Source organism: Streptomyces sp. NBC_00354 (assembly GCF_036106915.1).
Lineage (GTDB): Bacteria > Actinomycetota > Actinomycetes > Streptomycetales > Streptomycetaceae > Streptomyces.
Genome location: NZ_CP107983.1, coordinates 8,119,111 through 8,173,261, shown reverse-complemented (window position 1 = coordinate 8,173,261; position 54,151 = coordinate 8,119,111). Strand labels below are relative to the sequence as shown.

Below are 54,151 nucleotides of genomic sequence, written 5' to 3'. Positions count from 1 at the left end.
ACCCCGCCGACAAGGGCTCGCCCCGCACCCTCGTCCGGTGGGGCCGCTGGACTCCGTCGCAGACTCAGGCCGACCGACGTCGCCGTTCCCACCTCTCTATGGGCAGAGGTTGCAAACGGCCCCCGGCCGAAGCGGAAACGCGCTGCCCATGCGAAACCGGGGACCGATTCAGCTGGCCGTCGGCGGCGTACGGAATCGCTTCTGCGTGCGCAGACGACGGCAACACCGAAGAGCTGACGTTCACTGAGATGGTCGCCTGAGGTCACCGATCCGGCCGAACGGCCGTAACCGGCTCCATGTTCGTGCGTTGGACGCGAGCACATGCCGTACTCCCTGCGGCGGGCCCACTTCTTAAGGAGATCTTGATGTCGCGTATCGCAAAGGCCGTAGCGGTTGCCGCCTCGGCCGCTGCCGTCCTCGCTGGCGGCGCTGGTATGGCGGCCGCGGACGCCACGGCCGAGGGCGCTGCCGTCGGCTCCCCCGGCGTCCTGTCCGGCAACGTCGTCCAGGTGCCCGTCCACATCCCGATCAACGTGTGCGGCAACTCCGTCAACATCGTCGGCCTCCTCAACCCGGCCTTCGGCAACGCCTGCATCAACAAGAGCGGCGGGGACAAGGCCGACCACCACAAGGCCGACCAGCACGGCGAGCACTGAGCATCACTGGCTCCTGACCTGCCGGCAGCCACCGTGCCGGAGCCAACAGATCAGGCTCTGAACCAGCCGCATGGCTGAGGGGAGTCGCCATTTGGGTGACTCCCCTCAGCCATGCCCCCAACCCGCGTTGAGGGCGGACGAACGGGAAGGATGACGGCCTCACCCTCAGCCGGATGCCGCAGCCGGACCAGCCCCGAACGGGGCGGCGTCTTCGACGCCCACGTCCAGACGCAGCCGCTTGAAACGCAGCGGATGGCGGAAGAAGCCGCCCCGGTCCACGGCGCCGGTTACCACCATCGACTGGCCGCTGTCATCGCTCACCAGACCGTCCTGCACCCAGCGCCGCCGCCAGCGCCCCGGATCTGACCACCCGAGCCATTGGAACGGTCCGGTCGCCACCGGATCTGTTTCGACAGGGCAATCCGGTCCGGGCGACGAGGAGGGGCGTCTACTCAGGGCAATAACGGCGAACCGTCACGACGCGGTGCAGATCACTCTGGCGCCGGCGCCGGGGCATGTCGGCCAAAACACCGTGGAGGCTGCCGTGTTCGGCGCGGACGGCGGCATCTCCCGACCGACATCGACCAGGTCACCGTCCGAACGGAGCCGCATCGCTCCGTAGCCGCACGCCGGGCACCTCATCCGTACGAACCCGATCGCTCGATACCGGGCGGGATGTAAGGAGGGGCGCTTCCTGACCTGGTCATGGGGGCGTTGGGCTTCGCGGCCGGGCCGGCCATCTCGATCGGCGCCGGTGGGGCGGCTTGCTGCGGCGTTCCTGCCGCCGGGCTCAGCGCCCCGCATGTTCATCGCGGCCCTGCTGCATCGATCCGGGCTGCGGTCCGTTTTGACCCGGCGGGCGCCCAGGGGGCGCAAACGCGCACGTCAGCTGCGCAGCGTGCTCCTGTGATCAGGGACTCAACCCCTTGGCCGAATCGCATACGCGCGATAGCGTCACAGCGACATTTACACATAGAGACGACGGCGAGACGGAAGCCCGGTGAGAATCCGGCATGGTCGCGCCACTGTGTGCTGCGGCGACATCCCCCGGGGTGGCGTCGTGGCGAGTCAGACCCGCGGACCGTCGTCCTGCACCACCGTATGGGACGCGCTGTTCCCCGAGGAGGTTCCATCATGGCCGAGGCTATCGCTTCCGCTGCCATATCCACCCCCGCCGGCTCCCTGTCGGCTCCGCTGCCTGTGCGCGCGGTCCTGCCCTGGGCGCTCTTCGTCGGTCTCCTGATGCTCGTCGCCCTGTACTTCGTCGGGGCCGAGCAGGGCGCCACGGCCGTGTTCGCCGGCGAGGGCGTGCACGAGTGGGTGCACGACGGTCGTCATCTGCTCGGCTTCCCCTGCCACTGAGAGGCCACGCACATGTACGCCTCCACTGTCAGAGGTCTGCTGGTCCGCGGCATGCTCGCGGGCCTGATCGCCGCACTGTTCGCCTTCGCCGTCGCCTACGTGGTGGGTGAGCCGCCGGTACGGGGTTCCATCGCCGTCGAAGAGGCCGCGGCTGCCAAGGACACCGCGAGCGCCCCAAGCGGTCATGCCGGGCACGGCGGTGACGCCGCGTCGGGCGAAGCCGCCGAGGAAGAGGAAGAGCTCGTCAGCCGGCCGGTCCAGTCGACCTTCGGCCTGGCCACCGGTGTCCTGGTCTACGGAGTCGCGCTGGGCGGCATCGCCTCGCTCGCGTTCTCGTTCGCCCTCGGCCGCGTCGGTGGGTTCAGCCCGCGGGCCACAGCCGCGCTCACCGGGGCGGGCGCGTTCGTCCTCGTCTACCTGGTGCCGTTCCTCAAGTACCCGGCCACCCCGCCGGCGGTCGGCAACCCGGACACGATCGGCCAGCGCACCACGCTGTTCTTCCTGATGATCCTGCTCAGCGTGCTGCTCGGGGTGGGCGCGATCATCCTCGGGCGACGGCTGGCACCGCGCCTGGGCAACTGGAACGCGACGCTGGCCGCGGGCGGCGGCTTCATCGTCGCCGCCGCCCTGGCGTTCGTGTTCCTGCCGGACAACAGCGACGCCGTCCAGCCCGGTTTCCCCGCCGCCCTGCTGTGGGAGTTCCGGGTCGCCTCGCTGGCCGTTCAGCTCGTGCTGTGGACGGTGTTCGCCATCGTCTTCGGTGTCCTCGCCCAGCGGCTCCTGGCCGCACGCACGGATGCCGACCGTGCCGACGCCCCGGCGCCGGCTGCAGCGTCAGCGCTCGGCTGAACGACCACCGCGACCGCCGGCAACGGCCCTGCCGCCCCAGTGCTGGGGCGGCAGGGCCGTTCGCTTGCGCGCGGCCGTGCGTCAGCCGGAGGCTGGGGTCAGCTCACGTGCCGGAGAGGCGAGGCGCCCGCTCCGGGCGAGGACCGCGACGGCGGCTGCGACGACGAACAAGCCGGTGGTGGCACGGGTTCCCGCGGTGTCGCCCAGGCCGCCCCCCGCGGCCAGTGGCAGGGCGAGGTACACCTGAAAGGTCAGGACGCAGGAGCCGATCATCGCCACCGAGAAGAGCAGGAACAGCCGGTTCGCCAGGACGCTGCGCCACTGGGCCGCACCCCGTCGGACGGATCCGCCGCGGCGATGCTGCCGCCTCGTTCCGGGAGACAGCCGCACGACGAAGCCCCAGATCGATGACCTGGGGCTTCGTTGAGGGGCGAGGACGGGAACCGGGCCCGCGCCGGGTAAGGCTGCGGGTCCGTCCGGTTCCCACCTGGGAGGCTGTGCCCCTTACCGGTTGAGGATCTGCTCGGCCTTGGCGGCCACCTGCTCGGCCTGGATGTCGCGGCCCTTTTCATTGGGGTGTGCGTACCAGGGGAGCCACTGGTCGCCCTCGCCGATCTGGGAGTTCTCCAGCAGGCCGCCGATGCCCCGGTTGCGGCCGTCGCACGCCGTGTTGCTGCCGGTGTTGGCGTAGAGGTCGACGAAGTCGGCGCCGGCGTCCGCGACGGCCTTCTTCATCGTGTCGTCCAGCCGCTTCTGGATCTGGTCCAGGACCGGCAGGGCGTCCTGCGGGATGTCGGCGAGCGGCAGCTCGGTCTGGCCGGGCGCCGGGGTCAGGCACTTGTTCGTGTCCTCGGGCACGAGCCTGGGGTAGCCGACCAGGACGGGCTTCGCGTCGGGGGCGAAGTACCGGATGCGCTCGAGCATCTCCTCCAGGTCCCATCCGACCTGCTCGAACTGGTCGTCCAGCCATTGCTTTCCGTCGCCGGACGCGAAGAACTCGTCGCACGTGGCGGCCGGTTCGTCCCCGTCCACTGGGTATCCCGGCAGCAGACCGTGATCCGGGCTCCGGAGCTTGTCGGAACACTGCTTCAGGATGCGGGTGAAGCCCAGCGTGTTGCCGCCCATGCTGCCCACGGCCAGTTGGGTGTTGTCCTTGAGCGCGTTCTGCTGCGGCGGGACCTTCAGGCCGAGTGGCAGCTCCTGCTCGTCCCAGAAGTGGTGGATGAGTGCGCCTCCGCAGGAGACGTCCGACTGGACGTCGAGCGTGACGCCCTTGTCCGCGAGGCGCCGGGTGGCGACGGTGGGATAATTCTCCTTCGCCTGGAAGCAGAGGGTTTTGTCGCCGTCCTGGTTGAAGGGTGCGATGCCGAAGTTGGCGGTGTAGGAGTCGCCGAAGAAGACGGTCGGTACGGGGTCGGCGGGCGCCGCGCCGGCGCTTCCCGCCGGGTCGGCGAGCGCCAGGCAGCTGCCCAGCGCGATGGCCGCGGAGGTCAGCCGCCGTGCCACAGGGGTCTTCGTCGTCTTACGCATGGCCGAGGACATGGCTGTGCCCTTTCGTCGAGGCCCACGAGGAGAGGCCAGCGAGCTGGAACACTCCGTATTCAGTCATGCGCGGAGCGTGATGATCCAGTGGTTGTGAGCCAAACCAGGCGTTCCTGGACAGCCCCTCTCATGTGTGCCCATCTCGCCTGTTCAGCAAGGGCGTTGGGGAGGCATGGCCGATGAGTCCGGATGTGATCACGACCCGAAAGGGGAGGAGCCTGCCCGACTGCCGCGCGGGCCCGGCAGCGTGGCCGCGTACTGCGGGGGCAAAGGCGTCTGATGTGCAGCCGGCCATGGCGCACAGAGGAGCGGCCATCGAAGAGGAGTTTCGCGGCCGACGCTGTCGCCTCTGCGTACTTGGCCAAAAGTCTGTCTGCTGCGTGAGCCCAGGTCGGCCGTCTGTGGGTGGGGAATCTCAGCCAACTTCGGCAGTGTGCGCCTCGATCAAGGGCACCAGCTGGGCGAAGACCGCGGACCGGACCTCTTCGCCGATGTACTCGGGAAGCTTGATCACCGGTGCCGGGCCGTGCCGGTAGAAGAGATTGGGGACGAGCACGTCATACCCGTGCCCGGCCAGTTCGCGGGCCATCTCCCGCAGCACGGGACGGATACCGAAACCGTCCGCGTACATGGAGGCGGAGCCCGCGCAGCAGCGCCAGATCCTCGATCCAACAGCGGGCCAGCACCGGCCCGTACGGCGCTCAGAGCAGCGCCGGGTCACCAATCCGTGCGTGGCGCAAGGCCGTCCCGGTCTCATCGCCGCACAACGTAGCCCGCCGGACAGGATCGATGCCAGTACTCCCCCATTCCACAGTGCTGTTCGCACAAATGGTCTGCGCCGACGCCAGGGCCGTCGATTCGCCGGACCTACGCCACCGATAGCCTGCGTCATCATGATGCGCGCCTGGATCTTGCCGACGTTGCTTTTGGTCTGCGGCTCACTCGTTACGGCCGCGCTGGTCGTCAGGGGGTCCCCCGCCGCCACTGCACTACTGCTGTTGTTCGTCCTGCTCGCCGGGCTGCACTCGCCGCTGGCGTTCCCCCGCTCGGTCGGTGCGGTGGAGGCGCAACGCCGCAGCGACGTCGACGGCCGACCCGTCGTCTACTGGCGGGCGGGCTGCAAGTACTGTCTGCGCCTACGGGTCCGGTTGGGCCGCAGCGCGCGCCAACTGCACTGGGTCGACATCTGGCGCGACCCGATGGGAGCGGCAACGGTGAGGGCGGCAAACGGTGGCGACGAGACCGTGCCGACCGTCGTGGTGGCAGGCCGACCGCACGTCAACCCCGATCCCGAATGGCTGCGCGGACAACTGACCGCATCCAGATGATCGGCCGCGGCACCCCATCCCGTACCTACAGGTGCATTTGCGTAACAGGTCAGCGCGCGCACGGCCCGGTCTGAGAGGGTGCCCAGGTCACGGACACGGGGCGCGGCGGGGTGGGTGCGTCCATCGGGGTCCGTCCTGACGGGGGTCCTTCACTCGCGCAAAGAATAGAACGTGCGCCCGAGATGCCACCTGATCTGCCGCACCTGCGCACCGTGGCCACGTACCTGCGGGCCGAGCCGGGCCCGGCCGAGTGGGCACTGAGCACCGGGGAGGAGCGGGAGGCCCTCGCCGCGCGCCGACGCCGCTGCCCGGCCGCCCTCGGAGTGCTGGAATGAGCGGAGAACGGCAGGGTGGAGGGATGAGCCCCGCCGTGCGCGTGATCGTCTACCCGCCGGACGCCCAGGGCGGGCGCCGCGTCCGCTGCGACGGCGAGATCCTCGGGCGCGCCCTGAGCCCAGGCGGCCTCCTCGAGCTCCTGCGGCGGGTCGGCCTGGACCCCGACGACGTCCACCTGGACGATGCGCTGCTGATCGAGTGGCGCGGCGGCGGGCCTGCGGTGTGGAGCCCGGATCTCGGCGAGGAGTGAACGCGGCAGTGCGGGCCGCCTCCCGGCGAAGGTAGCGGACCGCACTGCCGCGCTGGTCAGCGGCGTCTGCCGCGAGGATCTAGGCCTCGGCTGCCGAACGCAGGCTCATCACGTAGGTCTGGGCGTCGCCCTCGAACAGCGTCACCTGCTCAGCGCCACCGTCGAGAAGCTCCTTCCACACCTCACCGATCCACACCTCGGCATCCCCCTGCGTAGTGAACTCCTCCGGCTCAACCGCAGGCGCCGTATCCGTGCCGTAGGCCGCCTCTTCACCCTGCGCCACCGGCGAGGAGTGAACATTCCGGGATTCGGTCCGGCATGCACGGCCGCCGCTGCGGCCGTCCGCACCGACCATCTATCAAGATCGACTCTTGGCGTCAAGCCACGTATTCGAGTGGCGTGACGCACACCCTCCCGCAGGGTTTATTTGAAGTACGCCCTCACCGGGGAAACCCACCGGAGAACAGCAGGCCGAAGAATTTCCCCGGCCTATTCCGCGGGGCGGCTCACAAACCCTTATTCATGCCGAATGGAGAATTCCAATGTTCGAGCGTTTCCCGACCCGTCGTATTGTTCTGGCCGGAGCTTCCCTGGCACTGGTCGGCGGCGGCATCGCCCTCCCCGCGACCGCCATGGCCGCACCCACCGCCGCCCCGCAGCAGGCCGTCAGCCTCCTCCAGGACGACAGCGCCGACGGAATTGGCACCGGCGGCGACGCCAACGCCGAGAACACCACCGTTGGCGGCGAGGCCACCGGCGGCAACGCCAACTCCGGCGTCGGCAACTGTGAGGGCGGCTGCGAGGTCACCACCGGCAACGCCACCGGCGGCAACGCCAGCGCCGACGCCATCAACACCGGCGACGCCACCGCCGTAGGCGGCGACGGCACCGGCACGGGCGGCCAGGTGAACAAGCAGACCATCAAGGACCAGCTCAAGGACGAACTCAAGGCAAAGCTCGGCAAGTGAGACCCCACAACCCATAGCGCCCCGGGAACACTCCCCGGGGAGCCCCCCGACACAGCACACACGCATACGCCGGAGAGGCCCACCGCCTCTCCGGCGTCCGCATGCCCAGCCGCGACTTCCCCACACGCCAACGTGCTCAAAACCGATGACTTCGCCGCCCGCCGCCCCCAGCCTCGAAGAACACGAGTCCGTCCACCAGATCACAGCGCGGCGCCGACCTTCGACGCCGATGGGGATGCGTCAGGCAGCGACGAAGCCGACATCGCGGCGCCGTCTCTCCCCACTGGAGGACAGGCATATCAACTTCCTGGGCCGCGACCGCTTCGAGTCCGCCCCAGCGGGCCCGGTCAGGGCCTACGACCGCTCCGCGACCCGGGCGCCATCGAAGACGTCGATGGCGAGGAGTGACGGTCTCGGCCCGGCCGTTGCAGACTTCATGGGCGTGAGCCCGGTCATCCCCGGAGGAATGCCGCCGTGGTCGCCACGAACCAGCCGGCGTCGTCGAGCCACGGATAGTGGCCCGCTCCCGGTTGCACCACGAGTGCGGCGTCAGGGAACACTTTCGCGAACTCGGCCGCGGACACGGGCGGGCTGTTCAAGTCGAACTCTCCGGTGAGCAGCAGAACGGGTGCCTCGCAGGCGGCGAGCGCCGCACGAGTGCTCTCCGGGTTGAAGGCGCCCTCGGCCGCGAAGAGAGCGACAGCTTCCTGGTTGCTCGGCTGGCTGGCTGTGTGGTGCTTCTGTGCTGTGGCGTCCCATCGGCCCCAGAAGAAGGGTGCGACGGCTTCCCAGTCGCTGCCCGTGCCCTCGGCGATCGCCTGCAAGGCGGCGAACGCCGCTGGGAACCACGGCTCGTTCTTCCGAAGCTGTGCGAGCTCGCGCCGCATCTCTCCCGTGATCGCTACACCGACCGCTCGGGTGCTGGGGCCGATGAGCGCGAGCTTGCTGACTTTCCCCGGGTACTGGGCCGCGTATTGCGTCGCAATGTTCGTACCGGCGGAGTGGCCGAGCAAGCCCATCCGGGGAAGGCCGAGGTGCTCGCGTAGCGCCTCGACGTCGTCGACCAGGCGATCACAGCGGTAGGAGGAGGTGTCTTCGGGAAGCCCGGACCGGCCGGTGCCGCGCAGGTCGAGGACGATCAGCTGGTGGCACGCGGACAGGCCGCCGAGGTCACCGAGGTAGACGGAGTCCGCAGGACCTCCCGGGATGCAGACGACTGGGTCGCCATCACCGATCACACGGTACGAGAGCTGGGTTCCGTCGGTCGCGGAGAAGGTAGGCATGAGGCGGATCCTGCCAGCCATAACCAGGTTGTACAACCAGGTTATGCGGGAGTGCGTTCTGGTGTATAACCGGGTTGTGGCAGGTGAAGAGAGCAAGCCCCAGATCCCCGAGACGCTGACCGAGAACCAGGCCGAGCGGATGCTCGCCGGCCTGAACGACATCATCCGTGCGGGCGAGGAGGCGCGAAAGCTACGCGCAGAAATGATCAAGGTGCTTGCGGGCTTCGGCTGGACGCAAGACCGCATCGCGCAGCTCACCGACATGAGCCAGCCCGCCGTGTCCAAACAGATGGCGAAGCACAAAGCCGACGACCTACAGCCTCCGATGGGGCTCTCCGTCGACCAGCACGACGCCCCCTGGCTCGAAGGACGACTATGGGGCCTCGCCGAGGAGATTTCCGAGACCTTTCACGAAACCGCCTGCTGCACCCGCTTCGTCAACGCACTCACCCGGGGGAAGAAGCTCTTCACGCCCCAGAACATCGACGAGCTGCGGCGTCTCATCGAAGAGGATCTGAGGCAGCACCGGACGGAGCTGCCCGCCAGTTACCGGGCCGCGTACGACGAGATCAGCCGCGGCCTCGACCTTCCCTCGAACGTCACCACCACCACATCAGCATCTGTACGCCGCTCCATCGCTCGCCAGATCCAGCGCGATCTACTCAGGGGTGACGCGTAAGCCGGTCCCAAAAGGTCGTCTTCGTCGGATCTCCCGGGCGATGTAGCTCGCCTGAGGTGCGGATGCCCCGCTCGGCAAGCATCTGTGCCAATCCGTGGGTGGAGGAGATGATGCATCCGCCGCGCGGGATGTATGCCAGGGCTGCACCTCTACCGGCTCTGCTGGTCCGGCGACACCCTGGTGGCCAAGGGCACTTGCCTGCGAGTCGGTCCTGACCTGCCCCTACCCCGGCCGGGGGGTGGGGCGGGAATCGCTCGGGTCGGCTGGTCGGCCGCGTCGGGCCTTCTGAGGCAGGCCCTTCTCCGTCGCTGGTGAAGTAGTCCGAGTCCCTGGGGCGGGCTGTTTCGTTGCTCGCAGGACGGGGGGCGGGTTCGAGGTGGGGTATGTACTTGGAGCAGTGGATGTAGGCCTCCTCGACGGTGAGATGGACCCACATCTGCGGACTGCGCCCGGGCGCTGCATCGGCGGGCAGGGCGGGGTAGGCGGGACGTAGGTCCGCATCGCGGTAGAGGCGGACCACTCCGTTGACGTGAAGCCCCACGTGGTGATGGGTGAAATCCACGAAAAGCATGCCGAGGTGAGGATTCTCGGTCATGTTCCCGGTGCTGGCGAGCACCCCGTTCCCCCGGAATTCGGGGTAGGCGAGCGTGTGTTCGTCGATCACGTGCACAAATCCCGGTGGCCCGGCCCGAAAGCTGGCGTCACATTCCCCATGGGAGTCGGCGGTGGCCAGGAAGACCATTGCCTGGCGGCCGATGAAATCTCGCATCTCGGGTGTGAGGTGGGGCCGGACCTGTCGGTCGTAGAAGCGGGCGGCACGGTCGGCGGTACCCAACTGCTGCTGCAGCTGGTGTTCACCTGCTGATCCGAAAGGCTGCGGAAGCTGGGTCACGAGGTTCTCCTGGCAAGGCGGACAGAGGGACGCGGCTCATGGGGCGGAGAGGACGGGAGTCTCGAAGGGGTCGTGGTGGATGCGGTCGGGCATCGTGCCGTCCAGGGTCAGGGTCTCGCCGGCGGACATGACCATCGCAGCGGGGCCACTGAGAAAGACGTCGTGGTGGTACCACGGTCCGTACTCGGACAGTACGTCCGGCAGGGACCCCCGGATTCCGGGGATGTACTCGTGGGAGACCGCGCCTCGAATGGTGAGCCAGTGGTGCCGCTGAGCCATCCGGAGCATGTCGTTGACTCCGTACAGCTCGGCACCGGTGCGGGCACCGAGGAACAGGTCCACTTGATGGCGTTCCCCTCGGCGCGCCACCTCCTCGATGAGTGCGCGGATCGGGGCGAGACCGGTGCCGCCGGCCACGCAGAGCAGGTCCTCGTGGACGGCCGCGTCCAGGACCATGTCTCCCATCGGTGGCCCCAGCCGCAATACATGCCCCACCGCGGCTCGGTGCACCAGTGCATCGCTGACCGAGCCGCCGGGCACGGCGCGCACGTGAAAGGTGAGGGTGCCGTCCTCACGAGGCGCGTTGGCGACGGAGTAGTGGCGCCACAGCTTCGGCCACCAGGGGGTCTCGAGGCTCACGTACTGTCCGGCGGAGTACTCGTACGGTTCGTGGGGGCGTACGGTGATTTCGGCGATGCCGTGTCCGTGCGAGACCCGGTGCACCACGGTGGCCGGCCACACGGCAGGCCGTACCGCCTCGTCCTGCTCGGCCGCCCTGATCATGACTTGGGCGATGACGCCGTACGCTTTCGCCCAGGCGGCGGCAATGTCCACGGTCCACGCGTGGCCGACGTAGCGGGCCAGAGCGGCGAGGAGGCACTCGCCGACGGCCGGGAAATGCGCGGCAAGTGTGCCGAACTTGCGATGATCGCGGCCGAGGTGTCCGCAGAAGCGGACCAGGCTCTCGGGGTCGTCGACCAGGTCCACGATGCGCAACAGCGCGCGAAGGAGACGACCGCGCTGGGCGTCCATCCCTGGCGGGAACATCGGACGGACCTCAGGGTAGCGGGCGAACAGGATCGCGTAGAAGTAGACCGTCATGTCCTCCGCGAGGGGGGCGACCACCGATACGGAGGCCCTGATGAGGGCTATCTCGTGATCCGACAGGGGTGCTTCGGCAGTCTCGGGCTGCACGGTCTGTACGGCCGGGGCGGGCGCCGGACCCTCCGGAGACGGGCGCACAGGTGTGCTCGGACGACTGATCCGGAACCTCAAGGGGCCAGCGCTCCCCCATCCGCTGCGCGTGATGACCTGCGTCGGGCATTGCAGGGGAGCACCTCTCTCCAGGGGCCTCGCCACCGGGGTGCGCCGAGAGACGCACCTACGCTGGACGTCCCCCTGACGAAAGTGGCACGGACGTCGAACGGAGCGAACATGAATCCTCATTGGGCTGCGGAGACGAAGAAGCGGACGAAATACTCCCGAATGCGTCATGATCCTCAACGAGGTTGGCGGCCTGGGGAAGGGGTGCAATCACACCAGAACGCGTGAGAGGACCTGTCGCATCACCCCACCCGGCGTCGTCCGGTCCGGTCGATGCGGTCCCACAGCGACCTACCGTCCGCCACTCGCTGCTGCACCACCCCGTGCCCCCTCCACTACGCGAGAATCTCCTCGCTCCGACGATGCCCGAGCCAGGGGCTCCGCGGCAGGAGAACCGGCACATCAGACCGGCCGGGAGCACGGCCGACACCTTCGAGGGCGTCCGGCACATCGTCAAAGACCGCCGCTCACCCGAACTGGCCGCGTGCACACCATCGAACCGACCCGGGAGAACCTCCTTGCGCCGCGCCTCGACTCTCCGGTGTCGTCACCGTCGAAGCCACCGACGCGCCGGAAACGCGTCGAGTACGCCACCTGGAGCCGCCACACCCCTATCCCGGCGGCAACGCCTTCCTCACCCTTCTGGGCATCACGCCCCAGCAGTCGGAGCCGATCCGGTGATCAAGCCTTCGCGCTCTACTGAGCCGTAGGCCTTGAGGGCACGGCGCGACCGTGGGCGCCGGACCCGGCGGCCGACTCCTTCTGCCCCCGCGTCCCCTGCCACGATTTCGTGCGCAGCGCCCCTCGGCTCGGGAACATGCACACATGCAGACATGCAGACATGCAGACATGCGCCGGTGGCCGGGATACCGGCGAAGGCTAGGGTCGTGAGCATGACGAAGATCAACATGGTGACGATCGCCACGGCAGCCACGCTCACGCTCGTGGGCGCCTCCGTTCCCGTGTCCGCCGCTGCGGTACCGGGACAGACGGCAGCCCTGGTCACCACTGGCGCCATATTCAACGACCCCACCGACCCGGCCGGGCAGAACGCGATCCTCGGGCACATATCCCATCTCATCGACGGAGCCGTGACCGGCTCCGACATCAAGATCTCCTCGTACGTCTTCGAGTCGGACTGGCTGGTAGGGCGGCTGAACGCGGCCCACCTGCGCGGCGTCAACGTCCAGGTGGTCCTGGACAGCGAGAGCGTCGCCCGTCAGGCGGGCGGCCCCGCCTACGCCGCACTCCGCGACGGGCTTGCCCGGAAGACCGCGTCCTCGGGGAACTCGTGGATCCGGGTGTGCGCAGAGGGGCAGGCCTGCCTGGCCAAGGACCCGAACCCGCACGACTCGTTCCCCAGCGTCAACCACAACAAGTTCTACCTCTTCTCCCGGACCACCGGCAGCGCGACCGCCACCGTCCCGGTGGACGACGTCGTCGTACAGACTTCCGCGAACCAGACCGTGTGGGACCGGGAGAAGGCCTGGAACGACGCCCTGACCGTCGCCGGGAACAAGGCGCTCTACGACGGCTACGCCGCCTACTTCACCCGGCAGGCTGCAGCCCAGGCGGACCCTGCCCTGCAGGTCTCCGATCTGCCCGACGACACCCAGGCGGGACCGGCGAAGGCGTACTTCTTCCCCCGGTCCACCGATGTGGTACTCAACATCCTCAACACAGTCGACAACCCGGTTCCCGGCCAACTCGCCTGCCACGGCAACTCAGCCGGCTACGGCACCGCCGACGGCCGCACCGTCATCCGCGTCGCGATGCACCAGATCACCCGGCTCGAGGTCGCGAAGAAGCTATGGGAACTCGACGACGCCGGCTGCTACGTAGACATCGTCTACCGCAACCTCGACAACACCGGAAGGCAGATCGTCGACCAGCTGGCCAAGCCCACCCGGTACGGCGGCATCGGCCTCCACCGGCTCAACGACGACACTGCGGGCGGAACCTCCACCCATTCCAAGTACCTCCTCATCGAGGGCACCTACAAGGGCCTCCCCGACCAGAAGATCGTCTTCACCGGCAGCCACCCCTACACCGTTTCCGGTCTGACCAGCAACGACGAAGCCCTCCTCAAGTACGACGACACTCCCCGCACGCCGGACACCCCCAGCCCGGTCTACGACGCCTACCGCGAGAACTTCCGCACCCAACGCACCCACGCGGACCAGTAGCCACTCCGACCCACCCTGCGCGCTGCACTCTGACCGACCGCTCCCCCACCTTGGGGGGCGGCTCCGTCGGCACGCCCACCTCCACCGTCGCACCCGACCTCATGGCTACGCGCGACGATGCGCCCCGCGAAGCACGGCAGGTTGGTCATCGTTCACTCGGCCCGAGCCGCCGCCTGGGTGGAAGGCAACAGGAGCAGGCCCTGGCCACGTACTTCGTAGTGCAGGGTCGCGCCCTGCACGCGCAGATTGCCGATGGTCGGGGAAGTCATGAGGAGTCCTTCTCGGGAAGCGGGCCAGTGCTCCAGGAGGGTGTTCAGGGCGTCGGGGGCCCGAACCCAGGACTGCTGCGGCGAACGCTCGTGCGCGAACCGTCCCGCGGCCTCCAGGGCGACGAACCCGTGGAACGTGCTGCGCAACAACCGGACCGCGTCGGTCAGATCGGGCTCGGCACGTCCGGGCCGGTACGGGGTGGTGCGTAGTGGCCCGGCATCTCGGCCCGTGCGTCATAGCCGGATGGAAGCTTTCAGCCCGTTGGTCCAGTGGGTGACGTGGGGCCGGTGAGTCGGGCCCGGTTCCCGTCCGCGCAGCCGGATCAGGGGCGGTTCAGCATCCGCCGCCGCAGGCTGTCGTAGATGGGTTCGCTCCCCAGCCGGTCCGCGGTCACTGTCGCGGCGAAGCAGGCGATCAGCAGCGGGACGAGGAGCGGGGTGGCACCGGTCATCTCCACGACCAGTACGACGCCCGTGACCGGCGCCCGTACGACCCCGGCGAACAGGGCGGCCATCCCTGCAACGGCGAACGCGCCCGGGCCGGCCGAGTGCACCGGCAGCAGTGGCGCCGCGACAGCGTGCGCGAGGGTCCCCCACAGGGCGCCCAGGGCCAGCAGCGGAGCGAACAACCCGCCCGGGGTCGCGGCCGCATAGCTGAGCGGCCCCGCCACGAACCGGACGGCGAGATATGCCGCCAGAGCCGCCACGGCAGGACTCTCGCCTGCCAGCAGCCGCGCGCTCAGCTGGTCACCGCCCCCGGCCAACAAAGGGTCGTACGCCATCAGCAGGCCGACGACGGCCCCGATGACGGCCGCCCGGACCACGACCGGCACCCGCGTGAGCCGGTCGCACACGGTCAGCATCCCTACGACGAGACCGCTGTAGGCAGCGCCCAGCGCTCCGGCCGCCGCACCGAACAGCAGGAAGACGGGCAGCATCCACACCGGCGGGACCGGTACGTCGGAAACCGGGAACACCGGCGCGTCGCCCACGAGGAACGAGGAGCACGCAACTCCCGTGGCCGTCCCGAGGAGAGTGAGCAGCACCAGGCGGGGCCGGACCGTGCGGGCCACTTCCTCGCAGACGAACAGCAGCCCGCCGAGTGGGGCGGTGAACGCCACGGCCAAGCCCGCGCCGCTGAGCGCGGTGTGCAGCAGCCGGGTGTCCTCGGCGCCCAGCCGCGTACGGCGGCCCGCCTCGGACCCGATCGAGGCCCCCATGTGCACGATCGGGCCCTCCCGCCCGAGTACCAGGCCCGAGCCGATGGCGATGAGACCGCCGAAGAACTTCGCGGGCAGTAGCCACATCGAACGGCCTGGCAATTCGACCTCTTCACGCCACACGGCTTCGACGTGCTGGATCCCGCTGCCCGCAGCGTGCGGAACCCGCCGGGCGATCGCGCACGCCACCGCCGCGCCCGCCGCCGCGAGCACCATCGGAATCAGCCATCCCGGGCCGCCGAGCCCGGCAGCAGCCTCCAGCACCGAGCTGCGCAGCCTGTCGGCGCGTTCCAGGCACCACCGGAACGCCCCACCTACCAGCCCCACCAGGCAGCCCGCCGGCACCGCGACGAGGTAGGCGCGGTAACCGTCCCGGACCCGGCCGGCCGTCACGCCGGCCCCATATGACCGGGACCGGGCCGAGCACCGGGCATGCACTGCCTCCCCACCAAGCCGTACTGGACGCCGTCCGAGCTTGAACCCGCGGGACGCCCATCACGACGAAGCTCGCCGACTCCGCACCCCGAGGCGCCCGACCGGACGAAGGCGGCGACCGCGACAGCGACAGCGAGCGAGACCATGAGCACCGCGCAGGCCACGGAGGCCGGCACCATGGCCGCGACAGCCACTACGGCATGCGGGCGGGGCAGCGGGCCACGGGCGGGCGTTCACCAGCAGGCCCGCCTTCTCCTCGCAGAGGACGTCCTTCTCCGGTCTATCCGGCCGCGCGCAGACGGGTGGCCGCTGCTTCGGCCTCCCGTACGACACGGTTCGTGTCGATGTCGACCAGCCGGCCGCCGAACTTCAGCGCCCGGCCTTCCACGAACACGGCGTCGATGTTCTCGGGCCGCCCGTTGAAGACGATCTGGCCGACCCAGTCGAAGCGCGGTGCGAAGTTCAGTGCGGCGGGATCGATGACGACGAGGTCGGCTCGCTTGCCGGGGGTCAGGGAGCCCACCCGGTCGGCGATGCCGATGGCCTCGGCGCCGCCCAGCGTGGCCATCCGCAGGACGTCCGGTACCTGCGGGAAGACCCCGGCGTCCGTCGTGCGGGCGCGTTGCAGGCCGATGGCCGTCTTCATCAGCGCGTGGAAGTCCGAGCTGTCGTTGGTGCCGCCGTCCAGCCCGAGCCCGACCTTGACGCCCCGCCGGCTGAGATCGGACAGCCGCATGACGCCGGAGGCCAGCCGCATGTTGCTCAACGGGCAGTGGACCGCACGCACATCGTGGTCGGCGACGGCCGCGATCTCGTCGTCGGTCAGGTGGATCGCGTGGTTGATCAGGAGCCTGGGACCCAGCGCGCCGATGTCCCTGAGGACCCCGATGGGATCGTCGGCCCGTTGCTCGGGGCGTTCCAGAACATGGGAGTTGAGCATGACTCCCATGTCCTGGGCGGCCTCCCAGTGTGCACGGTTGAGGTCTTGGACGGCCCGCGCCGCGTGCGTGGCGACCTGGAAGGAACCGAGTGGAACCGGGTCGACCAGTTCCTTCTTCACCTTCGTGACCAGCGTCGCGTCGGGGTGGGGCGGAAACATCGCGTAGGTGAACCGCACCCCGGTGCCGGCCAGGGCCCTCACGTAGCTCTCAATGAGGTCGTACGAGAAGATGTCCACCCAGTCCACGAGCGTGGTCACGCCCGACTGCACGGCGTCGAGGGCCGCGAGGCGCACGAAGCTGTGGAGCGCCGCGGGTGTCAGCCGGCCGCGCTGGGGGGCGGTACATCGCTCGAACCAGCCGAACAGGTCGCCGTCGGTACAGCCTCCGCGGATCACCGCCTGCCAGAGGTGGGTGTGGGTGTCGACGAAGCCCGGCATAATCAGCTTGCCCGAGGCGTCCACCACCCAGGCGCCGGGAGGCGGCGGGAGGGCCGTGCCGATGGCCGCGATAGTGCCGTTCCGCATCAGCACGTCGGCGTGCTCCACCGAGCCGAGGAGCCCGCTGCCTAAGGCCGGGTCCATGGTGAGCACCAGATCGGCCCCGCGGAGCAGGACCGTCCGGCCGACCGGGGCGGGCTGGTGGGCGGGGCTGCTGCGGGGTGCGGAACGGGCGGCGACGCCGAGGAGGAGCGGCGTGGCGGCAGCCACACCGAGGCCGGTGAGGAGCTCGCGGCGGCTGGGAGCCGACGGCGGGGTGGGGGCTGACTGCATGGCGTGTTACCTCCCGAGAGCTGAGAACGGAAGGCCCGCCCGGACGACGCGGTGACGGAGCGTCGAGCAGAAGCGGGAGACTACACGCAGCATGCCCAGCGAACAGCTTTTCGATAGCGCCTGCGGAAAACATTTTCCGTTTTCCGCTCCGGCCGATCCTGCAGGCGGACTCACCGCCGAGGACGACGGTATCCATCAGGCGGCCCGCCAACTACGGTTCCACAGGACCCGGATCCGGGCCGTGCGGGCAAAACCTTTCCACTCCTTGCCTGGAACGAGGTCGGCTCAGGGGGCGATCTCGAACTTCGGGGGCTTGAGCTCCTTGAGGCAGTCGGTGTTCGGGGCCGTGGGGGTGTCGAAGAAGGAGGCGGTGATGGATTGGGCGCACTTCGACGTGGCGAAGACCACGTGGGGTTCGTAGGGGACCGTGACGACGGTGGCTCGGGGCAGGGTACGGGCGACGTACGGCCCGTTGCCCGCCGCGGTCTGGGCGTCGAACCCGCCCGAGATGGCGAGGGTGGGTATGTCGCTCTTCGTGACGTCACGGATCGAGCGGGGCGCCGCGGGGACGTTCCAGACGTCGCAGTCCGGGCGGAGGGAGGTGAGCAGCGGGGCCTGGGCCTGTACAGACCGGGGGAACGACGGGAAGGTTTCCTTACCTGCGCGGAGTGCTTCGGCCTGGGTTTCGTACGGGGTCCACTCGCTGCAGAAGACGCCGTAGACGAGCCCGTGGGACAGCCGGCCGATGGCCTGGGGGCTGTACTTGCCACCCGCCCACTGCTCGGCGATCCGCTGGGGTTTGCCGTGCGCCAGTTCGTCGAGGACGCGGGGTACCTGGGGTGCCACGTGGGTGGCGGCGGTCATCCAGTTCACCAGGGCTCCGCCGTCCAGGACGACCTTCACCTGCTTTTGGCTGTCGGGGAGCGTGATGGTGGTGGTGACCGGTTTGGCTTCGAGTTCACGGACGAGCCGTTCGAAGGTGGCCGACACGTTCGGATAGCGCTTGTTGCACGCCGGCTGCTCCGCGCACGCCTTGAACAGGCCGTCGAAACCCTGCTTGGCAGCGCTCCATGTCACGGCTGACCCTCCGGTGGACGGCGGCAGGATGCCGTCGATGCCGACCGACCGGATTCCGTCGGGGTGCAGGCGCATGTAGACGAGCGCCAGCTGGGTGCCGTAGGAGATGCCGAACACGTTCCACTGCTTGAGGCCCAGCGCGGTGCGCAGGTCCGCGAGGTCGGCTGCGCTCTCGATGTCGTTGTAGGCGCTGAGGTCGGCCCCGCTCGCCGCCAGTTTGTCTCTGCAGGCCTTCGTGGCCGCGACGTGCTCGCGCTCGGTGGACGGCGCGTCGTAGACGAGGCCGGTCGCGCGCGCGTTGAACTCATCGATGTTGCGGCAGGTGAGCGCCGGGTCGGCCGAGTAGGTGCCGCGCTGGGACATGAAGATCACATCGCGGTCGCGGTTCAGGCCGCCGTCGACCGCCATCTTCGCCTCTCCGACCGCGTCGTCGCCGGGTCCGCCGGCCAACCACACGATCGGGTCGGGTTTGGGATGGGCGGCCAGCGCCGGCACGATCGCGACACCGAGCCTGATCGTTCGGCCGTTGGGCTTGGCCCGGTTCTCCGGCACGGTGAGCGTTCCGCAGCGGGCCCCCTTGAGCTCGGGTACCGGGTCGGCCGTCTTCGGGCAAGGGCCCGGCTCGAAGCGGGCGTCGCCCACGGTGCGGGCGACCGTGCCGGTCGCTCCTGCGGGCGTCTCCTCCTGCGCGCTCGCCGGCGCCGCGATCAGACCGGTGAGGAGCATCCCGGTCGCCGCTGCGGCCGACCTGGTGCGCAATCGACGTACCTGTGACCTTGCCATCGTTCCTCCCGGTCACTTCGGGGTGATCGTGAACGGTTCCCACCTGAGCCCCGCCACGCAGCCGGTGTCGGGCGCGGTCGGGCGGGTGAGGAAGGACGCCAGCACCTTCTGGGCGCACGGCGACTGCGGGACCACCCAGTGCCCGATCCCGGGCACCTCCACGGTGGTCGAGTGGGACAGCGTACGGGCCGCCTTCCGCGCCCAGCTGGCCCCGGTCTTCATGTCGAACGTCCCGTTGAAGAAGAGCGTCGGCACTGCGCTCTCAACGGCCACCCGCTGGGTCGCTGTGCGGTCCGGGACGTTCCAGATACGGCACATCTGGTCCTGGAAGGCCAGTTGAGGCGCCTGGGCCTGGACCGATGCCGGCCATTCGGGGAACGCTTCACGGCCCGCCTTCAGCACGTCGGACGGCGAGTGATCCGGCACCCATTCGCTGCACACCACCGACTGGGTCAGACCGTGGGCGGTCTGGCCTGCCACCTGGACCGAACCGGCGGCGCGGGCCCGGGCGAAGCGCTCGGGACGTCCGCGGCCGAGTTCGTCGATCGCCGCCGGGACGTCGACGAGCGGGATCGCCTTGGCGACCAGCAGGTTCACCAGTGCGCCGCCGTCGAGGACGACCTTCACCGGGTCTCCGCCCTGCGGCGGCCGGACGTTCAGTGTCAGCGGCCGGGCCTCCAGTTTGCGCACCTGCTCGTTCAGGGTGCGCTCGAGGTCCGGGTAGCGGCTCTTGCAGCGGGGCTCGGCCGCGCAGGCCTTGTAGAGGTTGTCGAGCCCCTCCCGGGCGTTGGCCCAGGCGAACGGCAGGGAGACGGACTGTGCAGGGGCGGCCGAGTCGAGCGCCACCGCGCGGATCCCCTGGGGGTGCAGGCGCAGGTAGGTCAGGGCCAGGTTGCTGCCGTAGGAGTGGCCGTAGACGTTCCACTGCTTGATGCCGAGCGCGGTGCGCAGGTCGGCGAAGTCGGCTGCGTTCTCGGTGCTGTTGTAGGCGCTCAGGTCGGTCCCGTCGGCTGTCAGGCGGTCCCGGCACTGTTTCACCGCGTCGAGCATGAGCCTTTCCGTCTGCGGTGCGTAGGAGGGGAGCCCCACGGATCGGGCGTAGAAGTGGTCCAGTTCCGGGCAGGCAAGGTTGGGCTTGTCGTAGAGATTGCCGCGCTGGGCCATGACGATCAGTTCGCGATCCCGGTTCAGGCCGGAGGAGACCAGGAACGGGATGTCGTCGAACGTTTCGCCACCGGGGCCGCCCGACATGAACACCACGGGGTCCTGGGCGGGCTTCGCCGAGACGGGCGGGATGACCGCCACGGCCAGCCGGATGGTCCGGCCGCCGGGACGGGCACGGTTCTCGGGGACCTCCAGGACACCGCACCGGGCGGTGGCCAGCGCTTCGATCGGTTCAGGTGTCCTGGGGCAGGGGCCGGGCACGAACCGCGACGCGGCGGCCGTCCCGGGCCCGCTGATGCCAGAGGTATCGGTGTGCGGTGGTGCGGCACCCGCCGGCGTCGCGCCGAGAGCTGCCAGGAGGGCCAGGGCAGCCCCTGCAACCGGCGCCCCGATATGGAAACTGTGCTCTGCCATGTGATCCCGTTCCTCTGCCGATCGACGGCTGCCCCGTCGGGCGATGCCGAGGCGGTGTGGGCGGAACGCACGTAACCAACGCTACCGGGTGGTCCGAGGGCACGCACAACGGCCACGACATCCGCTTCACCGGCGCCTGGCAATCAGCTCTCATGCCGGATGCCGTGTATGCGGTGCTCGCCGACGTCGGGGCCTGTCCCTCCTGGTGGTCTGCCTTCCGTTCGGTGCGACGGACCACGGTTGCGTGGCCCGCTTCACCGAACACGTCCGTACGGAAGGCGGCGCTGCGGCGCTGGATGCCAGGAGTGGGTACGCAGTCACGGGCATCCGTTCGCTCGGCTGCTGCTCCCGGCCCCCGCGTACCTCCGCTTCGACAAGACACTCGCCGTGACGGTGCTGCTGGCCGACCTCTGGCTCGTGTCGGGGATCGTCGTGCTCGGCTCGGACGGCATCTTCACCGAAGAGTGGATGGGCTACCCCGGCATGATGGATCCCGGCGGACAGGGCTACCAGGCAGGGGCGGTGAGCATGCTGCTTATGACGGCCTGGTGGAGCGCATCCGCCGCAGTCCTCGGACGGTGCTGGACCACGGCAGTCGTCCAGCTGACCGTTCTGCCGTTGTCGGCACTCTGGATCGCCTCGTTCGACACCTACTACACGTGATCCCGCACAGGAGCCGGGCGAAGAGCACGGCGAAACACGCTCCACTATTCCTGGGGCTACGGCTGGACTACTTACGGATCTCCAGCATGCCGCGAAAGACCTGCGGGTCAGCGTGCGGTCAGTGGAACGGTCGCGCTGCGCCTGGAGCGAAGGGGGGTGCGAGGGCCAAGCTGCCGGCCGACCGCGGAGCCGGCAGCTGCCAGTAGGACTCCGGGCCCGTCCGGGCCTCCACATATGCGAACAGCGGCTGTAGGTACGCGTACTTGGACTCGGGCGGGTCATGACGGCAGCGTGAGACCGGCCACTGACACTCGCGCCGCCGTGGCCGGTACCTGAGTCCCCTGCTGGAGGAGCGGCTGCCGCGGGCCGCCACCTTGACCGGCGCGCTCGGCGGCTTCCAGGATCCAGGAGCGGTCCGCGTGCCGGAACGCGGTGGCATCGGCTACGGCCAGGTGGCTCCTTCACCTGCGTGATCACGGCCGGTTCGGGGTAGCCACCCAGCATGATCACTGTTGGGGTCGAAGAGGAGTACCTGCTGGTCGACCCAGCCACGCTCCTTCCCACTCCGCTCGTGCAGGACGTGCGCGCGACGGCCCGCGTGGCGCCCATCGCGGAAGAGCGAGAGGTCCAGGACGAGCTGCTGCAGGCTCAGATCGAAGTCGCCACCCCCGTGTGCACGGCGCTCGAGGAGGTGGGAGGCCATCTCCTGCGGTTGCGCCACGCGGTCGCCTCCGCGGCACAAGCGAACGGCTGCCGCATCGCGGTCTCTGCCACCTCTCCGGTCAGGGACGCCTCGCCCGTACCCGTCACCAGCACGGCGAGGTATCTGAAGATGCAGGGAGAGGCCCGACAGCTGGTCGATGAGCAGCTGATCTGTGGGATGCACGTCCACGTGGGGATACCCGACCGCGAGACGGCGGTGGCCGTCCTGAACCGGCTGCGCGTCTGGCTTCCGACTCTCCTGGCCATGTCCGCGAACGGGCCCCTGTGGGACGGCCGGGACACCGGCTTCGCGAGCTGGCGAACGATCATTTTCGGCCGCTGGCCGATCAGTGGCCCACCGCCGCATTTCGAGGGGCTCGCGGACTACGAGGCGCGGGCCGATGCGCTGGTCGTACCGGGTGTGCTCCCGGACCGGGGGCAGCTGTACTGGCAGGCACGGCTCTCGGAGCGGTATCCCACTCTCGAGGTGCGCTGCTGTGACGTGCAGCTGGAGGCAGACGACGCGGTGATGCTCGCCGGCGTCATCCGCGGGCTCGCCGCCACCGCGATCGCGGAGGAGAAGGCGGGAGTCGCTCTGGCGCCGTGCCGACCGGAGCTCCTGCAAGCCGCGACGTGGCATGCCGCCAGGCACGGACTGGGCAGCACGCTGGTGGATCCGGCAGGCAGGCTGCAGAGCGGAGGGCACGTGCTGGGCGCCCTCCTGCGGCACATCCGCCCCGCCCTCGAAGAGAACGGTGATCACCGCGAGGTCACCTCGCTCGTTCACCGGCTCCTCCAGCGGGGAACGGCGGCCGACCGCCAACGCCGCGCCCTGGCAGGGGCCGGCATCACCGGGGTCGCAGCCCTGATCACCGCTGGAGCCACCACCCCGTGAACCGCCGGGTGCAGGCGCCGGATACGGCTTCACGACCCAGGCTGACCCGACCCGCCTGACCCCGGCTTCTTCGACGCCACCCGCCCAGCCGCCCGCACCCTGCGCGAACTGGGCATGAACCTCGCCACCGTCCGTAAGGTACTGGACCTCGAGCGCCCGAAGGCATCGCGTTCCGGCCCGACTCCGCCGTGCCATCACGCCGGCCAGAGCTCGACCCACGGCGCGCAGTCAGCGCGGCCCGGAGGTCCCGGACCGGGTGGACCCCCGCCGCCGCGTCGTCGTGACTCACGCTTCCTCCGTCCGTACTCGGCCGGTCGTGGCGCGGGAACGGGTCCCGCGCTGTGCGCCCCCGGCACCGGCACCGGCTTCCGCTTCGGCTTCGGCCCACTGATCCGTCTGTCTGGTCAACCGTCGCAGCAGCGCCCGTACGGCCGCGAGGTCGGCCTGCGCGAGCCCCTCCCCCATCGCCCGGTGCGCGGCGTCGGCGCGGACGGTGATCGCCTCCAGTGCCCGCCGGCCGGTGGGGGTCAGGGCGAGCAGGGGTGAGGTGCGGTGGTCGGGGTTGTCCCGGAATTCCGCGAGGCCGTCGCGGACGAGTTCGTTGGCGATGCGCTGCACGCCCTGGCGGGCGACCCCGAGCCGGCGCGCGGCCCGCGCCACGGGCAGGGAGTCCTCACTCACGACGCTCATCAGCTGCCAGCGGGCCTGCGTCTGCCCTTCCGCCGCCGCCAGCGCCTCCCCGGCGCGGCGCAGCGCGCCCGCAGCCTCGAATACGTCGGCCACGAGAAGGGCCAGTTCCTCCGCCATTCCTCCGGCTCCCCGATCATATTGGACAACATGTTGTCACTATGTCACCATCATGACATATCCGGCGCGCACCCCATCACGGCGCCCCCACCACCGGAGCATCAGGGAGACACCATGACCACCACCGACGCGGTCAGCCGCCTCCAGGCCGCCCTGGAACGGGGCGCCGCCGTCCGACCCAAGGTTGCGGGCTTCCCCTACCTGGCCGAGAGCCTGCGCAAGGCCGGCGTGACCCGTTGCCGCATGGCCGTCCCCGCCAACGCGTTCCTGTACCTGACCGAGCACGGCGACGTCGTGGTCCAGGGCGAACCGCTCGTCACCGGCTTCGCGCCGGCGCCGCCGTTCGACCGGGCGGCCCTGGTATCGGCCCTGCGTGCGGACCAGGCCGGGGAGACGACGTTCCCCGAGTTCGTCCGCGGCTGCTGGGACGCCGGCATCGTCTGGTACGACGTCGACACCACGGCCCGCACCTGCACCTACTACGGCACCGCCGGCGACTCCTACACCGAGGACTACCCGGCCGTCACACTGCCCTGAGCGCCGACCCGACGGATCCAGCAGGGGGAACCACGCCCCCACGGAGTCAACGGAGTTGCGGTGGCGGCAAGGGGTTTCGGCGTCGCCCACACGGGTCGGGGCCTGCTCAATGCTCGCGATGTGCCGGTTCCCAGAGGTCGGCTACCGGCCCTGCGGATCCCAACGCTGCCGGATGACCACCCAGCGCGTCAGGTACTAGAGGAACCGCAGGAACCGCCCCCTGCGGGAAATCTGGTCGAACACCGCCAACCAGTGCCGTAAGGTGGGGTTCACCGACGCGGGGTGGAGCAGCTCGGTAGCTCGCTGGGCTCATAACCCAGAGGTCGCAGGTTCAAATCCTGTCCCCGCTACCACACCAGAAGGGCCCGGATCCTCATTGGATCCGGGCCCTTCTGCCATGTGAACGACGCCGCGCCTCCCCCTGGTTGTGCAGCTCATCCCTCCCGCACCGCTGTCCCCCTGTCCAGAACTGCCGAGACGGCGGCCACGAGCCTGTCTCCCGCGCGGTCGACACTTCCGTTCTGCACGCTGACCTGGGCGCCTTCCAGCAGGAAGGTGATCTCTGCGGAGACATCATCGGGCGCGTGCGCGCCCGCCCGCTCGCACATGGCCGTGAGGCGACGCCGCTGATCGGCCTTGTGGTTCTCGATCAGCCGACGGGCCGGATGACTGGGGTCGGGCAGACCGGCGATGGAGTTCACGAAAGGGCAGCCCCTTTGGGCGATGTCCGGCAGCCCCTCCGCGATGAAACGTGCCACACCGAGCACCTGGGCCCGGCCATCGTCCGGATGCTCGGCTTCCACCTGGTCAAAGGCGGTTGCGTACCCCGCCGCGACGATCCTCAGCCACTCCTCGATCAGCGCGTCCTTGGTGGCGAAATGACGATAGAGAGCCATCTTCGTGGTCTTCGCCTGCTCGGCGATGGCCTGGACCCCGACAGCCCTGACGCCCTCACGAAGGAAGAGCTCCTCGGCCGCGTCGAGGATGCGCTCGCGCGGGGGGAGCCGGGCAACTCGCGAGTCCCGGCCCGGCCTCGGGGGGCTGCTCATCATGGTGCGCCTCGCTTCGGTCGCGTTGGCCGACGTCTCTCGAGCCATGTTACGTTACCGCCCACCCCCAAACGATACCGTTCGGTATCGCACAGGACCGATCGGAACGTAGGTGGAACGCCGTGGAGCTGCACGAATACACCCAGTACGACGCCGTGGGACTGGCCGGGCTCGTGGCTCGGGGAGAGGTGACCGCGGCGGAGCTCACCGGCGCGGCTCAGGCCGCGATGGCGGCCGTGAATCCACGGATCAACGCCGTCGTGGAGAGCTGGCCCGCCGAAGACACCCCGGTCCCGGGCAGCACACCCCGCTCGCAGGCGTGCCGTTCCTCATCAAGGACTTGGCCGTGTCGATGCAGGGCAAGCGCGTCGAGTTGGGCAGCCGCCTCGCCGCCGGCAACGTGGCAGAGGAGGACTCGTTCCTGATGCGGCGGTTCCGCCGGGCCGGTCTGGTGACGCTGGGCCGCACGGCTACGCCCGAATTCGCCTACAGCACCACCACGGAGCCGGTCCTGTACGGCGCCACCCGCAACCCCTGGGATCTCACCCGGACACCAGGTGGCTCCAGTGGCGGGTCGTCGCCGCCGGCATCACTCCCCTCGCGCACGCCACCGATGCGGCAGGATCGATCCGGGTGCCGGCCGCCAGCACCGGGCTGTTCGGGCTCAAGCCCACCCGCGGCCGGGTCTCCATGGGACCGGACGCCGACGAGGTCTTCAACGGCCTCGCGGTGCACGGTGGGCTCAGCCGGACCGTGCGGGACAGCGCAGCCCTGCTCGACCTGATCCAGGGCCCGGAGACCGGCGACCCCTACTTCGCGGAACGCCCCCGCCGCCCGTACGCCGAAGAAATCACCAAGGAACCCGGCCGCCTGCGCGTCGGCCTCGTCACCACCCCCTGGAGCGGGCGTGCCGTGGAACCGGCCGTGAGCGAGGCCACCCTGGCCGCCGCCCGGCTGCTTGAATCACTCGGCCACCAGGTCGACGTCACCCTCGTGAATCTCGGCGTGAGCTGGGAGGAGTTCGTCCTCGCCAACGCCCGGCTGTGGTCCGCGAACCTGGTGAAGTGGATCGACGGCTTCTCCGCGGCGTTCGGACGCCCCGTGGACGGGTCCACCGTCGAACCTGAGATGCTCGCGAGCTACCGGTGGGGACTCAAGGTGAGCGGCGCGGAGTTCGTGCACGCCCTCGACGTACGCAACCGGGTCGCCCGCTCGATCGGCGCCCATTTCGGGGACCAGGACGTGCTGTTGACGCCCACCCTCCCCGAGGTGCCGGTGACCCTGAACACCTACGGCCAGGGCGCGGAGAATGCTGACGGGCTGGGCTGGCTGGAGCACCTGTTCCACCGCTCGCCGTTCACCGCCGCTTTCAACGTCGCCGGCACGCCCGCAATGTCGGTGCCGCTCGCGTTCGACCCGGCGACCGGCATGCCGGTCGGTGTCCAGTTCGCCGCAGGCTACGGACGCGAGGACGTGCTGTTCCGGCTCGCCGCGCAACTGGAGAAGGCCGCGCCCTGGGCGGAGCGCAAGCCTGCCGTGTGGGCGGGCGCAGCCCCGTCCGCCTGATCCCCGCAAGCCCCTCGGCCCCGGCCCCGGCCTTTCGGCGGACCGCCAGGTCCGCACAGACCGGCGCACACAGTCGTTCCGTACGCTGGCGGTATGCGCATGCGCCCCACTCTGAGCTGGACCCCGACCGAGGGCCTACGTCCTGGCACTGCCGATCCCGAGCCGGTCGCCGATGCGCTGAGGACCGGGGGTGTGCTGGTGCTCAGCGGGGCGGGCATATCCACGGAGTCGGGCATCCCCGACTACCGGGGTGAGGGCGGGAGCCTGAGTCGGCACACCCCGATGACGTACCAGGAATTCACCGCCGATGCTCAGGCCCGGCGCCGTTACTGGGCCCGCAGTCACCTGGGCTGGCGCACGTTCGGCCGCGCCCGGCCCAACGCCGGGCACCGGGCTGTGGCGGCGTTCGGGCGGCACGGTCTGCTCTCGGGTGTGATCACCCAGAACGTCGACGGCCTGCATCAGGCCGCCGGCAGCGAGGGGGTGGTGGAACTCCATGGAGGCCTGGACCAGGTCGTGTGCCTTTCCTGTGGCACCTTCAGCTCCCGCCGTGAACTCGCCCAGCGGCTCGAGGAGGCCAATGCGGGCTTCGAGCCGGTGGCTGCCGGACTGAACCCGGACGGTGACGCCGACCTCACCGACGAACAGATCGGGGACTTCTCCGTAGTGCCCTGCTCGAAGTGTGGCGGCATCCTCAAACCGGACGTGGTGTTCTTCGGCGAAGCCGTTCCGCCGGGGCGGGTCGAGCGCTGCCGCGAACTGGTCGGCGAGGCGACCTCGCTGCTGGTCCTCGGCTCCTCACTGACAGTGATGTCCGGGCTCCGGTTCGTCCGCCAGGCAGCCCAGGCCGGGAAGCCCGTGTTGATCGTCAACCGCGACCCGACCCGCGGCGACCAGCACGCCGTCACCCGCGTCATGCTCCCCCTGGGAAAGACCCTCACCACCTTGGCCGACCGCCTGGACATCCCCGTCGACAGCCAGGCAGCCAGCTGAGCCGGGCTGAGGCCAGGGACCCAGGCGGGTCGGTCACCTGCGGCGGTCCGCCTCTTTCCGGTCCACACCGTCTTGACGGATCAGGAACGCTCCGCCTCGGCCGCCGCGATCTACCGAGACCGGCTCGTACGCGTCCGAACGACGACTCACCGCCGGTCTCCGCACGACCTGGCCGTCCAGCTTGTTTGGCAGCCGGAATTGCGGTCAGAAGCAAACGTACGGTTTGTCCCCATCCTCAGGAGTGATCAGCTGTGTCGAAGAGCCAGAAGAGCCGGGCCAAGGCCGAGCAGGCCAAGGGCAAGCTCAAGGAGACGGCCGGCCGCGCGGTGGACAACGAACGCCTGACCGCTGAAGGGCGCGCCGAGAAGACCAAGGGTGATGCCCGCCAGGCCAAGGAGAAGATCAAGGACGTCTTCAAGGGCTGACCCGTCAACTGTCGTCGTGGCCCCGGACCCAAGCGGCGCGGGGCCACGGCGCACGACGCACGGGCAACGGGGCAACGGGGCGCGCATCCAGCACGAGCTCTTGCGCGCGCAGGGAAGCCTCGCCGCCGTGGTCACCCACTGCGCGCGCATCACGACCGGCGGCTCCTCGACCTGAGCGCGGGCTCGGGAACACGGGCCGGTGCCCGGGAGGGGGCGGAAGAGCGCCTTCCGGTGCAGGGCGGTGGTCCCGTTGTCGATGGCGCCGTTGTGGAGGTTGTCGCGATGCCCGAAACCGAGCGGCCCGGACGGATGTCGCCCTTCGGGCGGATAGGCAGCGTGATCCGCCGTGCCCGGGCCGGGCGCCGCTGGGGGCGCGTGCGGGAAGTGGACCTGTGGCAACGCGCCCTGGGGTTCGCCGCGCTCGGGTTCCTGACGCTGGTACCGCTGCTGATCGTCATCACCGCGGCGGACGCCGCCGGCGGGCGCGGGTTCGCCCAATGGCTCGGGGACGGACTCGGCGTGTCGGCGACCGCCCGGGTCGAGATCGAGCGGCTCTTCGCCCTGCCCGGACAAGCGTGGCGGACCACGACGGCATTCGGCCTGGCCCTGCTCGCCGTGTTCGGCCTGTCGTTCGGCACGCTGCTGCAGAGCGGCTACGAACGGATCTGGGACCTTCCCCCAGCCCGCTGGTGGGCCAGATGGCGGCACGTGCTGTGGCTCGCCGTACTCATCGGCTTCCTGTACCTGTCGGCGTTCTCCCCGCCGTGGCGCGACTCCCCGGCCCGCGGCTACGTGACGTTCGGAATCGGCACGCTGTTCTTCTGGTGGTCCCAGCGACTGCTGCTCGCCGGCCGGATCCCTTGGACTGCCCTGTTCCCAGGGGCGGCAGCCACCATGATCGGGCTGCTCGGGCTCCGGATCTTCTCCCGGCTCGTCTTCTCGCCACTGATCGCCTCCAGCGCCGTCACGTACGGGCCCTTCGGAACCGTCCTCGTCATCCAGTCCTGGCTCGTCGCCATCGGCGTCGTCGTGTTCGGCGGCGCGCTCACCGGCCGATTGCTCCACGACGAGCTGCTGCGCCACGCGAACGCCGCTCACGGCGGCCGCTGAGGAGCCTTGGTCGACCGGACCGAACGGCTCGTCGGCGGACGACGCCGTGCCGCGGTGCGGTGTCAGCCGACCTGGATGCCGATCAGACACGTGTCGTCGTCCGTGTCGGACCGGCTCTCGGCGAGGAGGCGGTCCAGCTGCCCGTCCAGATCCCCGGCTCCGGCGCCCGCCGCGTTCACGAGATGGCGGAGCGAGTCCTGCACCGAGGAGTCCCGCCGTTCCACCAGCCCGTCCGTGAACATCAGAAGGGTGTCATCCGGTTCGAGCTGCACCTCCCGCTCGACGTACGTGACGTCGGGCAGGGCTCCGAGGAGCAGGCCCTCGATGAGGGGGAAGGCGTCGGCCTCGCCCCCGCGGACGAGTACGGGCGGCAGGTGGCCCGCGCGCGCCCAGCGCATCACCCTGGTGCTCGGGTCGAAGAGGCCGCAGACAGCCGTGGCCGTCACGTGCTTGGCCAGGTGATGGGTGACCGTGTTCAGCCAGGACAACAGCTGGGCGGGGCCCGCACCCGTCACGGCGAGGCCGCGCAGGGCGTTGCGCAGCACGACCATGCCGGTGGCCGCCTCGATGCCGTGACCGGCGACATCGCCCACGGACAGCATGATCAGCCCGGAGGGCAGCACCACGGTGTCGTACCAGTCACCGCCGACGAGCGACTCGGTCTCGGCCGGCCGGTAGCGGACGGCGACCCGCAGGCCCGGGGCCTCGATGGCCGGTGGGGTGGGGGGCATGATGGCGTGCTGGAGCTGGAGGGCCAGCCGGTTGCGTTCGGCGGACTCGGCCTCGGTGTGGGCGAGTTGGTCCCTGGTCGCGGCCAGCGCGACCTCGGTCCAGTGCTGGGCGGAGATGTCCTGGTAGGCGCCGCGCACGGCGTACAGCTGCTGGTCCGCGTCGAGGACGGGCTCGGCGACGACCCGGATGTGGCGGGTGATTCCGTCGGGCCGCTGGAGGCGGAGATTGACCGAGGCGGGACGGCGGTGGCGGAGCACCGCCCGCAGGAAGCGGACGAGGGCGGCGGAGTCGTCCGGATGGGCGTAGCCGGGCAGTTCCTGCAGCCGTACCGGGGGCGCGGTGGCCGGGAGTCCGTGAAGCGCGTAGAGCTGCGCGTTCCAGGTGGTCTCTCCGGTGGCGAGGTTCTCCTCGAAACCGCCGATCCGGCCCAGGCGCTGGGCGTGCTGGAGGATGTCGGCCAGCCGGGCCGTCTCGTCCTCGATCCGCCAGATCAGCAGGACGGCGGCGCCGTGACGGCTGACGCTGATGTCCGCGACCGAGGTGAGCGGGATCTGGTCGACGAGCGCGGTCAGGCTCATGCGTTCAGCTCTGAAGGGCTCGCCCGTCGCGTGCACGCGCTCGATGATGTCGAACAGGCCGCCGTCGCCGGCGGCCGTCGGATAGGCCTCCAGCAGCAGCGCACCGTTGACGTCACCGCGCGGCCGTCCCACCGGGTCGACGAACCGGCTGCCGGCATGCCGGATACGGAAGTCACTGAGCCGGCCCTCGGGGTCGAGGACCGGAGTGAGCACGACGGCGGGATCCTGGAGTCCCTCGGCGAGGTCGATGAGCTCGGCGACGTCCGGGAGCACCGCCTCGGTGGTCGTGAGGTCGCGCGGGGGTGAGGCATCCATGGTGCGGGCGCACAGCTCGGCGAGGGCCTCGACTTGGCGCTCGATCTGCGGTGGCTGTGGCGCCAGGGGCTGCGGCCAGCAGATTTCTAGGACGCCGTGGATCCGTCCGCCCGTCCCCGTGGGTACGGCCATCCGTCCGCCGTCGGGCCACTGGAGGTGGCCGATCGAGGGCAGCCCTTCGCGTTTGAGGCGGGCGAGGGTGACCAGTCGGCGCTCCCGCAGCGCGAGGCGGGCGACGGTGGAGACGCCCGGGGGTACGTGGCGCCAGCGGGCGGCCTCCCCGGGGCGGAATCCGGCGTGGCCGGCGAGGGCCAGCGAGCCGTCGGGCACCGCGGTCCACACGGCGACGGCGACCGCTCCCAGCGGGCCCAGGGCGTTCGTCAGGAGGGACTCGGCCACGGCCTGGGTGTCGGCGGCGGCCAGCATGCCGCTCTCGGCGGTGCGCAGCCGGACCGAAACCGCGGAGTGCTGCACGGCCGGGTCGCCGGCCGCACCGGTGCGCTCGACGAACTCGGCGGCGATCTCGCTGACGTGGTCACGGGACGCCTGGTTGACGATGTCGGCGGCGAGTTCCAGGGGGGACATCCCGCTGTCACGGCACAACACGTCGAGCTGCCGTGCCGCCGCGGCCGGGGTGCAGTGCAGCTGCCCGATCAGAATGCCCTTGGCCAGTTCGACCAAGGCTCGGCCGTCGGCGGCCGCCTGCGCCTCCAGCACCTCCCGGCGCAGCCGTTCGACCGTACAGACGAGGCGCCCCTCCGGGGTCGGTGCCTGGCGCGGGACGGCGCGCGCGGGCTGATCACCGACCGGCGCTCGCTGTGGGCGCGCATCATCGTGCCGCTGCGTGTCCCCGGTCATCGCGTGAGCCAGTGACGGACGCGGGCGATGAGGTCATCGGCATCCACCGGCTTGGTCACGTAGTCGCTGGCTCCCGCGGCGAGGCTCTTCTCCCGATCCCCGGGCATCGCCTTGGCGGTGACCGCGATGATGGGCAGGCCCTTGTACGCCGGCATCCGCCGGATCTCGGCGGTGGCGGCGTAGCCGTCGAGTTCGGGCATCATCACGTCCATCAGGATGAGGTCGACACCCGTGCTGTGGGTGAGGGCGTCGATGCCCTTGCGGCCGTCCTCGGCGTGGAGCACGTGCATGCCGTGCAGTTCCAGGATCCCGCTGAGGGCGAAGAGGTTGCGTGCGTCGTCGTCGACGACCAGGACGGTGCGTCCTGCCAGGTCGCCGTCGAGCACACGGGCGGCCTGCTGCCGCTCCGTGACGCCGTGTACGGGGGGCAGCACGTCCCCCGGCTGCTCGGCAGACACGTGGAGTGCGATACGTTCCCGCAGCTCGTCCAGACTGGACAGCAGTTCCACGTGGAGTGATGCGGACCGCTCCCGCAGGGCCTGCTCCTGACCTGTTCTGACCCGGGGGTTGTTGTGGGCGAGGACGGGGAGCGAGGAGAGGGCCGGGTCTCCCTGGAGCGCGTCGAGGAAGCGCAGCGCTTCGCCGTCGGGCATGTCCAGTTCCAGGACCACGCAGTGGAAGGGGTCGGATGCCAGGGCGGCGGCGGCCTCGCGCGAGCTCGTGGCATTGACCACCTGGATCCCGCCGCGCTCCCCCGTCACCTCATGGCGGGGAGCGAAGTCCAGCGCGGCGCTCCCGGCGACGAGGGAGAGCAGGCCGTTCGGCCGTTCCTCGATCACCAGCAGGCGGCGGGCCCGCCGTTGCGCCGGGAGCACGGGCGTGCCCGGACGGCCCGGACCGGCCGCCCCGGACGTGCCGCCGGGCGCGAACGGCACAGGAGCGTCGGTATGGGGGGCGTCCTCGTAGTCCGCGCGGCTGACCGGCAGGTAGAGGGTGAAGGTACTGCCCTGGCCGGGTGTGCTTTCCGCGACCACGGACCCGCCGAGGAGCTGGGCGATCTCGCGGCTGATGGAAAGGCCGAGGCCGGTCCCGCCGTACTTGCGGCTGGTGGTGCCGTCGGCCTGCTGGAAGGCCCCGAAGACGGACTCCAACTGCTGCTCGGGGATGCCGATGCCCGTGTCCCGTACTCGGAAGGCCAGCACGGGTCCGCGTCGGGGAAGCCCGGCGGGGATCTCGGGGGCCGTCGCCGGTTCGATACGGAGCTCGACGCCGCCGCGCTCCGTGAACTTGACTGCGTTGGACAGCAGGTTGCGCAGGATCTGGCGCAGCCGCGAGTCGTCGGTGAGCAGGTCGTCGGGGGCGTCGGGGGCGGTGGTGACGGTGAAGTCCAGGCTCTTTTGCATGGTCATCGGCCGAAAGGTGGCATCGACGTAGTCGAGAAGCTGTGGCAGGTCCACCCGCTCGGGATTGATGTCCATCTTTCCGGCCTCGACCTTCGACAGGTCGAGGATGTCGTTGATCAGCTGGAGCAGGTCCGAGCCGGCCGAGTGGATGATGCCCGCGTACTCGACCTGCTTGGGGGTGAGGTTGCGCGACGGGTTCTGTGCGAGCAACTGGGCGAGGATGAGAAGGCTGTTGAGCGGGGTACGCAGCTCGTGGCTCATGTTGGCCAGGAACTCGGACTTGTAGGTGGAAGCCAGTGACAACTGTTGTGCACGGGTCTCCAGTTCCTGCCGGGCCTGCTCGATCTCCAGGTTCTTGGCTTCGATGTCGCTGTTCTGGCTGGCGAGGAGGGCAGCCTTCTCCTCCAACTCCGCGTTGGAGCGCTGGAGTTCCTCCTGCTGGACCTGGAGTTCCTCCGAGCGCGCCTGGAGTTCGCCGGTCAGTCGCTGGGACTCGCCGAGGAGCTCGTCGGTCCTCGCGTTGGCGACGATCGTGTTGACGTTGGCGCCGATGGTCTCCATCAACTGGGCAAGGAAGTCACGGTGTACGGGGGTGAAGGCGATGAAAGAGGCGAGTTCGATCACCCCCAGGACCTGGTCGTCCACCACGATCGGCAGGATGATCAGGCTGCCCGGGGTGGTGTGTCCCAGTCCGGAGGAGATGACGTAGTCGCCGGGGACCTGGTCGGTGGCGATGATCCGATGGCTGCGGGCCGCCTGCCCGACGAGGGACTCGCCGAGGGCGAACCGGGTGCCCACCTCGGAATCCGCGGGACGGCCGTAGGAACCGACGAGGGTGAGCACCGTGCCGCCGGGGCGGTCCTCGGCGAGGTAGAAGGCGCCGTACTGGGCGGCAACGAGCGGCGCCAGTTCGTCCATGACGAGTTCGGCGACAACGGCGAGATCCCGGTGGCCCTGCATCAGGCCCGAGATGCGGGCCAGGTTGGACTTGAGCCAGTCCTGCTCCTGGTTGGCCCGGGTGCTCTCCCGCAGCGAACCGACCATGGAGTTGATGTTGTCCTTGAGTTCGGCGACCTCGCCCGAGGCATCGACCGTGATCGAGCGGGTCAGGTCGCCCTCGGCGACCGCGCTGGCGACCTCGGCGATGGCCCGGACCTGGCGGGTCAGGTTGCCGGCCAGCTCGTTGACGTTCTCCGTCAGGCGCTTCCAGGTGCCGGAGACGCCCTCGACTTCGGCCTGGCCGCCGAGCCGGCCCTCGCTGCCGACCTCGCGGGCGACCCGGGTGACCTCGGCGGCGAAGGCGGAGAGCTGGTCGACCATCGTGTTGATCGTGGTCTTCAGCTCCAGGATCTCCCCGCGGGCGTCCACGTCGATCTTCTTGGACAGATCGCCGTTGGCGACGGCCGTCGTGACGAGGGCGATGTTGCGGACCTGGCCCGTGAGGTTGTTCGCCATCGAATTGACGTTGTCGGTGAGGTCCTTCCAGGTGCCCGCGACATTGGGTACCCGTGCCTGGCCGCCGAGCCGGCCTTCGGTGCCGACCTCGCGGGCCACCCGCGTCACCTCGTCGGCGAACGCGGACAGCGTGTCGACCATCGTGTTGATGACGCCGGCCAGCGCGGCGACCTCGCCCTTCGCCTCCACCATGATCTTCTGAGAGAGGTCCCCGCGGGCGACGGCGGTGGCCACCTGGGCGATGGACCGCACCTGTCCGGTCAAGTTGGAAGCCATGACGTTGACGTTGTCGGTGAGGTCCTTCCAGGTGCCGGAGACGCCCCGTACGGTGGCCTGGCCGCCGAGGTTGCCCTCGGTCCCCACCTCGCGGGCCACCCGTGTGACCTCGTCGGCGAACCCTGAGAGCTGATCGACCATCGTGTTGATGGTCTCCTTCAGCTCCAGGATCTCCCCGCGCGCGTCCACCCGGATCTTCTGCGTCAGATCGCCCTGGGCAACGGAGGTGGTGACCTCGGCGATCGAGCGCACCTGGGCGGTCAGGTTGTCGGCCATGACGTTGACCGATTCCGTCAGGTCCTTCCAGGTACCGGAGACCCCCTTGACGTCCGCCTGACCGCCGAGCCTGCCCTCGGTGCCAACCTCGCGGGCCACCCGCGTGACCTCCCCGGCGAACCCTGAGAGCTGATCGACCATCGTGTTGATGGTCTCCTTCAGCTCCAGGATCTCCCCCCGCGCGGTGACGGTGATCTTCTGCGAGAGGTCGCCCTTGGCCACGGCGGTCGCGACCTGCGCGATGGAACGTACCTGGGCCGTGAGGTTTCCGGCCATGAAATTGACCGAATCCGTGAGGTCCAGCCAGGCGCCCCCGACTCCCGGTACGTCGGCCTGGCCGCCGAGTGTCCCCTCGGTGCCCACCTCACGGGCGACCCGCGTCACCTCGGAGGTGAACAGCGACAGTTGGTCGGCCATCCCGTTGAAGACGGTGGCGATCTCCCCGAGCAGCCCGTCGGCCGCATCCGGCAGCCGGGTACGGAAATCCCCGTCCCGCACGGCTGTCAGTCCGGCCAGCAGCAGGCGCAGCTCCGATTCGCCGATCCCGCCCTCGCCCTCGCCCTGAAGCGCCGTCGACCCGCTCAGTGACTCCGAGCCCGTCCGCTCAGCCATCCGCCAACCTCACTCTAGGAAACGACCGTGCCGGCGCGCGGGACAGGAACACGGCACAAGAGCGCACCGGATCCCGTGGCCCGGCCGCAGGTTCCGCTTTCGCCGCACGTTCGGCCGATGAAGGCTATCGCCGCCGAACGGACGATAAGGCACAGGCGATCAGTCTGAAGCAGCGCTTCCGCACAGTGGTGCGCAAGCCGCGCGGTGTTTGCGAAAGAGGCGGGTAGACGAACCGGTGACAAACACCACACCGGACGAAGTGGGGTGAGGGCATTGGCGGTCAAGGCAGTGGGCTGGGCACGTTCGTTTCCGATTTCGAGGGGGGTGCGGGCAGCACGGCAGTGGACCGCCGTACACCTGGCGTCGCTGCCGTGGAACAACTGGGCTGCGGACACGGTGCATTCCGTGCTCCTCAGCGTCTCCGAGCTCGTCACGAACGCCCACCTGCACGCGGTCGGCACCGCTCACCTCGTACTCACGTGGGACGGCGCGTGCCTCCATGTGAGCGTCGCCGACTCCGACCCCCACCTGCCCAGCCCGCCGGTGACCGACGCCGATGCCGGCGCCACGTCCGGTCGGGGGCTGGGTATCGTCACCACACTGGCCGACTCCTGGAGCGTCCACTCATGCCACGGCGGCAAGGCGGTCACGGCGTGCTTCCGCCCCCGGGGCGGACCCGGCCCCCACACCGGCTGACCGACTGCCCGGGCCGATCCGCGCCGGTCAAGACGCGTCGAGGGCGTCTTCGACGGTCGGATACAGGGAGAGGACGGTATCGGCACCGGTCAGGGCGAACAAACGGCGCAGCTGCTCGCAGGGGGCGGCGATCCGTAGGGTGGTGAGATGGTGCAGCCGCAGCAGCAGGTTCAGGAACGACGAGTCGCCGAAGGTGACGGAGCCCGCGTCCAGCACCACCAGCCGGTGCTGATCCGCTGCAGAGACGAGCGCCTCCTCGAGCGGGGCCAGTGTGTCCTGGTCGAGTTCCCCTTGCGCGGCCACCACCCACCCGGCCCCGGCCGGGTAGCTCTCCCCGACCACGCCTTCGTGGTACGCGTCCCGTGCTCCGGTCATGTCCGCCTCCCCGGATCGTCACCTGTACGGCCTCCGCAAGGGAGTATGCCTGCTCACAGACCGGACGAGGGACGCCGAGACCGCGGCACACGCACCGTTGGCCGAGACCGCCTCCCCGGCTGGGGGCGGACCCGAAGGAGGCGGCAAGGTCCGTGTAAGACCGCGAAGTCCGGGCAGGAGCGCCCAGGCAGCCGTCAGTCAATCGGGAGGGAACGGCCACCATGTCTCGCTCGGCCACCGCCGTAAGCCCCATGCCTGCAACAGACGCGCAGATCACGCCCGCTCCGACCGGCACCGTGGGAGCCCCAACGCAGGACGTGGACCTGTTCCAGGTGGAGAACGCCCGTGAGATGGCGCCCGCCGACGCACGCGAACTTTCGAAAGTCTTCTTCGGGAGGCTTCGCTCCCTGGAAGAGGGCACGCGCGAGTACCAGTACGCCCGCAACACCCTGATCGAGATGAACCTCTCCCTCGTGCAGTTCGCCGCGCGGCGTTTCCGCGCCCGAACCCTGGGCGGCAGTCTGGACATGGACGACATCATCCAGGTGGGGACCATCGGCCTCATCAAGGCCATCGACCGCTACGACCCGGAGCGCGGGGTCGAGTTCTCCACCCTCGCCCTCCCCTACATCACCGGTGAGATCAAGCGGTACTTCCGCGACACCACCTGGGCCGTGCACGTCCCCCGCCGCCTCCAGGAACTGCGTACGGAGCTCGCCAAAGCCCGGGAGGCACTGACCGACGTCCTGGGCCGGGCCCCGACGGTCAAGGAGGTCGCCCAGCACCTCGAACTCACCGAGGAACAGGTCATCGACGGGCTGGTCGCCGCGAACGGCTACACGAGCGGCTCCCTGGACACCACCGTCGCCGAAGGCGACGAGCCGTCGACGACGAGCCGGACGACTCGGCCGCTGGCGGACCAGCTCGGTGACCTTGACCCCGCCATGGAACTCTTCGAGGAGTTCCACACCCTCGCACCCCTGCTGGAGCAGCTGGACGACCGCGACCGGCTGATCCTGCAGATGCGCTTCGGCCAGGAGAAGACCCAGGCGGAGATCGGCGCCGAACTCGGCATCACGCAGATGCAGGTCTCGCGTCTGCTGTCCCGGACCCTGACCCGGCTGCGCGCCGGAATGCTCTCGGCGTAGGCAGCAGGCATGCCATCCCCCGGCCGACACGACCGGCCCGTCCCGCCCGGCGGTGCCCAGGCGCTCTACGACGACGTGGTGTGGGCGGACGCGGTCGTAAGGAGTGCGACCGCAGGGGCGAGCCCGGGTACGGCGCCGACGCTGACCGCCCGGCCGTTGCGCGACCGTCCCGGTGCCCTCCTGAGCGGCAGCTGCGACCTCGACACGCGGCCGATCCTCTGCGCGGCGCTCGGCGTCGTCACCCGGATCCCCGGCCCGGTCGTCCACCTCGATCTCTCCGCCGTGGCCTTCCTCGACACGGCAGCGGTCGCCGCCCTGTTGCAAGCCGCCGCCACCGTGACCGGGCAGGGGCGCCGCCTGCTGCTCCACCACCCGCCGTACTCGCTCCGCAAGGTAGTGGAATTGTTCCCGGACGAATGTGCCGCGCTGGAGGTCGCAGCATGATCAACCTTCCTGCGCCCGCCGCCCCCGGGGCCTTCGTCCACCCCGCCCTCTTCTACCAGGGGCAGGAGGAGTACCTGGCAGGGGTGGGAGGGTTCGTGCGTGCCGCCCTCGCGGCCGACGAGCCGGTGCTCGTGGCCGTGCCCGGCCCGCAACTGGACGCTCTGCGCGAGAGCCTCGACGCGGGTACGGCCGAGGTCACCTGGACGGACATGACGCAGTTGGGCCGCAATCCCGGCCGCATCCTGGCCGCCTTGCAGGAATTCGTCGACCGGCACGCGGGCCGGCCGGCCCGGATCGTGGGCGAACCGATCTGGCCCGGCCGATCGGAGGCCGAGATGCTCGAGGCCACACGCCACGAGGCCCTGATCAACACTGCCTTCGCGGGGCGACAGGCCACCATCCTGTGCCCGTACGACGTCCTGGGCCTCTCGGCCTCGGTGGTGTCCGATGCCCGGCGTACACATCCCACATTGATCGAGAAGGGCGAGGACCTGCTCAGCCCGGACTACGCCGACGCCCCCTCGGTCTGCGCCGACTGCGATCACCCCCTGCCCGAACCCGACGGCGGTGCGCCCTGGCTCGAGTACGCCCACGGGGAGCTGGGCACTGTGCGCGACCACACCGAGGCCTGGGCCCGCCGCACGGCCCTGAGCGCGGCGCGGCGCGGCGATCTGATCCTCGCGGTCAGCGAGGCCGCCGCCAACTCCCTCTCCCACGGGGGCGGGAGGGGCTCGCTCCGGCTGTGGAGCACCGGTGCCGGGATCGTGGCCGACGTCCGCGACAGCGGCCGCCTGGCCGACCCGCTGGCGGGGCGCCGCCGGCCATCCCTGGCGTCGGTCAACGGCGGCCGCGGTCTGTGGATGATCCATCAGCTGTGCGACCTGGTCGAGATCCGCGCCTCGGACAGCGGCTTCACTCTGAGACTGCACATGGCAACCCCTTGAAGCCGGAGCTCCCCTAGACTGACGCCGGCACACTCGTTGTCCGGGTTCCGGGGGGTACGGAAGGTTCAGGACACCGACCGTGAAGAGGCCGGCGGGACCGCAACGGTGCCCGCGAACAGATACCAGCGTCAACGGCGGGGGTGAGAGTCCACAGTGGAAACCATCGGACCGGAAACCGGCGATCCGCTGCGTACCGGTCTCTCCGTTGCGGGGCAGCGCCGTCGGCTCGCCCTGTCCGGCGTCCGCGGCCATGTCGCCAAGGGCCGCGATTTCACGCGCCAGGCCTTGCAGGACTGGGGCTGGAACGGGAACGCGACCGCCGAGGACGCCCTGCTCCTCGTGTCCGAACTGCTGACCAACGCGTCGCTGCACGCGGGTGGTTGCGTCGAACTCGCGCTCACGGCCGGTGAGGTCCTGCGGATCGAGGTCTTCGACGGCACGACCACGCCGCCCCGGCGCCACCCGTCACCGCAGCGAGGCCTCCCGGGTGGCCACGGCCTGTACATAGTGGAGCGTCTCTCCGATCGGTGGGGCACCGTCACCCACGAGAACGGCAAGGCCGTCTGGGCGGAGATCGAGGCGTCCCGGCTGACCTCGGGCAGGTCCACGGGCCGGTGACCCGGCCGGGTCCGTCCTGCACCTCAACGCGGTCGTACTGACTGGCCGTCCCGCACCTGCGTCCCCGTACGGGCGCGTGATTGCGGCAGACGCGGGCAGGCGCGCGGTATGAACGCGAATCCGCTCACCTCCCTGGCCCTGGCCCCGACGCCCGGCCCCGCCTGGCTCCACCTGGCCGTCATCGCCCTCGCCCTCCTCGTCCTGGTCCACACGCTGGCCCGGCACCGATAGGAATGCCCGCTCGGGGGCAGGTGCGCAGGAGTCAGTGGCCTCAGCAGGCCCGGGAGGGAAGCAACACCATGACATCGATGGCACGTCCGAAGGTTCTCGTGGTGGGCGCCGGATTCGCCGGCGTGGAGTGCGTGCGCCGCCTGGAACGGCGGCTCTCCCCCACCGAGGCGGAGATCACCCTCATCGCCCCGTCCTCCTTCCAGCTCTATCTACCACTACTGCCACAGGTGGCCGCCGGGGTCCTGACCCCGCAGTCGATCGCCGTGTCCCTGCGCCGCAGCCGCCGGCACCGTACACGCATCGTTCCGGGTGGCGCCGTCGGCGTGGACACCCGGGCGAAGGTGTGCGTCGTACGGAAGATCTCGGGCGAGCTGACCTCACAGGGCTACGACCACCTGGTTCTGGCCCCGGGCAGCGTCACCCGCTCCTTCGACATCCCCGGGCTCGCCGAGTACGCGCGCGGTATGAAGACCCTCGCGGAGGCCGCCCATCTGCGCGACCACGTCATCGCCCAACTCGATCTCGCCGACGCCTGCGAGGACGAGGCGGAGCGCGCATCACGGCTCTGCTTCGTCGTCGTGGGCGGCGGCTACGCCGGCACCGAGACGGCGGCCTGCCTGCAGCGGCTCACCCACCACGCGGTCCGGCGCTACCCGCGCCTGGACCCGCGGCAGATCCGCTGGCACCTCGTGGACAAGGCGCCGACGCTGATGCCCGAACTCGGCGAGAAACTGGGCAAATCAGCCTTGGACGTGCTGGGTCGGCGGGGCATCGAGGTGTCGCTCGGCGTCTCCGTCTCCAAAGCTGGGCCGGACGAGGTGACGCTCACCGACGGCCGCGTCCTGCGCAGCCACACTCTGATCTGGACTGCCGGGGTGACCGCCAGCCCGCTCATCGCCACGCTGGAGGCCGAAACCGATCGCGGGCGGCTCGTGGTCGCCCCCGACCTGACGGTGCCCGGCCTTCCGGGAGTCCTCGCGCTCGGCGACGCGGCCGCGGTTCCCGACCTCGCCGCAGGCGGGGAAGGGGCGGTCTGCCCGCCCACCGCCCAGCACGCCCAGCGGCAAGGACGCAGGGCCGCCGACAACCTCATTGCGGCCTTGCGCCACCAGCCGCTCCTGCCGTATCGACACAAGGACCTGGGGCTCGTGGTGGACCTGGGCGGACGTGACGCCGTCTCCAGGCCGCTCGGCATCGAGCTGCACGGCCTGCCCGCGCAGGCGGTGGCTCGGGGGTACCACTGGGCGGCGCTGCGCACCAATGTGGCGAGGACGAGGGTGCTGACGAACTGGATCCTCAACGCGGTGGCGGGCGACGACTTCGTACGGACGGGCTTCCAGGCCTGGAGGCCGTCGACCTTGCGGGAGTTCGAGCACACCGATGCGTACCTGACGCCCGAACAGGTCCGCGAGCACACGGCCTCCCTGCGTGCGGGACGCCTTCCGTAGGGGCTGTCCAGCCGATCGACCGCCCGGGCGATTCCGGCGGCCCGCAGCGGGCGGGCCTCGCGTTGTCTCCCGCGGTGGGGCGGACCGCCGGGTCTGCGGCATTCCTGGTCCCGGATCCTGGAGACGACGTCGTCGTACCGGCGCTACCCGTGGTGTCGGCGGCCACCGGCGGCGTCACCGGCCGCTCCCAGGATCCGGAGACCGGCCGCGACGACGAGCAGAATGATCGCCGCGCTCCGCAGGATCGTGTCCTCCGTCAGGCGGGGACGGCGCAACCCGCACACGCATCCGGCAGCGACGCCCCCGTTGGCAGGCAGGCCGTTCGGGTGCAGTCGAGGCCATGCCGGGATGGCGGCCGAATGCCGGGTAGGCGTCGTGTATGGACACACACACCCTCGATACCTCGACGACGGCCGGGCACACCGCGGCACTCGACACTGCATCCGCATGGTGGCTGACGGCCCTGGACCGGCTCGAACGAACGACGGTGGCCGATCCGGCGATCGGGGTTCTCCAGCGCGGAATCCGCGCGCTCCCCCTGGGCGGGATGCGTGATCTTTTGCGCGGCAGGCCGCTGGGCCACCCTGTGCATCCCGTGCTGGTCCAGGTACCGATCGGCTGCTGGCTGTCAGCCGCTGTACTGGACGTCGTACCGGGTACACAGCGCGCGGCAACGACCCTCACCGCCGTCGGGCTGGCCGGGGTCGCCCCGGCAGCGGTCGCCGGCTGGGCGGACTGGGCGGACCTGCCGCCCGAGCAGGCACGGGTCGGACTGGCCCACGCGGTCTCCAACGTGGCTGCGGTGGCCTGCTACACCGCGTCCCTGGCGGCTCGGCTCCGCGGCTGCTCAACGAAGGGCAGGCTGTGGTCATGGGGCGGGCTGACGGCAGTGGCCGTCACCGGTGCGCTGGGCGGGCACGTGGCCTATCGACAGGCCGTCGGAGCACATCCCGCAACCTAGGCAAGACCGCGGCACCGTCCACCGCAGCCGGCGTGCGGACGGGGCCTGCCCTTCCTTCAGCGTGGCGCTCCGTGTGTATGGACCGCTTCGAGCCCGGCACGTTCATCGGCTCGGGCACGGCCTTCGGATCACCGGGCCACGGCACCGAGGCGCTGCTCGAGCGGGCGGACGGCGACCCCGTGCACGGCCCGGCGGCGGGACCGGCGGCGCAGCGCCGCATGGCCTTGGCCAGCCGGGCCTGGTCGAGGTAACGGCCGAAGGTCGGATCCAGGTCCAGGTCGGTCATGAGGTTCGCGAAGAGCCCTGCGCGGATGCGGTCGGCGCGGCCGCCGCCGAACTCGTCGTACTCGGGCCTCCTCAACCGATCGGGGCCCGTCGGACAGCTCGGTAAAGGCCGAAGCGGCGGCCGACGGTGCGCGCAGCGAGGTCGCCGTGCAGCACCCGCAGCGGCAGCCGCCGCCGCAGGTCGTTCAAGCGTGCCGTGACCACGGCGGGCCGGGAGACGTCGACGGCCGTGACCCGGGCGCCCCGGCCCGCTGCATGCAGGGCCAGGGCGCCCGTGCCGGTCCCGATCTCCAGGGCGTCCGTACCGGTCCCGAGGTCTTCGTACGAAAGGGCTTCGACAAGGAATCGGGCGTCCGCCTGAGCACGAAATACACCCGGAAGGGCCAACAGCCCGCCGGACATCCTTCCCGAGGCAATAGCCATTTCGGCCTCCTGAAGCGACGGGCACCGCTCGTATCGGGCCTCAAGGGCCGGAGCGGGGCCGCACCCCGCTCCACGGCGGGGCTCACCGACGCGGCGACCCCTGCCCGCCCGCGTCATCGTCCGGCGTCTGCCACGAGTCCTGGCGCCGCTGCGCCACGGGGTTCTGCTCTGCCGACCGGGCCGGGGCCCTGCGCCGCGCACTACGCCGGCTGCCGTACCAGACGGCGCCGATCAGGAGGACGACCACGCCGACTCCGGCGAGGATGAGGAAGAGCGGGCCCCGGCCTTCGTCCGCGAGGATCTCGGTGACAATCACGACTGGCGCCTACCCGTGATCGGCAGGCTTACGGGGCAGCGTTCCCGGACGGGGGCAAGGATCCGGCTGATGGACGCGTGGGTGCCTCGCCCAGCGGCCGTAGCCTCCCGACGGAACTACGGTGATGGTGTCCGTACAGGCAAGCAGCGAATGAGGCAGGCTGGAAGCTGTGTCCACGTCAAGCCATGAGGTCCGTGGGGCACCCTGCTGGGTGAGCCTGCTGACCCGGGACCCCGACTCCGCGCAACGGTTCTACGGTGCCGTGCTGGGCTGGACCTTCCATCGGACCCGGCTGGGCGAGGGGCTCTCCCTCGCGTTCCGCGACGGCGCTCCGGTCGCCGGGATCGGGGCTCTCGCCCAGAGCCCGTCGCTGCCCGCCGCCTGGACGCCGTACTTCGCCGTCGACGACGCCGATGTGACTGCGTCACGCATCCGTGAGCGCGGCGCCACCGTGGCGGTGGGCCCGCTGTCCTTCGGTACGGGCCGTGCCGCCCTTGCCGCGGACCCCGCCGGGGCGGTCTTCGGACTCTGGCAGGGCGAGGTCATCCGGGGCTGGAGAGTGGGCCGCGGCACAGCCCCCGCCTGGCTGGAACTGCGTACGCGCGACGCATTCGCAGCCGCCATCTTCTACGGGGAGGTCCTGGACTGGGCCGGCCAGCCCCCCGGATGCTGCGTGGTGGCCTACGAGCAGGACATCGTCGTCCTGCGTCACGGCAACGACGTCGTCGCGCAGATCAGCAGCGGCGCGGTGGACGAGGATCCCGACCCGCAGATCCGCCCGCGCTGGCACGTCCACTTCCGGGTCTCCGACCTGGAGGCCGCCGTGGAGGCGGCGACCGGCGCCGGCGGGAGGATCATGTCCTCGGCCGAGACCTCCGGCGCCGGCCGATGGGTCGCCCTCAGTGACCCGGAGGGCGCCTTGTTCACCGTCTTCGCCCCGCCGGACTGACCCCGCAGATCACGTGGGACGACGCGCACGGCGATGGCCGGGCCGACCGGCAAGGGGCCGGACGGTCCGGGCTGTGGACGGGGCATCCCGTCTCCTGTTCCCCGCTCGGTCCAGGTCCCAACTGCCCGCCGGGCGGACGATGGCCGCGATGGCCAAGCGCGGGGTGCGGTTCACGCCGTTCTCAGTGCTCCTCGCCGCCCGACGGCCGCGGGCCGTCCGGGCGCGCCTGCTCCTCGCGGCCGATGCCCGGGCGCTGCCGCTTGGCCACATGACCCCCGGCATCCGCGTCACCCCTGCCCGAACGCCGGAGGACGGCGTCATCCGCCTGCTCCCGGGCCTCGCGATCGCCGCTCTCCCCCACTGCCTCCGACGGGGTGGTACGCGGGCGGCCCCGGGGCTTTTCGTGAGCCGTCATCTTGTCCTCCTTCGTTGGTGCTGGTCTCCAGCGGCTACCCCGCCCCGTCTCCCTCAGACGCTTTGTCCGTACCCTCTCGGTCTGCGGCCCCGCCATCAGAACCAACAGCCCCTTGCCAAGGCGGGCCCGGTCGTGGAGGACGTGACGGGGCTGCTGCCACCCCCCGAGGGAGAGGTCGGCAAGCCCTACGACCTCTTCGCAGCGGGCACCGCCGGCTTCGGGCCGACAGGCAACCCCGGAAGGCATCAGGGGTGCCCGGCGGCGGCGCCCGGCGGGTTGCCGCTGCGTCCGTGGCGTCGAGGAACACCCGGTCCAGCTTGTGCCAACGACCCGCGTACGCATGGTCAGCAACGCGGTGACCATGTCGATCTCCGGCTGTCGCGTCAGGAAGTCGCGCACCTGCCGCTGGATGCCGGGATCAGCCGCCTCGCCCACCCGTTGCACGCTGGCCGCCCGGCCGAGCGTGTACGCGACCTACACGAACAGGACGCCGATCAGGACGGAGGCGCACGCCTCGTACGCGATCTCTCCGGGCGTCATGTGCAAGGCGATGCCGACTATCGCCAGGACACCGGTGCAAGCAGTGCCGTCCTCGGCGGCCGGCACGGTGCGCAGGGCCGGAGCGCGGCCCGCCCGGATCTCGGCCGCCATGCTGCGGCCCGCGGCCTGCGCGGCGCGGCGCACCTGGAGCTGTGCCAGGACGAGCGAGAGGCTCCCTCGGTGGCCAGGGCGCCTACGAGGACGGCAAGGCCAATGGCGTAGCCGTCGCGCGATGCGGAACCGCCGGAGCGGAAGGCCTCGATGCCCTGGAAGACCGAGAAGCAGCCGTCGGTGACGAAGGCCGCGACGACTCCGCCGATGACCTTGGCCACCCAGATGGCGAGGTTCGCGGCGAGGGCGACCCACACGGTCTTGCGCGTCTCGTCGTCCCTGCCGACGCCCGAGGGGACCGCCCGGCCCGCGGCCGGCACCGGGTAGGGGAACCACGCCTTCGCCCTGGCCCTGCTCGGGCCCCGGCGCCGCCGCGTCGCCGTCATCCCCGTACGACGGCGCGCACGTTCCCGATGCTGCCGCAGTCGGCCTCGAGCTGCCGCTGCCGCTCCCGCAGGAACGCCGCCCCGAGCTCGGCCCTCCGCTCGTCCGGCACGTTCTCCCTGGCACCGTTGAGGATCGTCCGCTCCTCCTCGTCGAGGTGGTGGGAGACCGCCTTGACCAGGTCCTCCAGGCGCGCGTCCCACTCGTCGGAACCCACCTCGGACACCTCGAGCAGCGCCAGGAGCGCCTCGTTGCCCTCGGCGTGCTCCTCGGTACCGTGCTCGACCTCCTCGTTGTCGACGTCCTTGAACCTCTTCAGCCCGCCGTACACCTCGGACTCCTCGGCCTCTCCGTGCGCGATGAGGAGGGCAGAGAGCTTCGCGAGGGCGCCTGCCCGGTCCTCCTCCACACTGCGCATCCGGCGAAAGAGGTCCTCCATCGTGCGGTGGTCCTCGAGGATCACGGCGACGACGTCCTGGTTCTCCTGTTTGTCCACGGCCATGCCCCGTACCTCCTGCTCTCGGTTTTCCTGCTCGCGTCTTCGCTTCGGCGCCTGCTCGATGGCGGTGAGTTCAAACCCGGCTGCCCTGGTCCGCGCCGCCCGTACGTGTTTCCACGGCGCCCACCGGGGCAGCCGCGTCAAGAGAGAAGAGCCCCCGGAACGGAGGCCGGAGATGTCAACCAATTCGCTGATAGCCGTCATCGTCGTGGCGGCGGTCGTCGTGCTCGCGCTCACGGCGCTGCTGTGGACGCTGTCCCGGCGACGCCACCTGCGTGAACAGTTCGGGCCGGAGTACGACCGCACCGTCGAGGAGCGGGGCGACAAGCGCTCCGCCGAGCGGGATCTGCGCGCCCGAGAAGAGCGGCACGACCAGCTCGACATCAAGGAGCTGTCGCCCGAGCGCCGCCACCAGTACGCGGACGAGTGGACGCGCGTGCAGCAGCAGTTCGTGGACCGGCCGGAAGGTTCCGTGGCGCAGGCCGACGAGCTCCTGACCCGGCTGATGGGTGAGCGCGGCTATCCCACCGAGGGGTACGACGGGCAGCTGCGGGACCTGTCGGTGGAGCACGGGCGCACGCTCGAGGAGTACCGGGCCGCCCATGCCGTCAAGGTGCGCAGCGGTGCGGGAGAGGCGACGACAGAGGAGCTGCGCGGGGCGATGGTGCACTACCGCGCCCTGTTCGAGGAGCTGCTCTCCGATCAGAGGAGCCGATGACATGCATGAAAACGAGGAGAAGGCGGGACGGGAGTCCGAGCCCGTTCTGACAACGGAAGACCTCGCACGTCCAGCGCCGCCCCGTGACCGCGACGCGGCCGTCTACCCGGGCGAGGCCACCGGCGGGCAGAACGGCGCGACGTCGGCGGCGGCGCCGGCGGACCAGCCTTCCGGTGAGCAGGAGCCGGAGCCGGGCCGCGAGCCCGAGAGCGAGGAGGAACCGCTGCTGGGCGCCGCGGAGGCGGAGCGGTACCGCACCACGTGGAGCGAGATCCAGGGCCGGTTCGTCGACGACCCTCGGGAGGCGGTCCGGTCGGCGGACGCCTTGGTGGCGGAGGTCATGCAGAGGTTCGCGGGCACCCTCGCCGAACACCGGAGCGGGCTGGAGAAGCAGTGGGACCGCGGTGAGCAGGTGGCCACCGAGGACCTGAGGCAGGCCCTTCGGGCCTACCGTTCGCTCGTCAACCGGTTGCTCGACACCTGAGCCGCACGTCCCGAAGGGGACGGACCGGACGAGGGAACGGTCCGGGCCGCTGTGCGGCCGTGCACATCAAGTTCTCGAGCGTGTGGGTGCCCCGCCTGGCCACTGCCCGGCGGGGCACCAAATCGCAAGCCGTACGAGCCCGGGGCGGGACACAGGCTCATCCGCTCGGCCGACCCTTCCGCCTGCATGCCCTTGTCTTCCATGGCACTGCCGGCACCCTGCTTCCGTGGCAGACATCCCGCAATCCGTGCCGGACCGCCCGGCATCAGGGGCCTGGCGATCGGGGATTCTTTGACGAACGCCGCGCAGACGAAGTCGAGGTCGGCCGGCTTGCGGCCGGTGACCAGGGTCAGGGCGTTCCTCGCGGCAGACCCGCACGGGCTCGCCCACCCGAGTGCCGCGAGGCCCTGGTGGTTCCTCGGCGTACGCGGCGTCGAGGACCGTGCCCGCTGCGCGGGCTCCCTCGGCGCCTGCCCAGTGGGACGCACCACAAACCTGCGCACGCCGCGCACGGGGACTTCGTGCTGGAGCCGAGCCCACGGGGTATCCGTGGAGTATGGAAACCTCAACTTCCACGTGGTCGTCGACCTGGAGAAGGACGCGGCGTTCCTGCCCGATGCCATCCGTGGAACCCGCACCCTGTACGCGGGCGCCTGCACGGTCAGCTGCTACGTCGATGGGCTGCTGCTTTCCCTGGCCTTCCGCGAAGTGACGGTCGCGTACGGCTGATGCAAGGGCGGCCGGGCCCGAGGAGGTTGTACTGCCTCGGGCCCATCGCCTCCGCGTCAGGCATTGGAGCTGCGCGGGGTCAGGTCTTCCCGGACGGCCGCAAGGACGAACGGGTGCCCCGCGGGGTCGGTGTACCGGCGCAGTGTCGTGCGGCTGTCCGGCCGGGTGCCGTCCTCCTCCGCCGCCACGGGGCGTGCCCCGAGGGCCACGGCCTCGCGCTCGGCTTCGTCGAGGGAGTCCGCCGCCACCAGGATCCGCAGATGGGCCTGTTGGGAGTCTTCCGGCGGCGGCCAGCTCGGCGGCAGGTGATCCGGATCGCGGCGGACCCCGAGCACCACGCCGGTGCGGCAGGTGACGAGGATCAGCTCTCCGTCGCCGCTGGCCGGACCTGCCGTGGCGTCGAGCAGCTCGGCGTAGAACCGGGCAAGGGGCTCGGGTTCGGCGCAGTCCAGGACTACAACACCTGTCTTGTGTACGGTCATGTACCGCGTGTGCCCTGCGTCGTCGCCCGCACACACGGTACGCGACCCGACGGGCCGGGAGCCTGCCGGTACCCCGGCCCGTCGGGGGAACCGCTCGTCAGGCGGATGCGCGAGGCCAACACGCCGAGCCCGGCCCGCCGGAGACTACTCGCGCGAACGAGCCCGGCAAGCCGCGGATACACCACAGCGCGGGCCGCCACCGGGTGGTGGCGGCCCGCCGTGGTTCCTCCGAGGCCGACTCTCAGTCCGCCCAGGCGTCCCACCACTGCTGCGTGGGAAGTTCTTCTGCCACAGCTGGATTCGGGCGCCGTTGCCCAGGACGTTCTCATCGCGGTCCATGACGATGTTCCCGCCCCGTAAAAGCGGGCGTTGTAGAGGGCGCGGTCGCCCGACGGGTGGGACCAGCTCTGCTGCGAGGTGTTGTTGTAGTCCCAGATCTCTACCCTGGTGCCGTTGCGGCCGCCGCTGTTGAGGTCTGCGTCCACGTCCAGGCACTTGCCGGGGAAGCAGTAGCTCTCCAGAGCGCCGTTGTCCCAGAGGTACCAACGCTGCCGGCCGGTGCCGTTGCACTGCCAGATCTGGATGACCGTGCCATTGCCTCCGCCGTACGCGTCCACGTCCACGCACTGGGTCGTGGGGCGTTTGACACAAGGCGATGCGGCGGCGCAACGAGGACGCACCTGGTGTGGGTGCCGGTGCGTCGGGTGCCGGGAGATAGCTGAACACGGCCCGGCCCGTCCGCGTCAGAGCGCCGATCCGGCCACGGGGGATTGGCCTCTCCGCAGTCGGGCCCCGCGGCCGCACACGAAAGGGCTGCCGCCCCCCTGACAGGGGGTGGCAGACTCGGCCGTGCCACCTCTGGCGCCCCACTCCGGACCGGGGGTGAATTCCGTGTCTTACCGCCGCAGCCGACCGCTGTCTCAAGCAGCCACCGCGTTCCAGCTCGTCGACCGCCAGTCCCCAGCGGAGCTTGGTCACAGTTCACTCCCGGCCGACCCCGACGCCGGAGCCGTGCTCGCCGAAGTCCGTACGCCACAGCGACTGATCAGGTCACCAAGGGCGTCGGGCTCCGGCACACGTTGATCAGGACGTTGTCGAAGTTGGGCAACGTCGTGTTGTACCTGCCGTTGGTCTTGGCGCGGGATCCTGTTCCGTGGATCCCCAGGACCGGAATCGCGGATCGTACGGGACTGAAACGAGCTCCTGGCGAGGGGCTTGCTCCTTCTTCGGTGCCTGCCTGTGGATTGGTGCCCGGATGAGAAATTTCAGACGGGTGCCGCGGCCGACAGCCGTCCGCCGGTCAGCCAGATACGCGACATCGCATCGGCCAGGGCGGGGAATCGGGCGGCCTCGCAGATCATTTCCGAGAGCACGAGCATTCCATGTGCGGTGCACTTCGGATCGCGGTTCCGGTGCAGCCAGATCACCGCGTCACCCAGGGGCCGGCGCCCCAGGAAGATCCCCAAACGCCGCACGGCGGCGGCCGTCTCCAGGTCGGAGCGGCCTCCACCGAACGGCAGGACTTCGCTTCGACGGATCCCCGGTGGCGCAATGGAGTCCCGCACGTGGCGGACGCACGCTTCCGGCGGGACCTGTCCGTTCTCGAAAGTGTTCCGGAATCCGACGATGCGCATGCCCGTGTCGTGCAGGCGGAGCTCAATGTACAGCTCGATGGACAAACCTCGAAGCTGAATATGCAGGGGCAGGTGAGCTATTTCTCCCGGACGTCGCGAGGCCCCGCCGAAAAAGCCCTGAGCGTCCTCTGCCCTCGACCGGATGGTCGACGTCAGGAGCCGATACTCGTCCGCTGATGCGTGCGTCAGAGAAAACGACACAGGTTTCAGCATCGCTGCCCACATCATAGGAGACCGCCGGAAATCGGCCTTCCCTGAAGTAATCTGACCGCGATCGGTTCAATCCTGCTGCATTCACGCATTCGTATCCACCACCTTCGACGTCATCCCCATCGCAGGGTTCGGATCGGTCCCGTCCTTTGTAGTCGTCCTGGTGGCGGCGGGGCAAATAGTTTGCCTCTGATGCTAAGAATTGAGCGCCTGATTCCGGTGGCCGCACCCGCCCCGGACCCGAAGCTGCCCGATGCCTGCTCCGGGGCCCCGGGGCCGCCGCCAGGTTGCAGGTGAGCCGGGCTGTCGGCCACAGGGCAGGAGCAGCAGGGTCGGTGTCAACTGCGAAGTGCCGATTTGCGCCCGTCAAGGTCAGACGTCACTCCATGTCAATACAGTCATCCCTACGAGGAAGGGAACGTCGACGCGGATGCCGACGGCGTCCCCGACATCTACCAAGGCAACGAGGCAGAACAGGCCGCCGCACAGCACAACCGACCGCATTGGAGACGCCATGGCGATCACCCTGCTCAGCATCGCCATAGTGGTGGCTGCCCTCGTCATCAGGACGGCAGTCGCCGAAGTCCGCCAACCCGGCAGCGGACGCAAGCACTGGAGGTTCCTCACCAACCCGCGAGCCCTCGCCACCGGAGCCCTCACCGGCCTGCTGCTCGGCCTCCTCGCCTGGACCACAGCAGGACCTGTCGCAGCTGCCTGGGCCGTGCTCGCCGGCGTGCTCGTCGCCTACGTGGCCGGAACCGACGAACGCGACGGCTGACCAAAGCCGCAGGTGACGCAGCGGCGTCAGTTCCCGCGGGGCGCGTACATGATCACGGGCATGCCCGCGAGGCAGACCGAGGCGGCCGATGACGTCCCGGCGGTCGGGGCGGTAGCCGTCGGCGACCATGCTTCAGTCGATCGACCCGGCGACGAAGATCCCGCCGTACGCGGCGAGGATGCGGCCGAAGTTGTCGTCGGACCGGAAGGTGGCCACCACCCCGTACCGGCCCAGCGCGATGGCGCCGGCGCCGATCCAGACTCATCGGAACCTCCGGGATCCGATACCCGGCCCGGGTGGACGTCAGTAGACCAACGGATCAGGTCTGGACACGACTGGTTTCGCGTACGAATATCCCCCACACGAAGTGGCCTGCGTTCATGGAATCGACCTACATCCGCTTGACCGATGAACCTGCGGCAACGTAACTTCGACCGCACCGACTCGTGAGCCACTACTGGAAGGGGGCGAAGCCGGATGTCGACCATCTCCGAACTGCTTCGCCTCGCACACCAGATCGCCTGGGCTCCCGGTCGTGTAGCACACGGCTGCTGAGCAGCCCCCCTCCCGGCGTGCCTGATTGCGGCCCCGGCACCTTCCCATCTCTGTCACCATCTACGGCACGTCGTTGCGTGCCGATTTGTTGCGCTCGGGGTTATCGAGCTGCGACCACCGAACGAGAAAGCTCCTGAAATGGCGACTTGGACAGTCACATCGACCGCGCGCCGAAATGCGAGTGCGCCATGGTAGCGGCGCGGATCACGGTCAACGGGAAAGAAACACCCATTTCACCGGCTGCACCCCACACCACAGTGCTGGATTTTCTGCGCGAGCGTGGCCTCACCGGCACCAAGGAGGGCTGCGCCGAGGGTGAATGCGGCGCCTGTTCAGTCCTGGTGGCCCGTCCCGGGGTGAACAAGCCCACTGACTGGGTGGCGGTCAACGCCTGCCTGGTCCCGGTCGCGGCGCTCGACGGTCAGGAGGTCATCACCTCCGAAGGTCTCGCCACCGCCGGCGAGTCCGGCATGCCGGCCGCGTTGCACCCTGTGCAGGAGGAGATGGCCGTCCGCGGCGGTTCCCAATGTGGTTACTGCACACCGGGATTCATCTGCAGCATGGCCTCCGAGTACTACCGACCCGACCGCTGCGCGCACCCGGACTCGGCCGACGGCACCGGCACCGGCACCGGCACCGAGCACGGTCCGAACGGTTTCGATCTGCACGCCCTGAGCGGCAACCTGTGCCGCTGCACCGGTTACCGCCCGATTCGCGATGCCGCTTTCGCCGTCGGTACGCCCACCGAGAACGACCCCCTGGCGCAGCGTCGCGAGCAGTCCCCGCCCGAACCGGTCGCCACCGAATACACCCGGGACGACAGCGCGTTCCTGCGGCCGAGCACCCTGGCCGATGCGCTGCGGCTACTGCGCGAGCGGAACGACGCGGTGGTCGTCGCCGGAAGCACCGACTGGGGCGTGGAGGTGAACATCCGTTCCCGCCGGTCGAATTGCGTGGTCGCGGTCGACCGGCTGCCCGAACTGCGGGAGATGCGAGTCGAATCCGACCACATCGAGATCGGGGCGGCGCAGACGCTCACAGAGATCGAACGCCGCCTCGACGGCAGCGTCCCGCTGCTGGCGGAGCTGTTCCCGCAGTTCGCATCCCGGCTCATCCGCAACAGTGCGACCCTCGGTGGCAATCTGGGTACCGGCTCCCCCATCGGTGACAGCCCGCCGGTGCTGCTCGCGCTGGAGGCATCGGTGGTACTCGCCGACGCCGACGGTGAGCGCGAAGTCCCGCTCGCCGACTACTTCACCGGCTACCGGCAGAGCGTGCGCCGTCCCGGCGAGCTGATCCGCGCGGTGCGTATCCCGCTGCCGCTGTCGCCCGTCGCGGCCTTCCACAAGATCGCCAAACGGCGCTTCGACGACATCTCCAGCGTGGCGGTCGCTTTCGCGCTCGACATCGAGGACGGGATCGTGCACAAGGCACGCACCGGCCTGGGCGGCGTGGCCGCCACCCCGATCCGCGCCCTCGCCACCGAGGCGGCCCTGGAGGGCAAGCCGTGGGCGGCGGAGACCGTCGAGGCCGCGTCCCAGGTGCTGCGGGCCGAGGGCACGCCCATGGACGATCACCGCGCCAGCGCCGGATACCGCTCCGCGATGCTCGGCCAGAGCCTGCTGAAGCTGTACGCGCAAACCACCGAGGCGGTGTCGTCATGAGTCATTTGTCCGAGCGCCCCGAAATGCCCGTCGTCGGCGTTTCCATGCCACACGAGAGCGCCAACCTGCACGTCACCGGTACCGCGCTCTACACCGACGACCTGGTCCATCGCACCAAGGACGTACTGCAC

The 54,151-nt window shown here is 70.0% G+C and carries 54 protein-coding genes, 1 tRNA gene and 7 pseudogenes (1 of these 62 cut by a window edge); 34 read left to right on the top strand and 28 right to left on the bottom strand.

All coding sequences use genetic code 11. The features are described 5' to 3' along the window. Nucleotides 1–365 precede the first annotated feature (365 nt). Complete coding sequence (locus OHT74_RS37570; RefSeq protein ID WP_266671180.1) at nt 366–656, top strand: chaplin; 291 nt, start codon at nt 366–368, stop codon at nt 654–656. 165 nt (nt 657–821) lie between these two features. On the opposite strand, the gene OHT74_RS37565 is transcribed toward OHT74_RS37570, so the two are convergent. Next, nucleotides 822–977 (bottom strand): hypothetical protein, encoded by a 156-nt coding sequence (locus OHT74_RS37565; protein ID WP_328622770.1) that lies wholly within the window; start codon nt 975–977, stop codon nt 822–824. Nucleotides 978–1,790: 813 nt separating this feature from the next. Between OHT74_RS37565 and OHT74_RS37560 the strand changes: the two genes are divergently transcribed. Then, nucleotides 1,791–2,018, top strand: coding sequence for a CbtB domain-containing protein (locus OHT74_RS37560; protein WP_266671178.1), 228 nt, complete (start codon nt 1,791–1,793; stop codon nt 2,016–2,018). A gap of 12 nt (nt 2,019–2,030) precedes the next feature. Continuing rightward, nucleotides 2,031–2,867, top strand: coding sequence for a CbtA family protein (locus OHT74_RS37555; protein WP_328622769.1), 837 nt, complete (start codon nt 2,031–2,033; stop codon nt 2,865–2,867). 81 nt (nt 2,868–2,948) lie between these two features. Here the strand turns inward: OHT74_RS37555 and OHT74_RS42255 are convergent, their stop codons facing one another. The 3 genes and pseudogenes from OHT74_RS42255 to OHT74_RS37540 all read right to left on the bottom strand — a co-directional run. Next, the gene (locus OHT74_RS42255; protein WP_443047639.1) at nt 2,949–3,257 is read right to left on the bottom strand and encodes a hypothetical protein; all 309 of its coding nucleotides are present in this window, start codon (nt 3,255–3,257) and stop codon (nt 2,949–2,951) included. Nucleotides 3,258–3,371: 114 nt separating this feature from the next. Continuing rightward, a complete protein-coding gene (locus OHT74_RS37545) occupies nt 3,372–4,397 on the bottom strand; it encodes an SGNH/GDSL hydrolase family protein (protein ID WP_328622768.1) in 1,026 nt (341 codons plus the stop codon). Between the two features lie 436 nt (nt 4,398–4,833). After that, nucleotides 4,834–5,040, bottom strand: a pseudogene (locus tag OHT74_RS37540) (dienelactone hydrolase family protein); the annotation flags it as partial. A 262-nt stretch (nt 5,041–5,302) separates the two neighbouring features. Between OHT74_RS37540 and OHT74_RS37535 the strand changes: the two are divergent. The 3 genes from OHT74_RS37535 (at nt 5,303) to OHT74_RS37525 (ending at nt 6,323) form a co-directional block, all read left to right on the top strand. After that, nucleotides 5,303–5,737: a glutaredoxin domain-containing protein gene (locus OHT74_RS37535; protein ID WP_328622767.1), complete on the top strand. Its 435-nt coding sequence runs from the start codon at nt 5,303–5,305 to the stop codon at nt 5,735–5,737. Between the two features lie 182 nt (nt 5,738–5,919). Beyond that, nucleotides 5,920–6,072 (top strand): hypothetical protein, encoded by a 153-nt coding sequence (locus OHT74_RS37530; RefSeq protein ID WP_328622766.1) that lies wholly within the window; start codon nt 5,920–5,922, stop codon nt 6,070–6,072. A gap of 23 nt (nt 6,073–6,095) precedes the next feature. Then, nucleotides 6,096–6,323, top strand: coding sequence for a hypothetical protein (locus OHT74_RS37525; RefSeq protein ID WP_266671169.1), 228 nt, complete (start codon nt 6,096–6,098; stop codon nt 6,321–6,323). Nucleotides 6,324–6,402: 79 nt separating this feature from the next. Here OHT74_RS37525 and OHT74_RS37520 read toward each other — a convergent pair whose 3' ends face one another. Beyond that, a complete protein-coding gene (locus OHT74_RS37520) occupies nt 6,403–6,606 on the bottom strand; it encodes a hypothetical protein (protein WP_328622765.1) in 204 nt (67 codons plus the stop codon). 259 nt (nt 6,607–6,865) lie between these two features. On the opposite strand from OHT74_RS37520, the gene OHT74_RS37515 reads away from it, so the two are divergent. After that, entirely contained in the window at nt 6,866–7,291 is a 426-nt protein-coding gene (locus OHT74_RS37515; protein WP_328622764.1) for a hypothetical protein, read from the top strand. 452 nt (nt 7,292–7,743) lie between these two features. Here the strand turns inward: OHT74_RS37515 and OHT74_RS37510 are convergent, their stop codons facing one another. After that, nucleotides 7,744–8,574, bottom strand: coding sequence for an alpha/beta fold hydrolase (locus OHT74_RS37510; RefSeq protein WP_328622763.1), 831 nt, complete (start codon nt 8,572–8,574; stop codon nt 7,744–7,746). Between the two features lie 76 nt (nt 8,575–8,650). Between OHT74_RS37510 and OHT74_RS37505 the strand changes: the two genes are divergently transcribed. Then, on the top strand, nt 8,651–9,253 hold the full coding sequence (locus OHT74_RS37505; protein WP_328622762.1) for a sigma-70 family RNA polymerase sigma factor: 603 nt from the start codon (nt 8,651–8,653) through the stop codon (nt 9,251–9,253). 310 nt (nt 9,254–9,563) lie between these two features. Here the strand turns inward: OHT74_RS37505 and OHT74_RS37500 are convergent. Together OHT74_RS37500 and OHT74_RS37495 are read right to left on the bottom strand one after the other, a co-directional pair. Beyond that, nucleotides 9,564–10,145, bottom strand: a pseudogene (locus OHT74_RS37500) (pyridoxamine 5'-phosphate oxidase family protein); the annotation flags it as partial. A gap of 36 nt (nt 10,146–10,181) precedes the next feature. Beyond that, nucleotides 10,182–11,339: a globin domain-containing protein gene (locus OHT74_RS37495; protein WP_328622761.1), complete on the bottom strand. Its 1,158-nt coding sequence runs from the start codon at nt 11,337–11,339 to the stop codon at nt 10,182–10,184. A 1,022-nt stretch (nt 11,340–12,361) separates the two neighbouring features. Here OHT74_RS37495 and OHT74_RS37490 point away from each other — a divergent pair. Then, nucleotides 12,362–13,654, top strand: a complete 1,293-nt coding sequence (locus tag OHT74_RS37490; RefSeq protein WP_328622760.1) for a phospholipase D-like domain-containing protein — start codon at nt 12,362–12,364, stop codon at nt 13,652–13,654. A 275-nt stretch (nt 13,655–13,929) separates the two neighbouring features. Here OHT74_RS37490 and OHT74_RS37485 read toward each other — a convergent pair. The 5 genes and pseudogenes from OHT74_RS37485 to OHT74_RS37465 form a co-directional block, all read right to left on the bottom strand. Next, nucleotides 13,930–14,109: pseudogene (locus tag OHT74_RS37485) on the bottom strand (TetR-like C-terminal domain-containing protein); the annotation flags it as partial. A 137-nt stretch (nt 14,110–14,246) separates the two neighbouring features. Beyond that, the gene (locus tag OHT74_RS37480; RefSeq protein ID WP_328622759.1) at nt 14,247–15,536 is read right to left on the bottom strand and encodes a chloride channel protein; all 1,290 of its coding nucleotides are present in this window, start codon (nt 15,534–15,536) and stop codon (nt 14,247–14,249) included. Between the two features lie 322 nt (nt 15,537–15,858). After that, a complete protein-coding gene (locus OHT74_RS37475; RefSeq protein WP_328622758.1) occupies nt 15,859–17,289 on the bottom strand; it encodes an amidohydrolase family protein in 1,431 nt (476 codons plus the stop codon). 285 nt (nt 17,290–17,574) lie between these two features. Continuing rightward, nucleotides 17,575–19,149: an alpha/beta fold hydrolase gene (locus tag OHT74_RS37470; RefSeq protein WP_443047638.1), complete on the bottom strand. Its 1,575-nt coding sequence runs from the start codon at nt 19,147–19,149 to the stop codon at nt 17,575–17,577. A gap of 12 nt (nt 19,150–19,161) precedes the next feature. After that, entirely contained in the window at nt 19,162–20,727 is a 1,566-nt protein-coding gene (locus OHT74_RS37465; protein WP_328622756.1) for an alpha/beta fold hydrolase, read from the bottom strand. 387 nt (nt 20,728–21,114) lie between these two features. On the opposite strand from OHT74_RS37465, the gene OHT74_RS37460 reads away from it, so the two are divergent. Continuing rightward, nucleotides 21,115–21,390 (top strand): hypothetical protein, encoded by a 276-nt coding sequence (locus tag OHT74_RS37460; RefSeq protein ID WP_328622755.1) that lies wholly within the window; start codon nt 21,115–21,117, stop codon nt 21,388–21,390. 502 nt (nt 21,391–21,892) lie between these two features. Further along, entirely contained in the window at nt 21,893–22,987 is a 1,095-nt protein-coding gene (locus OHT74_RS37455) for a carboxylate-amine ligase (RefSeq protein ID WP_328622754.1), read from the top strand. A gap of 285 nt (nt 22,988–23,272) precedes the next feature. Here the strand turns inward: OHT74_RS37455 and OHT74_RS37450 are convergent, their stop codons facing one another. Next, a complete protein-coding gene (locus tag OHT74_RS37450; protein ID WP_328622753.1) occupies nt 23,273–23,794 on the bottom strand; it encodes a MarR family winged helix-turn-helix transcriptional regulator in 522 nt (173 codons plus the stop codon). Nucleotides 23,795–23,908: 114 nt separating this feature from the next. Between OHT74_RS37450 and OHT74_RS37445 the strand changes: the two genes are divergently transcribed. Together OHT74_RS37445 and OHT74_RS37440 are read left to right on the top strand one after the other, a co-directional pair. Next, nucleotides 23,909–24,331 (top strand): DUF1398 family protein, encoded by a 423-nt coding sequence (locus tag OHT74_RS37445; RefSeq protein WP_328622752.1) that lies wholly within the window; start codon nt 23,909–23,911, stop codon nt 24,329–24,331. A gap of 276 nt (nt 24,332–24,607) precedes the next feature. After that, nucleotides 24,608–24,684: transfer RNA gene (locus OHT74_RS37440), tRNA-Met, on the top strand. Nucleotides 24,685–24,765: 81 nt separating this feature from the next. Here the strand turns inward: OHT74_RS37440 and OHT74_RS37435 are convergent. Beyond that, nucleotides 24,766–25,383 (bottom strand): TetR/AcrR family transcriptional regulator, encoded by a 618-nt coding sequence (locus OHT74_RS37435; RefSeq protein ID WP_328622751.1) that lies wholly within the window; start codon nt 25,381–25,383, stop codon nt 24,766–24,768. A 119-nt stretch (nt 25,384–25,502) separates the two neighbouring features. Here OHT74_RS37435 and OHT74_RS37430 point away from each other — a divergent pair. The 4 genes and pseudogenes from OHT74_RS37430 to OHT74_RS37415 all read left to right on the top strand — a co-directional run bounded on the left by OHT74_RS37430 (nt 25,503) and on the right by OHT74_RS37415 (nt 29,474). After that, nucleotides 25,503–26,946, top strand: a pseudogene (locus OHT74_RS37430) (amidase). A 93-nt stretch (nt 26,947–27,039) separates the two neighbouring features. Beyond that, nucleotides 27,040–27,939, top strand: coding sequence for an NAD-dependent protein deacetylase (locus tag OHT74_RS37425; protein ID WP_328622750.1), 900 nt, complete (start codon nt 27,040–27,042; stop codon nt 27,937–27,939). A 251-nt stretch (nt 27,940–28,190) separates the two neighbouring features. Beyond that, nucleotides 28,191–28,364 (top strand): CsbD family protein, encoded by a 174-nt coding sequence (locus OHT74_RS37420; RefSeq protein ID WP_328622749.1) that lies wholly within the window; start codon nt 28,191–28,193, stop codon nt 28,362–28,364. Between the two features lie 282 nt (nt 28,365–28,646). Then, entirely contained in the window at nt 28,647–29,474 is an 828-nt protein-coding gene (locus OHT74_RS37415) for a ribonuclease BN (RefSeq protein WP_443047637.1), read from the top strand. A gap of 62 nt (nt 29,475–29,536) precedes the next feature. On the opposite strand, the gene OHT74_RS37410 is transcribed toward OHT74_RS37415, so the two are convergent. Continuing rightward, nucleotides 29,537–31,957, bottom strand: a complete 2,421-nt coding sequence (locus OHT74_RS37410) for a SpoIIE family protein phosphatase (protein ID WP_328622748.1) — start codon at nt 31,955–31,957, stop codon at nt 29,537–29,539. Then, complete coding sequence (locus OHT74_RS37405; RefSeq protein ID WP_328622747.1) at nt 31,954–35,979, bottom strand: HAMP domain-containing protein; 4,026 nt, start codon at nt 35,977–35,979, stop codon at nt 31,954–31,956. The genes OHT74_RS37410 and OHT74_RS37405 overlap by 4 nt, the downstream gene beginning before the upstream one ends. 324 nt (nt 35,980–36,303) lie before the next feature. Between OHT74_RS37405 and OHT74_RS37400 the strand changes: the two genes are divergently transcribed. Continuing rightward, complete coding sequence (locus tag OHT74_RS37400) at nt 36,304–36,675, top strand: ATP-binding protein (RefSeq protein WP_328622746.1); 372 nt, start codon at nt 36,304–36,306, stop codon at nt 36,673–36,675. A gap of 27 nt (nt 36,676–36,702) precedes the next feature. Here the strand turns inward: OHT74_RS37400 and OHT74_RS37395 are convergent, their stop codons facing one another. Beyond that, nucleotides 36,703–37,050 (bottom strand): STAS domain-containing protein, encoded by a 348-nt coding sequence (locus OHT74_RS37395; RefSeq protein WP_267002355.1) that lies wholly within the window; start codon nt 37,048–37,050, stop codon nt 36,703–36,705. Nucleotides 37,051–37,271: 221 nt separating this feature from the next. Between OHT74_RS37395 and OHT74_RS37390 the strand changes: the two genes are divergently transcribed. The 8 genes from OHT74_RS37390 (at nt 37,272) to OHT74_RS37355 (ending at nt 43,095) form a co-directional block, all read left to right on the top strand. Further along, complete coding sequence (locus OHT74_RS37390) at nt 37,272–38,198, top strand: RNA polymerase sigma factor SigF (protein ID WP_443047636.1); 927 nt, start codon at nt 37,272–37,274, stop codon at nt 38,196–38,198. Nucleotides 38,199–38,207: 9 nt separating this feature from the next. Next, nucleotides 38,208–38,642, top strand: coding sequence for an STAS domain-containing protein (locus OHT74_RS37385; protein WP_328622745.1), 435 nt, complete (start codon nt 38,208–38,210; stop codon nt 38,640–38,642). Then, nucleotides 38,639–39,586 (top strand): sensor histidine kinase, encoded by a 948-nt coding sequence (locus tag OHT74_RS37380; RefSeq protein ID WP_267002351.1) that lies wholly within the window; start codon nt 38,639–38,641, stop codon nt 39,584–39,586. The genes OHT74_RS37385 and OHT74_RS37380 overlap by 4 nt, the downstream gene beginning before the upstream one ends. 153 nt (nt 39,587–39,739) lie before the next feature. Continuing rightward, a complete protein-coding gene (locus OHT74_RS37375) occupies nt 39,740–40,204 on the top strand; it encodes an ATP-binding protein (protein WP_328622744.1) in 465 nt (154 codons plus the stop codon). A gap of 108 nt (nt 40,205–40,312) precedes the next feature. After that, entirely contained in the window at nt 40,313–40,435 is a 123-nt protein-coding gene (locus OHT74_RS37370; RefSeq protein WP_266671105.1) for a hypothetical protein, read from the top strand. Between the two features lie 77 nt (nt 40,436–40,512). Continuing rightward, nucleotides 40,513–41,883, top strand: a complete 1,371-nt coding sequence (locus OHT74_RS37365) for an NAD(P)/FAD-dependent oxidoreductase (protein ID WP_328622743.1) — start codon at nt 40,513–40,515, stop codon at nt 41,881–41,883. A 379-nt stretch (nt 41,884–42,262) separates the two neighbouring features. After that, the gene (locus tag OHT74_RS37360) at nt 42,263–42,844 is read left to right on the top strand and encodes a DUF2231 domain-containing protein (protein ID WP_328622742.1); all 582 of its coding nucleotides are present in this window, start codon (nt 42,263–42,265) and stop codon (nt 42,842–42,844) included. A gap of 77 nt (nt 42,845–42,921) precedes the next feature. Further along, entirely contained in the window at nt 42,922–43,095 is a 174-nt protein-coding gene (locus tag OHT74_RS37355) for a hypothetical protein (protein ID WP_328623507.1), read from the top strand. Here OHT74_RS37355 and OHT74_RS37350 read toward each other — a convergent pair. The 3 genes and pseudogenes from OHT74_RS37350 to OHT74_RS37340 form a co-directional block, all read right to left on the bottom strand. Continuing rightward, nucleotides 43,035–43,193, bottom strand: a pseudogene (locus OHT74_RS37350) (iron-containing redox enzyme family protein); the annotation flags it as partial. The gene OHT74_RS37355 and the pseudogene OHT74_RS37350 sit on opposite strands and share 61 nt — an antisense overlap. Nucleotides 43,194–43,201: 8 nt before the next feature. After that, entirely contained in the window at nt 43,202–43,552 is a 351-nt protein-coding gene (locus OHT74_RS37345; protein ID WP_328622741.1) for a methyltransferase domain-containing protein, read from the bottom strand. Between the two features lie 82 nt (nt 43,553–43,634). After that, the gene (locus tag OHT74_RS37340; RefSeq protein WP_328622740.1) at nt 43,635–43,868 is read right to left on the bottom strand and encodes a DUF6479 family protein; all 234 of its coding nucleotides are present in this window, start codon (nt 43,866–43,868) and stop codon (nt 43,635–43,637) included. A 220-nt stretch (nt 43,869–44,088) separates the two neighbouring features. Here OHT74_RS37340 and OHT74_RS37335 point away from each other — a divergent pair, with 220 nt between their 5' ends. Further along, the gene (locus OHT74_RS37335) at nt 44,089–44,817 is read left to right on the top strand and encodes a VOC family protein (protein ID WP_328623474.1); all 729 of its coding nucleotides are present in this window, start codon (nt 44,089–44,091) and stop codon (nt 44,815–44,817) included. A gap of 181 nt (nt 44,818–44,998) precedes the next feature. On the opposite strand, the gene OHT74_RS37330 is transcribed toward OHT74_RS37335, so the two are convergent. Beyond that, entirely contained in the window at nt 44,999–45,232 is a 234-nt protein-coding gene (locus tag OHT74_RS37330; protein WP_267002341.1) for a hypothetical protein, read from the bottom strand. 474 nt (nt 45,233–45,706) lie between these two features. Then, nucleotides 45,707–45,916, bottom strand: a complete 210-nt coding sequence (locus tag OHT74_RS37325; protein ID WP_328622739.1) for a hypothetical protein — start codon at nt 45,914–45,916, stop codon at nt 45,707–45,709. A 117-nt stretch (nt 45,917–46,033) separates the two neighbouring features. On the opposite strand from OHT74_RS37325, the gene OHT74_RS37320 reads away from it, so the two are divergent. Further along, on the top strand, nt 46,034–46,210 hold the full coding sequence (locus tag OHT74_RS37320; protein ID WP_328622738.1) for a hypothetical protein: 177 nt from the start codon (nt 46,034–46,036) through the stop codon (nt 46,208–46,210). Between the two features lie 55 nt (nt 46,211–46,265). Here the strand turns inward: OHT74_RS37320 and OHT74_RS37315 are convergent, their stop codons facing one another. Continuing rightward, the gene (locus tag OHT74_RS37315; protein ID WP_328622737.1) at nt 46,266–46,769 is read right to left on the bottom strand and encodes a hemerythrin domain-containing protein; all 504 of its coding nucleotides are present in this window, start codon (nt 46,767–46,769) and stop codon (nt 46,266–46,268) included. A gap of 172 nt (nt 46,770–46,941) precedes the next feature. Here OHT74_RS37315 and OHT74_RS37310 point away from each other — a divergent pair, with 172 nt between their 5' ends. The 3 genes and pseudogenes from OHT74_RS37310 to OHT74_RS42250 form a co-directional block, all read left to right on the top strand. Then, nucleotides 46,942–47,484, top strand: coding sequence for a hypothetical protein (locus OHT74_RS37310; RefSeq protein ID WP_328622736.1), 543 nt, complete (start codon nt 46,942–46,944; stop codon nt 47,482–47,484). A 1-nt stretch (nt 47,485) separates the two neighbouring features. Next, nucleotides 47,486–47,968 (top strand): hypothetical protein, encoded by a 483-nt coding sequence (locus OHT74_RS37305; RefSeq protein ID WP_328622735.1) that lies wholly within the window; start codon nt 47,486–47,488, stop codon nt 47,966–47,968. A 567-nt stretch (nt 47,969–48,535) separates the two neighbouring features. After that, a pseudogene (locus OHT74_RS42250) lies at nt 48,536–48,646 on the top strand (DUF4230 domain-containing protein); the annotation flags it as partial. A 107-nt stretch (nt 48,647–48,753) separates the two neighbouring features. On the opposite strand, the gene OHT74_RS37295 reads toward OHT74_RS42250, so the two are convergent. The 3 genes from OHT74_RS37295 to OHT74_RS37285 all read right to left on the bottom strand — a co-directional run bounded on the left by OHT74_RS37295 (nt 48,754) and on the right by OHT74_RS37285 (nt 51,026). Next, on the bottom strand, nt 48,754–49,179 hold the full coding sequence (locus tag OHT74_RS37295; RefSeq protein WP_328622734.1) for a VOC family protein: 426 nt from the start codon (nt 49,177–49,179) through the stop codon (nt 48,754–48,756). Continuing rightward, on the bottom strand, nt 49,176–49,802 hold the full coding sequence (locus OHT74_RS37290; protein WP_328622733.1) for an RICIN domain-containing protein: 627 nt from the start codon (nt 49,800–49,802) through the stop codon (nt 49,176–49,178). The genes OHT74_RS37295 and OHT74_RS37290 overlap by 4 nt, the downstream gene beginning before the upstream one ends. A 642-nt stretch (nt 49,803–50,444) precedes the next feature. Then, complete coding sequence (locus OHT74_RS37285; protein ID WP_328622732.1) at nt 50,445–51,026, bottom strand: ribosome-inactivating family protein; 582 nt, start codon at nt 51,024–51,026, stop codon at nt 50,445–50,447. A gap of 511 nt (nt 51,027–51,537) precedes the next feature. Between OHT74_RS37285 and OHT74_RS37280 the strand changes: the two genes are divergently transcribed. Then, nucleotides 51,538–51,801: a hypothetical protein gene (locus OHT74_RS37280; protein ID WP_328622731.1), complete on the top strand. Its 264-nt coding sequence runs from the start codon at nt 51,538–51,540 to the stop codon at nt 51,799–51,801. Between the two features lie 26 nt (nt 51,802–51,827). Here the strand turns inward: OHT74_RS37280 and OHT74_RS37275 are convergent. Beyond that, a pseudogene (locus OHT74_RS37275) lies at nt 51,828–52,062 on the bottom strand (YnfA family protein); the annotation flags it as partial. Between the two features lie 482 nt (nt 52,063–52,544). Here OHT74_RS37275 and OHT74_RS37270 point away from each other — a divergent pair. After that, nucleotides 52,545–54,020: a xanthine dehydrogenase small subunit gene (locus OHT74_RS37270; protein ID WP_328623473.1), complete on the top strand. Its 1,476-nt coding sequence runs from the start codon at nt 52,545–52,547 to the stop codon at nt 54,018–54,020. Beyond that, nucleotides 54,017–54,151, top strand: the 5' portion of a protein-coding gene (gene xdhB / locus OHT74_RS37265; RefSeq protein WP_328622730.1) for a xanthine dehydrogenase molybdopterin binding subunit. 2,265 nt of this gene lie beyond the right edge of the window; 135 of the gene's 2,400 nt are visible here — the first part of the coding sequence; its start codon is at nt 54,017–54,019; its stop codon lies beyond the right edge, outside the window. Before OHT74_RS37270 ends, xdhB begins: the two co-directional genes overlap by 4 nt.

What these genes read in the sequence shown, in the direction of transcription:
- OHT74_RS37570 (WP_266671180.1), top strand. Translation starts at nt 366, where the DNA reads ATGTCGCGTATCGCAAAGGCCGTAGCGGTTGCCGCCTCGGCCGCTGCC.
- OHT74_RS37560 (WP_266671178.1), top strand. Translation starts at nt 1,791, where the DNA reads ATGGCCGAGGCTATCGCTTCCGCTGCCATATCCACCCCCGCCGGCTCC.
- OHT74_RS37555 (WP_328622769.1), top strand. Translation starts at nt 2,031, where the DNA reads ATGTACGCCTCCACTGTCAGAGGTCTGCTGGTCCGCGGCATGCTCGCG.
- OHT74_RS37545 (WP_328622768.1), bottom strand. Translation starts at nt 4,397, where the DNA reads ATGCGTAAGACGACGAAGACCCCTGTGGCACGGCGGCTGACCTCCGCG.
- OHT74_RS37535 (WP_328622767.1), top strand. Translation starts at nt 5,303, where the DNA reads ATGATGCGCGCCTGGATCTTGCCGACGTTGCTTTTGGTCTGCGGCTCA.
- OHT74_RS37530 (WP_328622766.1), top strand. Translation starts at nt 5,920, where the DNA reads ATGCCACCTGATCTGCCGCACCTGCGCACCGTGGCCACGTACCTGCGG.
- OHT74_RS37525 (WP_266671169.1), top strand. Translation starts at nt 6,096, where the DNA reads ATGAGCCCCGCCGTGCGCGTGATCGTCTACCCGCCGGACGCCCAGGGC.
- OHT74_RS37515 (WP_328622764.1), top strand. Translation starts at nt 6,866, where the DNA reads ATGTTCGAGCGTTTCCCGACCCGTCGTATTGTTCTGGCCGGAGCTTCC.
- OHT74_RS37510 (WP_328622763.1), bottom strand. Translation starts at nt 8,574, where the DNA reads ATGCCTACCTTCTCCGCGACCGACGGAACCCAGCTCTCGTACCGTGTG.
- OHT74_RS37490 (WP_328622760.1), top strand. Translation starts at nt 12,362, where the DNA reads ATGACGAAGATCAACATGGTGACGATCGCCACGGCAGCCACGCTCACG.
- OHT74_RS37475 (WP_328622758.1), bottom strand. Translation starts at nt 17,289, where the DNA reads ATGCAGTCAGCCCCCACCCCGCCGTCGGCTCCCAGCCGCCGCGAGCTC.
- OHT74_RS37470 (WP_443047638.1), bottom strand. Translation starts at nt 19,149, where the DNA reads ATGGCAAGGTCACAGGTACGTCGATTGCGCACCAGGTCGGCCGCAGCG.
- OHT74_RS37465 (WP_328622756.1), bottom strand. Translation starts at nt 20,727, where the DNA reads ATGGCAGAGCACAGTTTCCATATCGGGGCGCCGGTTGCAGGGGCTGCC.
- OHT74_RS37455 (WP_328622754.1), top strand. Translation starts at nt 21,893, where the DNA reads ATGATCACTGTTGGGGTCGAAGAGGAGTACCTGCTGGTCGACCCAGCC.
- OHT74_RS37450 (WP_328622753.1), bottom strand. Translation starts at nt 23,794, where the DNA reads ATGGCGGAGGAACTGGCCCTTCTCGTGGCCGACGTATTCGAGGCTGCG.
- OHT74_RS37445 (WP_328622752.1), top strand. Translation starts at nt 23,909, where the DNA reads ATGACCACCACCGACGCGGTCAGCCGCCTCCAGGCCGCCCTGGAACGG.
- OHT74_RS37435 (WP_328622751.1), bottom strand. Translation starts at nt 25,383, where the DNA reads ATGATGAGCAGCCCCCCGAGGCCGGGCCGGGACTCGCGAGTTGCCCGG.
- OHT74_RS37425 (WP_328622750.1), top strand. Translation starts at nt 27,040, where the DNA reads ATGCGCATGCGCCCCACTCTGAGCTGGACCCCGACCGAGGGCCTACGT.
- OHT74_RS37415 (WP_443047637.1), top strand. Translation starts at nt 28,647, where the DNA reads ATGCCCGAAACCGAGCGGCCCGGACGGATGTCGCCCTTCGGGCGGATA.
- OHT74_RS37410 (WP_328622748.1), bottom strand. Translation starts at nt 31,957, where the DNA reads ATGACCGGGGACACGCAGCGGCACGATGATGCGCGCCCACAGCGAGCG.
- OHT74_RS37405 (WP_328622747.1), bottom strand. Translation starts at nt 35,979, where the DNA reads ATGGCTGAGCGGACGGGCTCGGAGTCACTGAGCGGGTCGACGGCGCTT.
- OHT74_RS37395 (WP_267002355.1), bottom strand. Translation starts at nt 37,050, where the DNA reads ATGACCGGAGCACGGGACGCGTACCACGAAGGCGTGGTCGGGGAGAGC.
- OHT74_RS37390 (WP_443047636.1), top strand. Translation starts at nt 37,272, where the DNA reads ATGTCTCGCTCGGCCACCGCCGTAAGCCCCATGCCTGCAACAGACGCG.
- OHT74_RS37385 (WP_328622745.1), top strand. Translation starts at nt 38,208, where the DNA reads ATGCCATCCCCCGGCCGACACGACCGGCCCGTCCCGCCCGGCGGTGCC.
- OHT74_RS37380 (WP_267002351.1), top strand. Translation starts at nt 38,639, where the DNA reads ATGATCAACCTTCCTGCGCCCGCCGCCCCCGGGGCCTTCGTCCACCCC.
- OHT74_RS37370 (WP_266671105.1), top strand. Translation starts at nt 40,313, where the DNA reads ATGAACGCGAATCCGCTCACCTCCCTGGCCCTGGCCCCGACGCCCGGC.
- OHT74_RS37365 (WP_328622743.1), top strand. Translation starts at nt 40,513, where the DNA reads ATGGCACGTCCGAAGGTTCTCGTGGTGGGCGCCGGATTCGCCGGCGTG.
- OHT74_RS37360 (WP_328622742.1), top strand. Translation starts at nt 42,263, where the DNA reads ATGGACACACACACCCTCGATACCTCGACGACGGCCGGGCACACCGCG.
- OHT74_RS37355 (WP_328623507.1), top strand. Translation starts at nt 42,922, where the DNA reads ATGGACCGCTTCGAGCCCGGCACGTTCATCGGCTCGGGCACGGCCTTC.
- OHT74_RS37345 (WP_328622741.1), bottom strand. Translation starts at nt 43,552, where the DNA reads ATGGCTATTGCCTCGGGAAGGATGTCCGGCGGGCTGTTGGCCCTTCCG.
- OHT74_RS37330 (WP_267002341.1), bottom strand. Translation starts at nt 45,232, where the DNA reads ATGACGGCTCACGAAAAGCCCCGGGGCCGCCCGCGTACCACCCCGTCG.
- OHT74_RS37320 (WP_328622738.1), top strand. Translation starts at nt 46,034, where the DNA reads ATGCCCTGGAAGACCGAGAAGCAGCCGTCGGTGACGAAGGCCGCGACG.
- OHT74_RS37315 (WP_328622737.1), bottom strand. Translation starts at nt 46,769, where the DNA reads ATGGCCGTGGACAAACAGGAGAACCAGGACGTCGTCGCCGTGATCCTC.
- OHT74_RS37310 (WP_328622736.1), top strand. Translation starts at nt 46,942, where the DNA reads ATGTCAACCAATTCGCTGATAGCCGTCATCGTCGTGGCGGCGGTCGTC.
- OHT74_RS37305 (WP_328622735.1), top strand. Translation starts at nt 47,486, where the DNA reads ATGCATGAAAACGAGGAGAAGGCGGGACGGGAGTCCGAGCCCGTTCTG.
- OHT74_RS37295 (WP_328622734.1), bottom strand. Translation starts at nt 49,179, where the DNA reads ATGACCGTACACAAGACAGGTGTTGTAGTCCTGGACTGCGCCGAACCC.
- OHT74_RS37285 (WP_328622732.1), bottom strand. Translation starts at nt 51,026, where the DNA reads ATGCTGAAACCTGTGTCGTTTTCTCTGACGCACGCATCAGCGGACGAG.
- OHT74_RS37280 (WP_328622731.1), top strand. Translation starts at nt 51,538, where the DNA reads ATGGCGATCACCCTGCTCAGCATCGCCATAGTGGTGGCTGCCCTCGTC.
- OHT74_RS37270 (WP_328623473.1), top strand. Translation starts at nt 52,545, where the DNA reads ATGGTAGCGGCGCGGATCACGGTCAACGGGAAAGAAACACCCATTTCA.